This is a genomic window from Marinigracilibium pacificum (genome assembly GCF_012926615.1).
Classification (GTDB): Bacteria; Bacteroidota; Bacteroidia; order Cytophagales; family Cyclobacteriaceae; genus Mangrovivirga; species Mangrovivirga pacifica.
Genome location: NZ_JABBNU010000001.1, coordinates 57672 through 115342, shown reverse-complemented (window position 1 = coordinate 115342; position 57671 = coordinate 57672). Strand labels below are relative to the sequence as shown.

Here is a 57671-nt window from a genome sequence, read left to right as displayed (position 1 = left end):
AAAACACTGGACAGAATAGCCGAAGAGTTTGCCGGGACTGTTCCCATAGTCTGATTTTTATGAAGGAAGATCAATTGCCGTCGGGGCCTATGCCCTGGCTGTTGCTTGTTATACTAACCCTGATTTGGGGAAGTTCATTTATTTTGATTAAAAAGGCGCTTCTGGGTTTTAATGCACCTCAAGTAGGAGCATTAAGGGTCATTTCTGCCGGAATTGTTCTTTTACCCATTGCTTTGATTCATCTCAGGAAAGTAAAACCCAAAGACTATCTTCCATTATTTGTACCTGGGTTTACCGGAACACTTTTACCTGCATTCTTTTTTGCCATTGCTCAAACCAGAATTTCCAGTGGTGTTACAGGAGTCCTTAATGCATTAACACCGATGTTTACTTTAATAATTGGTGTATTAATATGGAAAAAGAAGGCACTAAGAACCCAGTTGCTGGGTCTGTTATTGGGATTTATTGGAAGTGTCTTTTTGATTATTGCCGGGGAATCTGGAGCTGTAACTATTAATAGTTATGCTTTTTTTGTAATGGCAGCTACACTTTGTTATGGAATCAATCTGAATTTCATTAAATCCAGACTTTATCATTTACATCCGGTTACCATAACTTCTGTGTCATTGGCCTTCGTTTTACCGATTGCTGTCATTTATATTTTTACTAATGATGGAATCATTCAGTATATAATGACTAATGAACAAGCTCAATGGTCCTTACTTTCGGTTAGTGTTTTAGGGATCGTAGGTACTGCAATTGCATTGGTGATTTTTAATCACCTGGTTCAGCTTACCTCACCTGTATTCACATCAACTGTTACCTATTTTATTCCAATTGTTGCAATTATCTGGGGGCTTTGGGATGGAGAGAATCTTTATCTTCTCCATTACATTGGAATGGTCGGGATTCTGGGAGGTGTTTACCTGGTGAATAAAAAGCCAAAGTTAAATTAACTTTTTCGTGCTGAAACAATTCTATCTTTCCCGTGAATATCAGGAATAATTTTAGTGAGGTTGTATCCCTTATTGAAAAGCATAGACTCAACCTCAGCACCCAGTGCTTCATTTATTTCAAAATAGATCCAGCCTTCTGGTTTAAGTAGTTTCAAGCCATGATCAGCTATTTTTTCATAGAAAATCAAAGGATCTTCATCCGGGACAAATAATGCCTCTTCAGGTTCATAATCCAGAACATTTTCTTTCATTTCTTTCTTTTCAGACAATCTGATATATGGAGGGTTACTCACAATAATGTCTAATTGAGGAAGGTCAATATCATCAGTAAGGATATCTGCAACCATGAACCCAACATCAGCTTTATTAATCATACCATTCATTAAAGCCAGTTGAATAATATTCTGGTCATAATCGATTCCATATACTTCAGGTTTGTATAGTTCAAGAGCCAATGTAATAGGAATGCATCCTGATCCCGTACCAAAATCAGCTATTTTTAGGTTAGGTGTATTACCATGCTCCTTTATTATTAGATCAACGAGCTCTTCGGTTTCACCTCTGGGTATTAATACTCGTTTATCAACTTTGAACGTTCGTCCATAAAACCATGCTCTTTCAAATATATATTGAATCGGTTCATGAGCCTTTACACGAGTATAAATGGCAGACAATTCAGATTTTTTATGGGTAGAAACTTCTATCTTTTTATCCATCATGATATCAATTCTTTCAAGACCAAAAAGATATTCCAGGATAAAAAATGCATATGAACCAGCCTCTTGAATTTCTATATATTCAATGAGGGTGGAATTTATTTCTTCGTATAATTTCTTTGAACTAGTTTCTGCCATCATTCAAAATTAAGCCAATTAGTTATACTTTTACAGTATGAGTGCATCGCAGGATAAAAAATTTATGCTGAGAGCCATTGAGCTGGCTGAGTTTGGAAGAGGTTATGTAAGTCCTAATCCAGTTGTAGGCTGTGTATTGGTAAAAGATGGGTTGATAATCGGTGAAGGGTGGCACAAGAAGTTTGGTGAAGACCATGCCGAAGTTAATGCATTAAACTCGGTAACTAATAAAGAATTAATCATTGGGAGCACAGCTTATGTTACATTAGAGCCTTGCGCTCATTTTGGCAATACCCCTCCCTGTGCCAACAGACTAGTTGAAGAAAAAGTAGGGAGAGTAGTTATAGGTCATAGTGATCCGAACCCAAAAGTAAATGGAGGAGGTATCAAAATACTGGAAGATGCCGGAATTGAAGTTGAGGTTGGGGTTTGTGAAGAAGAATGTAAATACCAAAACAGGGTTTTTCTTAAAAATATGATTAAGAATAGGCCCTATTTTATTCTGAAATGGGCTCAAACAGCAGATGGATTTGTTGCAAGAGAAAACTTTGATTCAAAATGGATTAGTAATGAGTTATCAAGGCAGCAAGTCCACAAATTGAGGGCCGAGCTTGACGGGATTCTGGTTGGTTACAACACAGTTATTCATGACAATCCTTCATTGACAACTAGATCCTGGCCTGGAAGGAATCCGGTAAGAATTATCCTTGACCCTGAAAATAAACTATATGGTGAGTCTCTTAATATTTTTAATGACGAGGCTCAAACTATTATTTTTAATCTTCATGAAGATAAATTAGACGGTAATATCAGATTTGTCAGGGTTAAATCTTTAGATCCGAATGAGGTTTCACAAAAACTATTTGAATCAGGAGTGAAATCATGTCTTATTGAAGGAGGAAGTAAGACGTTAAAAAATTGGATCAATTCAGGAGAATGGGATGAAGCTATTGTTTTTAATTCGTCAAATAAATTTGGAAGAGGAATAAATGCACCGGTTTTGCCAGAATCAAAAATATTAAAAGAAGAGAAACATATTAGTGGTGATATCGTTCATCATTGGATAAATAATTGAGCTATGGCTGAAACTTTAATAATACCTGAGAAAGCAACTAAAGAAGAGATATATCAAAATATTTTGCCTCAAATTAAAGCTTTGATTAGTGACGAAACTGATCGGGTAGCAAACCAGGCAAATGTAGCTGCTGCACTAAAAGAAGCATTTGATTTTTTCTGGGTTGGTTTTTACATGGTTAAAAATGATGAGTTAGTTCTTGGGCCATTTCAAGGGCCAATTGCTTGTACGCGCATCAGAAAAGGTAAAGGTGTTTGTGGAACGTCGTGGGAAAAAGCTCAGACCTTAGTTGTTCCGGATGTTGATGCTTTTCCTGGACATATTGCCTGCAGTAGCGCCTCAAGATCGGAAATTGTAGTTCCGGTGATGAGTAATGGTGAAGTTATAGGTGTGTTAGATGTAGATAGTAAAGAACTTAACGATTTTGATGAAACCGATAAGGTGTACCTTGAAAAACTCCTGGAATCAATTTCTGAATATCTTTAATTGATAGAGAATGAAGTTTCATCTACACCAGTGTTATTATTTCTAGGGTCGTAGAGTGTATAATAAATAATATAAAGGCCTTTATCTTTGGGCTTCCAGGTTCCGGTAAAGGTGTTTTTTTCTACTCCTGGGCCCATTTTGACTTTTTCAATGATCTCTCCATTTCTGTAGATCATTGCAGTAGCTTCCATTTTATCCGCATTCCAGAATCCCCCAGAGGTTATCGGACATCCACACATCATTACTGTGTTCATTTTTAATGTGTATGAATTATCATCAATTTTTTCAGGGGAATTAGCAGTAACAGCAAAACCGTCTAATTCAAGAGTAAAACCTTCATTTGAAGTGTTAATACCAGGTATAACCCAGAATTCTTCAGAAACGGTTATCTGATTTTTAGCCGCTAATGATAATGGTCCTTTTACCGTGACTGCAATTTTTTGTGGCTTGCTAAGATTTAGTATTGTAGTGAATTTAGCACTTTCGCTATTTGCCTTTTGTTGATACCTGCCAATCGAATCTGCCAGTATCATGCCGGTATTACCGGTAGCTCCTTTAATCATCCCGGTAGAAATAACCTCGTTTGTTTCACTATCTTTTATTTCAACTGAAAGTCCTCCCATGCCTGTCCCGATAAATTTGGCATCCTTTGCTAAAGTCCGAATAGTAACTTCAGTAGGAGTTTGTGAAAAAAGATTAAAGGTTGAAAGAATGATTACAAGTAATAATGCTGGTGTTTTCATGTGGTTAATTCAATTGGCTTGATTTAGGGGTTAAATAGAATGTCATTACTTAAGATAATTATTCTATTTTAAGATAGCTATTTTTCATTTTAAGACCTTGGCTAATAATCAAAGATATTGATATCAGGCTTCCTGAGTTTGTCCTGAATCTTCAGACGTCAGTTGTTTTTCATATAGCTCAAAATATGCTCCACGACTATTCATCAGGTCTTCATGGGTTCCTTTTTCGATAATTTTCCCATCATCAAGAACAATTATATGGTCTGCAAGCTTTGCAGATGACACCCTATGTGAAATAATGACTGAAGTCTTGCCTTTCATTATTTCTTTGAGGCTATTTAAAATGGCATTTTCAGTTTTGGTATCAACTGCAGATAATGAATCGTCAAGTATCAGGATTTTAGGATTTCTCACTATTGCCCGAGCTAATGAAACACGTTGTTTCTGGCCACCACTTAGCGTAATACCCCTTTCTCCCAATACAGTTTCAAATTGTTTTGGGAAATCAATAATGTTATAATATACATCTGCATCTTTTGCAGCCTGATATATTAGCTCATCAGTCAGGCCTTCTGTACCGAATGAGATATTATTTTTTATTGTATCACTAAAAAGAAAGACATCTTGAGGAACATACCCTAAAGACTCTCTAAGTTTTTCAACGTTAAGATCCTTTATCGGAATATCATCAATCCTTACCTCACCGTTTGTAACATCGTACATTCTACTTATCAGGTTGGCTAGTGTTGATTTTCCAGAGCCTGTTGTTCCGATTATAGCAAGAGACTTCCCTTTATCTATTTCGAAATTGATGTTTTTCAATGCCGTTATACCAGAATCGGGATAAGTAAAAGTCACATCTTTAAAAGCAATTTTTCCATCAATTTGCTTTTGGATATTTTTTTCTGAAACGATGTCGTTTTCAGTTTTCAGAAATTCATTAATCCGTCTTTGAGATGCCTCTGCTCGTTGAATTATACTTGTTATCCAGCCCAGAGATGTTACAGGCCAGGTCAGCATGTTTACGTAGATAATGAATTCTGCAATATTACCAACTGTGATATTCCCCAGAATAACCTCGTTACCGCCAATATAAACTGTAAGGATTACACTTAGGCCGATAAGACCCATGATTAGAGGTAGAAAAAGAGCATTAACAAAAACCAGGCGAAGGTTTTTGTGCTTATACTGATCACTTTCTTTAGTGAAGTTTTTAACAGAATCTTCTTCTCTGACAAAAGATTTAATTACTCTTATTCCGGAAAATGCCTCTTGAACAAAAGTGCTGAGCCCGGATAAAGCAACCTGAATTTCTTCAGATCTTTTATTTATAATGTTATTAACGTAATAAATGCTAATAGATAAAATAGGTAGTGGTGAAAGGGCATATAAAGTAAGTTTCGGGTTGATGGAAATCATATATGGAATAACCATCATGAATAATGTAAACATGTTCAGGCCATACATAATTGCTGGCCCCAGATACATTCTTACTCTACTGACATCTTCAGAAATTCTTGACATCAGGTCACCAGTGTTGTTTTTTCTATAAAATGCCAGAGGAAGAATCTGATAATGATTATAAACTTCATTTTTCAGATCAAACTCAATATACCTTGACATTACAATGATGGTTTGTCGTACCAGGAAAAGAAACAGACCTCTACCAATCGCCATTAAAATAATTAACAATACAAACCAACCAATGTGACCGAAAATCTGATCTAATAAGTTTTGCTGCAGATCAGTACCCTCCATCATATTATATGGCTTTAAGGTGCCTGTAACATAATCTATAGCATGCCTTACGATTGGCGCAGGGGCAATTACAAAGATGTTACTTATGATGATAAACAACAGACCCAGTAAGATCAGGTGCTTGTATTTGAAAAGGTATTTATTGAGGTGTCTAAGTTCTTTCACAATAAGTAAAACGCTTGAATTTGTATTAAGTTCCAAAATTCAAAGTTAAGATAAGTGTATTTTGTTAACTATATGTGAGGAAAAAATGTAAAGCATTCTTTTTATAGCAGGTCATTTCACAGAAATCGAGTATTTTTGCAATATTTTTGTAATTAAAATCAGTAAACAGCAATTTATTAAAACCCAAACTAATGCAAGAAGTAAAAGATTTAGATCAGGCTCAGGCTGTTGCAGGCTCAGATGGAGTGGCAATATTCAATCAGATGACTTCAATGGAGCACGAACAAGTTGTCTTTTGTTATGATAAGCCTACTGGCCTTAAGTCAATAATTGGTATTCATAACACGGTTCTTGGCCCTGCTTTAGGTGGTACAAGAATGTGGAATTATGCCAGTGACAGCGAGGCACTAACTGACGTGTTAAGATTATCCAGAGGGATGACTTTCAAAAATGCACTTGCTGGATTGAATATTGGTGGAGGAAAAGCAGTAATTATCGGTGACCCTAGACAACTGAAAAATGAAGCTTTTCTAAGAAGGTTTGGTCGATTTGTGGAAAGCCTAAATGGTAAATATGTGACTGCAGAGGATGTAAGTATGAGCACTGCAGACATGGTATACATTAATATGGAGACAAGCCATGTTACTGGTTTGCCAGAATATATGGGTGGAATGGGCGATCCTTCTCCTGTAACTGCTTATGGTACTTATGTTGGAATGAAAGCTGCTGCCAAAAGAGTTTATGGTGCAGATAGTCTGGAAGGCAAGAAGGTTTTAGTACAAGGAGTAGGAAATGTTGGTCAATATCTTGTTGATCACCTTACAAAGGAAAATGCTAAAGTTTTTGTTTCGGATATAAACGAAGAGAAACTAAATGAAGTAAATAAAAAATATGGTGCAGAAATCATAGCGCCTAAAGATGTTTACTCATTTGATATGGATATATATGCTCCTTGCGCACTTGGGGCGACGCTTAATGATGATACAATTCCACAGCTGAAATGTCAAATAGTTGCCGGAGCAGCTAACAATCAGTTGAAAGATGAAAATGTACATGGAGCGGAACTTATCAAACGAGGAATCGTATATGCTCCTGACTTCCTGATAAATGCAGGTGGAGTGATCAATGTATACATGGAGTATGCTAAGAGTGGTCATTCTAAAATGGCATATGAGCAGTCGGATAAAATTTACGATACGCTCTTAGAAGCTTTAGACAGAGCAGAAAGAGAAAACATAACTCCTCAGGAAGCAGCAATGAAAATGGCTGTTGACAGGATTGAAAAAATAGGGAAGGTAAAACTTTCTTACTGAATTTAATGCCCAAAAATAATTAATACGTTCTTTTAATACTGATATGATCAATAGACGAATTCTTCGAATCAAGGCAATGCAAAGTATTTTTGCATATCTACAAAGCAAAAATGCAAATAGGGAATTGGCCAGAAATCTTGTGCACGATTCATTTTTGCCAGACCTGAATGCAAATGAGGTTCAGGACAAAGATGAACTGAAGAAAAAGAGGGAGATGGCCCTGGCTCAGTTTGATACATTGTTTGCCAAAGATGGAGAGTTCGTCTATGACTCATCTCTTGATGAAGATATCAATAATGCGATTGAAAAATCATTTGGAGAATATGGTCAGCAAAATGATAAAGACCGAAAGCATCTGAAGAGACGCATGGTAATTGAAGCTGAAGAAATTTACAATCATTACCTGATGTCTTTAAAACTGATTGTCGATTTGGCTGATCCAACTTCAAACAGATATCTAAAAGAGGATAGAGATGCAAAGTTTATAAATAATACAATAATTAGTCTTCTTAAAAAGTCAGACGAATTTGAGAATTCAATCTTAAGAAAGAAGATTGATACCAAAGAATTACAGCCAGAAGTTGAAGGTTGGTTTAAGTCTTTGATCAGAGATTCTGAGGAATATAAAGAGTACTTGAAAAAAGATAAGACCTTTGAAGGAGACAAAGCGTTTGTTCAATACCTTGTAAAAAATATTATTTTTAAGAATCAGGTGATAATGGATTTTTTCGAGCAAGAGGATATCCATTGGACTGAAGATAAGAACATTGTAAAGAGTCTGGCCCTGAAAACCATAAAAGAATCTGAAGAAGATTCTGTGGAATTGAGAGAATTATCTTATAATTGGGAAGACGATAAAGTTTTTTTCGAGGATACTTATGATTATTTCCTTGATAATGAAGAGGAGTATGAAGAAGTGATCGCCGAAAAAACTAAGAACTGGGATGTAGAGAGGCTTGCAACTACAGATAGAATTATCCTTATGTTGGCAGTATCGGAGATGATTAATTTTCCAAACATCCCTGTGAAAGTTACAATTAATGAATTCATTGAAATATCAAAGAAATATAGTACCCCTAAAAGCCGACAATTTGTCAATGGTGTGTTAGATGTAATCGCTAATGACTTAAAGTCTGCCGGAAAGATTAAGAAGAGTGGAAGGGGTCTTCTAGACAATAAATAGGATTACCATGAAATCAAACAACCTACTCGCATTTTTAACAGGATTAGCGTCAGGAGCGCTAATTGGAATTTTGTTTGCCCCTGATAAAGGAAGTAATACCAGGGATAAACTAACTTACCAACTTGACAAATATAAAAAACAGCTAGAAGAGCTGATCGACGACCTTATTGAAGGAAAAGTGGAGCATGCTAATCAAGCTAAAAGTGATGGTGAAAAAGTTGTTTCAGAAGCAAAAACAAAAGCTGAACAACTACTTGATGATGTTGATGAATTATTAGGACAATTGAAGAAAAAATAAATTTTGAGATTATGAAAAAGTTAAGTTTACTAGCTTTAGTAGCGTTGGTTTTTGCAAGCTGTACAAATGATAAGCTTGAGAAAAGAGTTGAAGATTTGGAAAACAGAGTAGCTCAACTTGAACAGACTGGTCAGGTTAGCAGTACTACTCCTGTAGCTCAAAGCATACCTACTGCAAATGCAAGTGCTCAGCCTCAGGTTGATCCAAATGCTCCTCTTCCTGCATTTGAATTTGATAACAATACTTATGAATTCGGTGATATTACTGAGGGAGATGTTGTAGAACACGTTTTCAAGTTTAAAAATACAGGCGAATCTGAACTATTAATTAGTAATGTTCAGGCATCATGTGGATGTACTACTCCTGAGTGGACTAAAGAGCCAGTGGCTGTAGGTGAAGAAGGAGAAATCCATGTTAGATTTGATAGTAAGAATAAAGTTGGTCGTCAAAATAAATCTGTTACGATCACTGCAAATACAAACCCTGCAAGAACAGTTCTTTATATTAAAGGAAATGTTGCAAGTGCAGACGGAAAAAGTTCAATTTTAAAATAATTTTTAAAGACTAATTAATGTTTGACTCAATATTACTACAGGCCTCCGGTGGGGGTGTGGAACAAATTATTTTCTTTGTTGCCATAATTGTGATCTTTTACTTTTTTATGATCCGCCCTCAGCAAAAGAAACAAAAAGACACTAAGAAATTTATTAGTGAATTAAAAAAAGGAGATCGTGTAGTAACCATCGGCGGTCTACATGGTAAGATTTTTGACCTTCCAAATGATGACACAGTAGTTGTTGAAGTTGAAAGAGGGTTTAAACTTACTTTTGAACGTTCGGCTATATCACTTGAAAACTCAAAAAGAGTTAATGAAGGTTCAAAAAAAGATAATTAAAATGGATGAGTGACTTCTTAAGAAGTATTAATAACTTTTTAAAATCAGTTTCAAAAAGTAATGCAAAAGTAATGGCGCTCTGTATTTTGGGCGCCACTACTTTTTGGTTTTTTAATGCCCTTAATAAAACTGACTACGAAGCAATAGTTAATTACCCCGTAGAATTCACTTATAATAGTGATAGTACGGTGATTGTAAAAGAACCGACTAATACCATTTCATTACAACTCAATGGTGGAGGCTGGGAGCTTTTACGAACTACCCTTGGAATAAACAAAGACCCGGTTCTAATACCCATCCAGAATCCAACAGAACAAAAATATATTCTTACTAGCTCTGTAGAGGATATTATTTCTGATGAATTTTCTAACCTTACGATACTCAGTATTCTAACAGATACCATTTCTTTTGATATTCAGTATTTCACTGAAAAGAAGGTGTTTTTGGATATTGATTCAACTACGGTACAGTTTAAGCCATTGTTTTATTATAATGATAGTATCATGTTCAGTACCCGATACATAAAATATTCGGGGCCTAAGTCAATGATTGATAGCTTACCTGATACTTTAAACATTGTGCTAAAAAATGAAAGTCCACTAGATGGAGATTATCAGGAAATAATTACTACTCCATTTATTACAGAATATGTTTCAGGCAGCCCTGAAGAAATTAATATTTCAATAGGTGTTAAAAAGGCCAACCAGATTCAGAAGATGGTGCCATTAAAAATGGTTAATTTTCCAGATAATATCAGGCCCGAAAAAGAGAAAATTTCTGTAACCTATTATTTCTTAAAAAACAGAAGTGGACTTGATAGCAGCGATATTGTGGTAGAGCTGAATTATGATAGTATTAAATCAGATTCTACTATAAGGCCGAATGTAATCGATTACCCTGCTATTATGAAAGTGCTGTCATATGATTCAAGTTCTATTCAATTAGTTTATGATGAATAAGCCTAAGCTTATCGGTGTTACCGGAGGAATTGGTGCTGGTAAAAGCACTGTTTGTAAAGTTTTTTCAGCTTTAGGTGTTCCTGTTTATGATGCCGATTCAAGAGCCAAGTTACTATTGGCAAACGATGAGGAACTAAAGGTGAAAATAATTGAAGCTTTTGGTGAAGAGTCGTACCTGCCAAATGGATTACCAAATAGATCTTACCTTGCCGAAAAAGTGTTCTCAGATGAGGGAAACATAAATCTGATAAATTCTTTGGTTCACCCGGCAGTGGGCAAAGATTTTGAAAATTGGGTTAGCCAGAATAATGATCATAAATATTTAATTAAAGAAGCAGCATTGCTTTTTGAAGCAGGTAGTTATAAAGCCCTTGATCAAGTTATTCATGTCAGTGTTCCTAAGGAAATACGACTTAATAGAGTGTTATTAAGAGATTCCCAACGATCTAAAGAGCAGGTATTAGCTATAATGGATAAACAATGGGGTGAGGGTAAAAAGAAAAAGCTTGCTGACCTTGTTGTATATAACGATAATGAGCAAAGTGTTTTAGAGCCTGTAATAAAATTACACAATCAACTTACTGCAGGTAACGAAATTTGATCAGTATAAAATTTCATTCTTTTTTCAGTAAAGTCTAAAGGTGCTATTTTATCAACTTTATCCGTTTTAGGATTATAAAATACCTCTACATAATTGTTTGCCAATAGATATAAGTTCACCTTGTGTTTATAGTACCTGATTGACACAATAAATTCCCCTTGAAGATATAATGTCTTTATCTTTTCGATTTTGGAAAGGGCCATAAAAGTGTTTAGACTAATCATTACAGGCCAGCTATATGCAGAACATTTATATTAAACCATAAGTATAGGAAGATACAATAAATTGCTGATAAACCGATAGTTACAGCCAAGAATATTCCCAGGTATTTGCTTCTGAAAACCTTTTTACTATTACGGATATATGATCTCGAAAACTTCTCTGCAAGGTGCTTAATAAAATGGTATGCCGGGTAGTAAATAAATACCATTGCAAGCATAATTATAAGTGTGGATAAATATGGGTTATTAAAATCTTTGTATCCGTGAATTAGTTTTTTGAGTAATTCTGCGCAGAGTACAGCCAAAAGAATTGTAAAAATGATGGCTGAATATTTTGATATTTTTCTGGTAAGCATCGCCTCTTTAATGTTAAAAAAATTAATGAGGCTGAATATAAATAGTAAAAATCAGAAAACAAAAAAGCCCTCAATTTCTTGAGAGCTTTTTCGGGTGAAAGACCGGATTCGAACCGGCGGCCTCTAGTGCCACAAACTAGCGCTCTAACCAACTGAGCTACAATCACCGTCTAATTGGGCAGCAAATTTAGACAAGGATAGATAAACTGCAAAGATTAATGGTTAATTTTTTTCAATCAATGTTAAATTCCATCCTCATACCTATTTTATCGTCGAAAACAGCCCCGTTTTCATAAACTTTATTTCCTGATACAAATGTATGTGTTACCTGGCTTTTAAATGTATACCCTTCAAAAGGAGACCATTTACATTTATATAAGATGTTTTCTTTATTTACAGGAGTTGTTTCATTAAGATCAACCAGTGCAAGGTCGGCATAGTATCCTTCGCGAATATACCCTCTCTCTTTTATTCTGAATAATCTGGCAGGTGAATGAGCCATTTTTTCGGCGATATGTTCCAATGTGATTTTTCCTTCTTTGTATTTATCAATCATTGCAACAAGGCTATGTTGAATTAACGGGCCCCCACTTGGAGCTTTAGTATATGGATTTTGCTTTTCTTCCATTGTGTGAGGAGCATGGTCTGTAGCTATTACATCAATAGTGTTATTATTAACAGCCTCCCATATAGCTGCTCTATCAGATGCTTTTTTAACTGCAGGATTCCATTTTATCAATGTTCCTTTTTCATCATAATCTTCATCTGAAAACCATAAATGATGTATGCAGGCTTCAGCAGTAATCTTTTTCTCTTCAAGTGGCAATTCATTAGAGAATAATTCTAACTCTTTAGCAGTGCTTATATGTAAAACATGAAGTCTGGCACCGTGTTTCTTAGCTAATGACACTGCAAATGAGGAAGATTTGTAGCAAGCCTCTTCAGATCTGATTATCGGGTGATATTTGATTGGAATATCATCTCCGTATTTTTTTATGTATTCAGCAGTATTTGCTCTGATAGTTTCTTCATCTTCACAATGGGTAGCGATGAGCATAGGTGTAGAAGAAAAAATCGACTCTAAGGTCTGTTGATTGTCAACAAGCATGTTTCCTGTGCTGGAGCCCATAAAAACTTTTACTCCACAGACTTTAGAAGGATCAGTTTTTAAAACTTCATCAAGGTTGTCATTACTGGCACCCATAAAAAATGAATAGTTTGCGGGTGAAGATTTTGCTGCAATAGCATATTTATCAGCAAGAAGCTCCTGAGTGAGTGCTTGTGGAACAGTATTTGGCATTTCCATGAAAGATGTTACACCTCCAGCTACAGCTGCTCTGGATTCTGTTCCTATAGTTGCTTTGTGAGTTAGTCCCGGTTCGCGAAAGTGGACCTGGTCATCAATTACTCCCGGAAAAAGATATTTTCCGTTAGCATCTATTACTTCATCCGCTTTATCTGCTGAGATCGATGAAGAGATCTCTTCAATTCTTCCATCTTTAATCAGGACATCTCCTGTAAATATCCTGCCTTCATTGACTATATTTGCATTGGAAATCAAATAACTGCGCATCTTTCTGATTTTTATTTGTAAAGATAGCGTCTTTTTCTGAGCAAAACCCATCAGTGAACATGTCAAAGGAAATAACATCATTTGAAGATTTTAAACTTAACAAGCAAATCCTTAATGCAGTAGAGGAGGCCGGATACATTACTCCCACTCCTATTCAGCAAAAGGCTATACCTCTTATTTCAGCAGGACATGATGTTTTAGGCATTGCGCAGACTGGTACTGGTAAAACCGCAGCTTATTTGCTTCCTATATTAATGAAACTTAAGTATGCTCAGGGAAAGGACCCAAGGGCTGTAATACTGGCTCCTACACGTGAGCTTGTACTCCAGATAGAGGAGGAGGCCAGGAAATTTAGTGAATATCTGGATATTCGTATTGTCAGTTTTTATGGTGGGCTTGGTCCTAAGACCCAAATTGAGTTGGCAGAACAAGGTGTTGATCTGATTATATCTACCCCTCAGAGATTTATGGATATCTATAGGAAGGAAGCTTTTATTACCAAGCAAATTAAGACAATGGTAATGGATGAAGCTGATAAAATGATGGATATGGGGTTTTTCCATCAGATACTAAGATTGTTAGAGATTCTTCCTCAGAAAAAGCAGAATTTGTTGTTTTCGGCTACCTTCCCTGAAAAAGTAGAAAAATTGTCTGAGGAGTTTTTGGAGTTTCCGGAGCGTGTAGAAATAGACCCACAAGCCACAACTGCCGAAACAATAGAACAAGAATTATATAAGGTTCCAAACTTTAAAACTAAGGTTAACTTATTAACGCTTTTACTTAAAGACGAAAACCTTTCCAGAGTAATAGTATTTGTGAAGACGAAAAGAACGGCCGATAATATTTTTAAATATCTTGAGCGTACTATAGAGGGTGGTGTCCGTGTAATTCATGCAAATAAAGGTCAGAATAGCAGGATTAATGCTATGAATGATTTTAAAGAGGGTGAAATCAGAGTTCTTGTATCAACAGATGTTACTGCCAGAGGAATGGATATTTCTATGGTATCGCATGTTATTAATTTTGATGTTCCAATAATTTATGAAGACTATGTACACCGGATTGGAAGAACGGGACGTGCAATGAAGTCTGGTACTGCTATAACATTTGAAAATCCGGCTGAAAATTATCACATAAAAAAGATAGAAGAGATTATCAGGATGACCATCCCTGTTAAGGATTTACCAGAGGATCTTGAAGTTACTGAAACTCCAAAAGAAGAGAAGCAGAATATCCTAAAAGCAATTGATTTTCAGCGCAAAAAAGAAGATCCCAACTTCAAAGGAGCTTTTCATGATAAAAAGCCAAAATCTGAAAAGAAAAAGTTTAAAGCTAAAAATCAAAATAAAGGCAAATCAAGAAGACGTTAAATTTGTTTTAACGAATAAATGAAGTTATTAATCGAAAGTTACCTTTAGTTTATCTAAACCGCATTCACCTTTTCCATTTTCAAGGAATATACATATGAAGTTAGTCGCTTAAAAGAAGTTGATTATTTCATAGCTGGTTGAATGGGAATCCCGGAGCAAACCTCCGGGATTTTATCGACGAAAAGCGAAGATTCATCGTCAATTATTAGTCATTGGTCTAATTGGTTTATTGAGATGAATAACTTTCATTACTTTAAGAGTTCAAACAAGTATATCTTTCTTTCCATAGCTGGTTAAGAGCCCGATTATTAGTCGGGCTCTTTATTTTTTATAGCAATTCGTTACCTGAAATAAGAGTAGAATTTTAAAATTTGATTTGATATTGCCTCAGCTAGATTTCAGTGGTTTCTTATAATAAAAAGAGCCTGGAGTTCAACCCAAGCTGTTATTATTTATATAGTAATTTTGCTATTGGGCATTTTGATAATCGCTTTGGTCTATAGTATAAATGTATTCGATTAATGTATTCTTTTCCCTTTGTATCTTTTCGTAATTATTTAATTCATAAATATTATTCTCAGTTATTTCACCAACTTTAAAGGATAGTTGTTTTCCATCATCAAAAATTAAAGCGGCAGAATCTCCTTCATAAACATCATCTGGAAAAGTAAATGACCCATCAGGTTCAGAGGCTAAATACTCTTCAGAAACCCACGAATTACTGGTCGAAATACTTTTTGTATCTTCCAATTGACTATTCTTATAAAACTTTATTTCGAAAGCGTTTTCACTTTCATTTTTGATCGATACAAATACATATTCTTTTTTTCCAGCATCGCAATTTATAAGAGTAAAGGATAAAATAACTAATGCTAAGAAGCTAATCACTTTATTCTTAAGACTAGGTGTTAAGGGTAAATTCATGATAGTTGTTTTGGGTGATAACTAGTTGATTTTGATAATATAGTCAGTATATCATAGCTCTCCAATTATAATTTTATTAATATCTGAATATTTAATTTAGGTCATAAAACGTATTAAAATTTGGTATGTATTGAATCATGAAATTATATTTAAAAATCAAAACCAATTATTTTAAAATAATCTTTCAACCATTATCAACTAATAATATGAAGAAAACATTCACATTATTTCTATTTATTTTAGTCTCTAACTCATTGTTTTCCCAAATTATCTGGGAGCGGGATTTTAAAATGGCTCAGGCAAAAGCATTGGAAAAAGATCAAGTTATGCTGGTGGATTTTTGGGCAGTTTGGTGTGGTCCATGCAAAAAGATGGATGCTCAGCTATGGAATACTCCTGAGATCAATCAGTACTCTTCAAAATTCGTTCCTCTTCAAGTCGATATTGACAGATTTAAGGATTTGGCTCGTAAGTATAACATTACATCAATTCCAAGAGTCATGTTAATGACTGCTGATGGAGAGGTTATTTGGGAAAAGAATGGATATGTATTACCAGATACCTATTTGGAAATTTTTGATCAATTGCCGGAATCATTAGGGGGGTTGAATAAAACGCTCTTAGAGGGTGCAGAAAAGCAAAATGACCCGGTGTTTTTGACCGAAGTTGCTTTAATGTTTCAGAATATAGGCGAAAATGAAGCCAAGGGAGAAGTGAAGCGTGAGTTTATTAATAAGAGTAGTTATTACTTTAAGGAGGTACAGAAAAATTCAAGTGATGAAAATGTTTCTATTAAGGCTGAATTAAACCAATATTTTAATGAGGCTATAAAAGGGAATTACAGTAAAGCACTTAAGAAGCTTAATAAGATTGAGTTATCTAATGACCATGTTGAATTGAATCAATTTAAGAGCTTTGCTATTGCTTATTGTTATAAATCCGATGGAGACATTGATAGTTATGCAAAACAAAGGGCACTAATTGAAAATCAGGATTATCTTAAAAGACTGGATCAATTGGTAAAGGAAGAAATTTAATATTAAAAAAGGGTACCTCAACTGAAGTACCCTTTTTAATATTCTTTATGTATTCTAAATGCCTCTGTAATATCCTGACACCATATTTGTAACTTGTGAATAAATAGGTCTGCAAAACTCTATAAACAAATCTTGCGGAGGTGGAGGTGGAACTTCTCTGTTTTTAGTGATTTGGATTTGCTCTTTTGTTAGCGCTCTCTCATCACCATTAAAGTTACCCCATTGTGATACCCATTCGAATTGACCAGGAAGTTTTTCCTGTCTCAAGATTCTGTTTGATCTAGCATCCCAGATTTGAACATCAAGCAATCCTTGTGATAAAACACTTTTAGTTGTCACCATTAGTTTTGCTTTTACCGTTCCATAAACAGGTTTTTTAACACCTTCTACTTCTACCTCACCAATCTTAACACTATCTTTTGTAATAGTCTCTACATTTTCTCGGATTAGGGTGTTTCCTACCTGAAAATCATCAAACTGCATTTTTATATAGTGATCAAATTGCTCAATATTTAGTTTTTTAGCTTCATCAATAGTAAAAAACCTTACAAACTCATTTGTTCTCTGGTGAGCCAGGAAGTCATTGATTTGATTTTGGAAAAACTCATTGCTTAATCCAAAAGCCTGTGAATGAACCGGGATTTGTTCAACAAGTACTTTTAATGTTGCGGCCCAATGAGCTTCTTCCATTTTATCATTAACATCTTTATAATTTGGAACTAACTCATTAGCTCTTCTAAAATGACCCATAGCTTCTTTTGCACTATTACGGTCACCATTGGCTAAAAATTCTACACCAGCCTGATATCTTTCTTCCGCGGCAAGCTTTGAAGCTTCGTTATATTCATTCATAAACCCACGAGAATCTACCAAATTCAGACATGCTGGACATCTTTCAATCTCTCTGTTCATATTGTTAAGAGTCTTGAAAGATTGTGATATTTTATCATACTTAAATCTATCAGTACTTGCTTTGTATTGATTGATTTTTCTCAGGTGAAGATTAACCGCTAGCGGATATGCTTCTTGTAAAGTTGCAGCTGCTTTTTTGTTATCAGGTTTATCACGTAGTCGGTTAACTGCTAAAAATACAGCTTGTTCGTAGTTTCCCTGCTCAAACTGTTTTTTCCCGCTACTGCACGACTGTATTATAGTCATAGCAATTATACCAAAAAATAGAATTCGCTTCATTATTGTCTTTTTTATGTGAACAAGTTCAATGATTATGCCAATTTTACAATATTGCTGCAATATAAACGTTTGACACGTTCATATTTAATCAATTTGTCTTAAAATAGTACTTTGACAAGAAAAACTTCATTTCAAAAAATTACCCATGGCTGATAATAACAAAACATTATTTCTTCTTGACGCATATGCATTGATTTTCAGGGCTCATTTTGCATTTAGCAAGAATCCAAGAATCAACTCAAAGGGCGTAAATACGGGCGTTATGCTTGGTTTTACCAATACTCTTCTAGAAATCATTAAGAAGCAAAAACCTTCGCATATTGGTGTTGCTTTTGACCCTCCAGGGCCGACATTTAGAGTGGATATGTATCAAGAATATAAGGCAAACAGGGAGGAAACTCCGGAGGATATTAAAGCCGGTGTGCCTTGGGTTAAAAAAATAATTGAAGGTTTTGGAATTCCCATCCTTGAAGTTCCACGGATGGAAGCCGATGATGTTATTGGAACTCTGAGTAAAAAGGCAGCCAAAGAAGGTTTTACAGTTTATATGATGACTCCTGATAAGGATTATTCTCAGCTAGTAGAAGAAAATATATTCTTATATAAACCGGCCTTTATGGGTAATGGGGTCGATATTTTGGGAGTTGAAGAGGTAAAACAGAAATGGGATATTGAAGATGTTGACCAGGTACGTGATATGCTTGGGTTGCAAGGAGATAGTGTTGATAATATTCCCGGAATTCCTGGAATTGGACCTAAGACTGCTTCGAAATTATTAAAAGAGTATGGTACGGTAGAAAATCTGGTTGCCCATGCAGATGAATTAAAAGGAAAACAGAAAGAAAGGGTAATTGAGTTTGGTCAGCAGGGAATTCTTTCTAAGGAGCTCGCAACAATTAAGATTGATTGTGAAATTGATTTTGACGCAAAAGCGCTGGAGTATTCAGGTCCGGATGAAAAGCAAATAAAAGAAATTTTCGAAGAGCTTGAATTTCGTACTTTGTTAAAAAGAGTTTTTGGAGAGCAGCCAAAAGAAGCAGACTCCCAAGGTCAGTTACAGATGTTTGCTCAGGTTGCTGAAGAGGAGGTTTCAGAAGCTGCTCCGGAAGCTATGAAAACCATCGAGACTGTAGAGCACGAGTACTATACATTAACTGAAGATAAAGAAATCGACCGGTTAATTAAGTATTTAGAAAAGCAAAAGGAGGTTTGTTACGATACTGAGACAAATTCAGTTAATGCATTTGAAGCCTCATTGGTAGGACTTTCTTTTTCATACAAGGAAGGAGAGGCTTATTATATCCCTGTTCCTGAAGAATTTGAGAAAGCTAAAGAAATCGTTAATCGATTTAAAGGTGTTTTTGAGAATGATAAGATTACCAAAATAGGTCAAAATTTAAAGTTTGATATTCTTGTTCTTAAAAAATATGGAGTCGAGGTTTCAGGGCCGTATTATGATACAATGCTTGCTCACTACCTGATTGAGCCAGAGCAAAGACATAACATGGATGTTCTTGCTGAAAACTATCTGAATTATTCCCCAGTGAGTATTGAAACCTTAATTGGTAAGAAAGGAAAGAATCAAGGGAATATGCGTGATGTAGAAATTGAAAAGGTCGGAGTATATGCTGCGGAAGATGCTGATATTACCTTAAGGCTTAAAGGCAAGCTTGATAAGGAGATTAAAAACCTAAATATGGAAAGTCTTCTTACTGAATTAGAATCTCCTTTGGTTGAAGTCTTGGCCGCTATGGAATTTGAAGGGATAAGGGTTGATAAGGATGAGTTGGCAGTTTCTTCAAAAGAAATGGAAAAAGACCTTGAAGAGATTCAGAAGGAAATATTTGAAATAGCAGGTGAAGAATTTAATATCGCATCGCCTAAACAATTGGGAGAGATACTTTTTGATAAGTTAAAGATTGATAAGAGCCCGAAAAAGACAAAAACCGGTCAATATGCCACAGGTGAAGAAATTCTTTCACGACTAGCTAATGAGCATGAAATTGCACAAAAGATTCTTGATTTCAGGGAAATTCAAAAGCTGAAATCTACATATATTGATGCACTACCTGAACTGATTAGTGAAATTGATGGACGAATTCACACATCATATAATCAGGCAGTGGCTGCAACAGGAAGGTTAAGTAGTACCAATCCAAACCTACAGAATATTCCTATTAGAACAGAAAAGGGTCGAGCGATCAGAAAGGCTTTTGTTCCACGAAATGAAGATTTTACTTTACTTGCAGCAGACTATTCACAGATAGAATTAAGAATTATGGCGTCATTTAGTGGTGACGAACATATGATTGAGGCATTTAAAAATGGGGTTGATATTCACTCGGCTACCGCTGCCAAGATTTTTAAGGTTGATATTGCCGAAGTTGATAGTGATATGCGAAGAAAGGCAAAAACCGCAAACTTTGGAATTATCTATGGTATCTCTGCATTTGGCCTATCACAAAGATTAAATATTCCTCGTAAAGAAGCCGCAGAATTGATTGATACATATTTTGAAGAGTTTCCTTCAGTAAAAAAATATATGGATGATGTAATTCAAAAGGCAAGGGATAATGAATATGTTGAGACTATAAAAGGTCGTCGCAGGTATTTACGTGATATCAATTCAAGAAATGCTACTAACAGGGGCTTTGCAGAGAGAAATGCTATCAATGCGCCAATCCAGGGTAGTGCGGCTGATATTATAAAGGTCGCTATGATTGATATTCATCACTGGATGAAGGAGAATAACCTTAAATCCAGGATGATCCTTCAGGTACATGACGAACTTGTTTTTGATGTTCATAAAGATGAGCTAGATCTCATTAAATCAGAAATACCAAAAAGAATGATGGGCGCTGCTGATCTGGCAGTACCAATGGAAGTTGAAACAGGTACCGGACAAAACTGGCTTGAGGCACACTAATATGAATATAAGATCAACCACCAAAGAAGATATATTATCTGCTGCGGAAGCAATCGGACCCTACATACATAATACCCCTGTGCTAACCAGTAAGTATATTAATGAACTTACAGGGTCTGAATTATATTTCAAATGCGAAAATTTTCAAAAGATTGGTGCATTTAAGGCCAGAGGAGGTATAAATACAGCGCTATCTCTCTCTGAGGAAGAAAGAAGTAAAGGGTTTGCAACACATTCTAGTGGTAATCATGCGCAGGCAGTAGCTTATGCCGCACAAATACTTGGCACGAAAGCTTATGTGGTTATGCCCAAGAATGCTCCCAGTGTTAAAGTTGCTGCGGTTAAGGGTTATGGAGCAGAAGTGATATTATGTGAACCTACTTTGGAGGCTAGAGAAACTAATCTTGCCAGAGTAGTCGATGAAATAGGAGCCTACTTCATACCTCCATTTGATCATGAAAACGTAATTATTGGCCAGGCAACATGCGCTATGGAACTAATTGAAGAAGTACCGGGTCTGGATGCTTTAATTGCGCCTGTTGGTGGTGGAGGACTTTTGGCAGGAACAATTTTATCGGCGCAACTTTTTTCATCAGGGATAAAGGTTTATGCGGGAGAACCTGAAGGTGCAGATGATGCTTATCGATCTTTAAAGACAGGTATAAGAGTCAAAAGTCATGTGCCATCTACAGTTGCTGATGGCTTGATGACTACTGTTGGAAAAATAACCTGGGAAGTTATAAAAGATGGCGTTGAAGATATATTAGTCGTCAAGGATGAAGAAATACTTCGTGCTATGAAATTAGTGTGGGAGCGCATGAAAATTATTATTGAACCATCTTGCGCAGTTCCGCTGGCTGCGATTATTAAAAATCCTGAAGTATTTAAAAATAAGAAGGTAGGTATAATTCTAACAGGTGGGAATGTGGATCTTGAAAGAGATTATTTTTCCGATCTTAAATGAACGAGCCAGAACTAAATAAGGCCTTTTGTATTTTGCCTTGGATCCATTTCCATGTAGGTCTGCATGGAAGAGTTCAACCTTGTTGTATTGCTTCTAAACCACTGGGAAATATTAATAAAAATTCACTTGATGAAATCTGGAATGGAGATAAATTCAAGGAATTGAGATCGAAGATGCTTTCGGGCAAAAAAGTCAAAGCCTGTAGTGGTTGTTATAAACTAGAAGAAGGTGGAGCAGAGAGTCTCAGAATAGAAAACAACCGAAAGTTTAATAGGTATCTGGACCGTACTTTGGATACATCTGAAGGCTTTTTGAAACAAAAGCCTGTTTACTGGGACCTTAGGTTTTCGAATGTATGTAATTTTAAGTGCCGGACCTGCTGGCATGGGGCAAGCTCAAAGTGGTTTGAGGAGGCAAAAGAAAGGGGAAATACTGCTGCCGACCAGGCAATAATTAAAAACATTGAAAATGTAGATAAATTCTTTGAGCAGAATAAGACAATTCTAGCACAGGCCGATGAGTTTTATTTTGCCGGAGGAGAGCCTTTACTAATGGAAGAGCACTATCAATTACTTGATATGCTAATTGAAGGGGGTGCCCAACCTAAACTTCGATACAACACAAATTTGTCAACGCTTAAATTTAAGCAAAGAGACATTCTTGAAATCTGGAAGAACTTTAAAGATGTTGAAGTGATGGTCAGTGTTGACGGCATCGGAAAACATGGAGAAGAAATCAGAACAGGACAGGTATTTAGAGTGTTGGAAAGAAACATCAAAAGGTTGATTGATGAGCCTAATATAGAGGTTAAGCTCACACCTACAATTTCAACATTAAATGTTGATCATATTCCCGAAATATATAATTGGTGGATTGATATAGGAGGTAAAGATGTAGGCTGGTATATCAATATTTTACAGCGGCCTTTTGAGTATAATATTCAAAACATGAAGCAAGCAGAAAAGCAAACCTGTAAAGAATTATTAATTAGATATGCCGATATAAAAAGTAATCTAATTTTTTCCGAATCAGTGTTAAGTGTTATTAGCTATATGAATAAATAAAACGTATTGTTGAGGTTGATCAGCATTTATTTATAAATGATATATTAAATATTATATCTGAAGCTTTTTAATCGAATCAATCTTTTCTAATATTGCATATCTTTCAATAATTAGGATTAAAAATTTATCAACCAATTACAATTAACACAATGAAAAGAGTATTTTTTTTTTCATTTTGTCTACTATTGCTTGCATGTAGTCAGAATGAAACAATTATTACAAAACCAGATTTTGGCAGATCACAAGTTAGTTATCAAACGGATGCAAATTTAGATAGGATTAAATCTTCAATTGAGAATAAATATGAACTACAGCGAAATCAATCAGGATACTGGTGGTTAAGCTATTTAGATTGGAGTGATGTTCATTTAGTTGCAAATTCTGATAATAGCCTATTAACGTATACAATTCCGATTAGAAAATTTGATGATCAAAAATTAGATTATTTAATAATTAAAAGCAGGGAAACTGGAGAAAGAGCATATCTTTTTAGTTTAAAGCCGGATGTTGAATGGGCGACAAAAAATTATAGTGGTGATTTAAGTGATTTCACAGGATCTGTGGAAGTGAATTCACTAGATGGCGAGCTTCTTATAAGTTCAACATATACTAAAGGAGAATTAATTTCAAATCAAAATAATTCTGTAAGTAGATTAGTATGCGAACCATGGATACTAATTGAATGGACAGAAGCCTGTGTTGGAGACAACTGTTCTGTTACTGAGATTACTGTTCAGGAATTTGATATATGTCCTCCAGATAATAGCCCTGGTGGTGGAGGTGATGAAGTTGAAGAGTTAGGTGATCCTCTAGGAGGTGGTGTTCCAAAAACTAGTAGTGATCCTTTAGACAAAGACAGAATTCCTATCGATGGATCTCTTGATTTATGTCTCGAAGGGTTTAGTGAGAGTTACTGTGCTGATATGGAAAAGCAAAGAAGGTTAGATGCATTAAAAGATGCTTTAGCTGAGGATCCATATTTGTTGTTAGATATTGATTGTGATGAATTAAAAGTAAAGTGGCTTGGATTAGCTGATCATAAACCCAATTCAAAAGTACTTGAAAGAGTTGAAAAACTAAATAAAGAAGGTTATGATATTGAAATGCAATATCTTGAAGATGCAGATGGTGCAGTGGTAAATATGGATTATTTTCCAGTACATATTGATAAGCTTCCTAATAACCCAGCAACAGGAGATAGCTTTACTGGTAAGGAGTTTTTTGAGTATATCCGAACGAATTTTGCAGATATTTGTTTTAGTAATAACTCGAATTTTGGAGCATATAATGATGTGGAAATGACGAAGTGGGAAGGCTCAGATTATTTGGGTACTGTGATGAGATTTGATATTAAGTTACGAGAACCTTATTTCGGTATTCAAATTGGACAACAAGACGGTTCAGTTCTTTGTACAGATCAACAAAATCAAACTTGGGTTTTCTCAACAATATATACAAAGCAAGATTATAGTCATCCAGTTAGTGGGAATAGAGAATTTGGTTTGATAACTAATCCGGATGGTACATATACATTTTATACTAGTGGAGTAGATAGGATAGCAGAATGGACAGACGATATGATTGGAGATATTATGGAGTATTCTGCTTTTGATGGAGGCGAAGAATTATGGAGTTCCCTGCAGGAGAACCTTGTAAGTTGGATTAATGATCCAGAAAATGAAGGAAAATCTGAGATAATTGATTCCATCATTAAAAGAATTGACAGTACCGATTTAGAATCTTTTTTAAATGGTGAGAAATCGATTTCAGAATTAAAGTGTAAAAATTAAATAATTATAAAAATGTTGAAGCGTGCGGTATATACCAGTTTATTGTGGTCTCTAGCTATCATTACTATAGGGACGACTCTTATTGTATTTGATATAATTCAGCCACAGGGATATATTCCATTACTTAACCCTCTTGCTTTATTTGTACTCACTTATTTGTTTTATTTTGCTGCAGTTTATATTCATTTGATTTTGATGAAGAAATTTAATTGGAATAAATGGATTACAGCATCTATTGGGGTATTTGTCATATATTTAATAATAATAACCCCTCTGATTTTAGATGATGATTATTTTAAAGATTTAGATTGGAGGGTACCATTCTTTCTTATAACTCAAATTGTATTATTAGTCTTTTTCGATTTCCTGGTAGCGAAAATATTTATTAAAAAAACCTGAATAATTATTAATATTTGATAAACCTGGATTAAGAAAACACATATTTAATCCAGGTATATTTTTTTAATATAGACAGCTTACTTGATTTTTATTTTATCCTCTGTTATTAGGAGTTTAGCGACAGCTTAACTTTAGGCTTTAAAAAAGAAAATCAGGGATTGTATCCCGGTCAATTAAAAAAGTTTGTTTCTCTATAATAGTGAGCCAGAGTTAAATGATGTTTGTTAGTCTAAGCATGTCCGAGTCACAGACTCTGCATTTCATACAAAAGTTTGAAGTTGTCCTGCGGAACACTCCAAACAGCGGAGGGATATTTCTATTTCAGAATTAGGATGTGATTAACTTGACAACAGATGAAAAATTTAAAAATAGCCTTTTTTACTAGTCTAATTGTATTTGTGTTTCATTACTTAGCAGGTATTGTTTTTGTTCATATAATGAATCCTGATGGAGTTGTATGGATGAATCCGTTTTTAATGTTTTTATTTTTATTTTGGGTTTATTTTTTAATAGCCTTTATATATGTCATTATTATAAATATTACCAAAATTGATAAATGGCTAATTGCCTCAATTTTGATGTTAATAGCACTTTTTGGGATGTACTTTCCTTTTATTATTGAAGGTACATTTATAAGAAATTTTATGTGGAGAAGTGTTGTATTAATAATAATAACCATCCCGATATTGGTTTTTTCATCAAAATTTATTCAGAAAAAATTAGATAGTTGAATAAATATAAATCTATTGTATTTCTTTAAATTCTTAACAAAAGGACTTTTAAGCCCTATGTTAACTTGATAAACTATTTATGCTTTTTGTCAAAACCATTTATAATCAATGAATTTGCAAGAACAGGAGATGAAAATTAGAAGATAGTAATAAATCCTGATAGATCAGAAATAGGATGCAAATGAGTTTAGAAGTATTAATATTTTGGGCCTATTTATTGGGAGTTTTAGTTTTCATGTTCTCTTTTATAGCTGGAAGATATTATGGGTATTTTTTGTCTTATCCTTTTTTTATATCAGGATTAGTTTCAATATTTTCTGTTTTAACTCTTACAGTGATGTTTTATAAAAAGGATATATCTAAGAGGAATTTAGTAACTGTTTGGTTAAGTTTTTCTGCTATTATTGCGACAATGTCAATTCTTTTAAAGTTCTTTTGATATTAAATTCTCCATGAGATTACATTAGGAACATTTATAAAATTTAACTTTTATAAAGACATAGGTAGAACTATTATTGTTGAATGTTGATATAATTTCATTATAATAGAGAATGACCTGTAAATATACCTTCCTAGTGTTTTTTTGCTTTCTGATTTGTTGTAATCCGACAGAAAAAACGGGGAAAACAATTGAGGTAAAATCTGCAAAAGTTAAATTTCAGATTCCTGAATATTATGCAGCATATAAATCTGGCTTGAACGAAGAGCTTGACTTTAGAATGCAGGCATTTTTAAAACAATTTAAGGGTACTGAAAATTCTCCGGTAGTATTTGTTGACTCTAATGACCATAGAAACACAATTGTCTTTTTTCCATGGAATGAATACATAGATCTTAATAGCCGGGTAGCGGGAATCTATCTGGGCTTGTTAAATCAACAATTCAGAGAAAATGTAAATAGCATGGCAACAAGCTATAATCTGCTTGAAAGAAAGCATTATGAAGGTAATTCTCAACTTGTGAAAATTAAATATGAGGTAGATTATGATAATCAGGTGCAATACTCAACAAACTACCTTGTTTCAGTTGGCAACCGAACTTTTGCAATTTATCATAACACATACAATTTAGGAGAGGATTTGGAAGTGAGTATTTTGGCACTTAAAGCGCATTAAAAAAGCCATGACAACTTGCCATGGCTTTCTATTTTTTTAAACTAATCTTAATTAGTTCTCATTCTCTTTTTTAAACTTATCAAATGCTGATTCAAGATCTGCACTTGGGAATGTATTGTTAGTAGGCTCAACATCAGCAAGCTCTCCTTCCGGATCAAATACTAGTTTTGCTACTTCTTTTTCTTTTACAAATACCTTAGACACTTCGTTTTCATTACGTCTCCAGATCTCTGCAGGAATAACTTCTTTCTCAGTTGTGCCATCAGTATAATGCCACTCAAGAATTAAAGGCATTACCAGACCACCTTTGTTTGAGAAAGTCACCTCATAGAAATTTTTGTCTTTAGCCTTCGCTACTACTTCACTGTCATCAACACGGTTTTTGAATTCTCCATAATACTGGTCAGGAGTTTCAGTAATAGTAAAGAAAGACGGACCATTTTCAAATGAGTTATTTTTATTCTCCCCTCCTGGTTCAGCAGAAGCCTGCACGTCTACCTGGTTTTCAAGAACTTTTTTGTCCTCAGTATACTTATACCACTTTACATTATCAATTGAAATATCTACGTGATCGATTGAGTAGAACCAGCCTTTCCAGAACCAGTCAAGGTCAACAGCAGATGCATCTTCCATCGTTCTGAAGAAATCTGCAGGAGTTGGGTGTTTGAAAGCCCATCTTTTTGCATATTCTTTGAACGCATAGTCAAATAACTCTTCTCCCATGATTGTTTCACGAAGCATTACAAGTCCTGCAGATGGTTTGCCATAAGCGTTATAACCAAATTGAAGGATATTATCAGATTGAGTCATGATAGGTCTGATAAATTCTTTGCTACCTTTCATGTAGTTAATCACGCCTTCAGGAGTACCCCATGTTAAGTCAAAATCTGAATAATGTTCTTTAAGAGTAACATGTTCCATAAAAGAGTTAAGACCTTCGTCCATCCATGTCCACTGACGCTCATCAGAGTTAATGATCATTGGGAAGAAGTTGTGTCCAACCTCGTGAACAATCACACCAACCATTCCTTCTTTAGTTCTTTGTGAATAAGTACCGTCTTCAGAAGGACGACCATAGTTGAAACAGATCATCGGATATTCCATACCTTGATTTGCAGCATGAACAGAGATAGCTACCGGATAAGGATAGTCTATTGTGTGCTTGGAATATGTGATCAATGTATTTTTTACCGCTTTAGTAGATTCTTCTTCCCAAAGTGGATTACCTTCTTTAGGGTAGAAAGACATTGCTAGAGGAGTTTTATCTCCTACTTGTACCGCTTGCGCGTCCCAGATGTATTTTCTTGAAGAAGCAAAGGCAAAGTCTCTTACATTATCAGCCTTGAAAACCCAGGTCTTACTCTTTGTTGCTTTTTCCTTTTCGTTTTCTATAGCTTCTTCTTGAGTTACAATAATAACTGGCTTGTCAAATGACTTTTTAGCCTTTTCAAATCTTTTTAAATGTGTTTTAGATAAAACATCTTTAGCATTTTGTAACTCACCGGTTGCAGCTACGATATGGTCTTCAGGAACAGTAATTTCTACATTGAAGTCACCAAATGTTAGGGCAAACTCACCTCTTCCAAGGAATTGTTTGTTTTGCCATCCTTCGAAATCACTATATACAGCTACACGAGGATACCACTGAGCAATAGTATAAGCATAGTTTCCATCTTCAGGGAAAAACTCATAACCACCACGGCCATCAACATACATTCTGTCATAGATGTTATAAGACCAGTCAATGTTGAAAGTAAATGTATCTCCTGTAGATAATACTGTAGGAAGATCAATTCTCATCATTGTACCATTGATTGTATGATTAAGGCCATTACCATTTTGATCGGTAACTTTTGTAATCTTATAACCTCCTTCATATCCACTAAACTCTGTTGAAGCCTTTAGCATTTTAGAAGGAATTTGTGACCCCATTCTTTGTTTTTCAGTTTTAGAAGCTACACTTTCAGGAGTTCTGATGTTTTGGTCTAATTGTACCCATAGGTAGATCAATGGGTTTGGAGAATTATTATAATAAGTAATAGTTTCCTCACCAGTCAATACCTGTGTCTGGTCGTTAATGGAAACTTTAATGTTATAATCAGCTTTTTGCTGCCAGTAATCCGGTCCTGGTGCTCCCGAAGCAGTTCGGTATACATTAGGAGAAGGCAGCATAGTTCCAAGTTGTTCAAACTTCCCTTCGTACTTTCCTTGTGCAGATGCTATAAATATCGAAAGAAAAGTAAGCGCTAGTATGTGCAGTCTTTTCATATTATAAGTTTCAGTTTACACAAATGTAAAAAAAAGGCCGGAATTTCCGGCCTCTTTTATATAAACGTTAATATCATTATTTAATTGGTTCCTTCTTTAAATTTATCGAAGGCAGACTTAACATCTTTTCTTGGGTAAACGTTGTTTTCAAGCTCTGTATCTGCTGTCTCAAGATTCGGGTCAACCGTGATTCTTGTTACTTCTTTTTCTTTTACAAAAGTTTTAACAGCTACATTCTCATTTCTTCTCCAGATCTCAGCTGGGATCTTCTCGATTTCTGTTGTGCCATCAGCGTAAGTAAACTCAACGATAATAGGCATAACAAGTCCACCTACATTTGAGAAAGTTACTTCGTAGAAGTTTTTATCTTTCGCTTTAGAAACGATTTCGCTGTCATCAACTCTATTCATGAATTCTCCATAATATCTGTCTGGAGTTTCTGTAACAGTGAAGTACAGAGGATCACTTTCAAATGCATTAGCTCCATCTGTTGCGGTTCCTGCTTCCTCGCTTGAATTAGCACTTACTTGATTTTCAAGAACTGCTTTATCTTCAGTGTACTTGTACCATTTTACATTGTCTACTGAAATGTCAGTATGGTCAGTTGAGAAGAACCATCCTTTCCAGAACCAGTCAAGGTCAACTGCAGAAGCGTCTTCCATTGTTCTGAATAAGTCTGCTGGAGTTGGGTGTTTGAATGCCCATCTTCTAGCATATTCTTTAAATGCATAATCAAAAAGCTCTGGCCCCATTACTGTTTCACGAAGCACATTTAAAGCAGTCGCTGGTTTAGCATAAGCATTGTTTCCAAACTGAAGAATTTGCTCAGAGTTTGTCATGATAGGTCTGATAAATTGCTTATCACCTTTCATATATCTTACAATGTTAGCTGCCGGACCTCTTCTTGAAGGGAAGTTGTCATACTGTTCAACTTCAGTTCTGTATTGTACGAAAGTGTTTAATCCTTCGTCCATCCAAGTCCACTGACGCTCGTCAGAGTTAATGATCATTGGGAAGAAGTTGTGACCAACCTCATGAATGATTACACCGATCATTCTGTATTTTGTTGATTCAGAATAGTTACCCTCTTCATCCGGACGACCGAAGTTGAAACAGATCATAGGATATTCCATACCTATTGAAGCAGCATGAACTGAAATTGCAACCGGATATGGGTAGTCAATAGTGTATTTAGAGTAAGTTTCTAAAGTTGCTTTTACAGCTTTAGTAGACTCTTGCTCCCAAAGAGGATTACCTTCTTTAGGGTAGAAAGACATTGCTAAAGGAGTCGTTCCGTTTGGTAATTTAACTGCTTGCGCATCCCACATGAATTTTCTTGATGAAGCAAATGCAAAGTCACGAACGTTTTCAGCTTTGAATGTCCATGTTTTTGTGTCATTAGCTTTTTCTTTTTCATTTGCGATAGCTTCTTCTTCAGTTACGATGAAAACAGGCTCATCAAATGATTTTTTAGCTTTCTCGAATCTTTTAGCTTGCTCTTTAGTTAGAGCGTCTTCAGGATTTTGAAGAGTACCAGTTGAAGCTACAATGTGATCTGAAGGAACTGTGATTGATACTTCATAGTTACCAAATGGAAGAGCAAACTCACCACTTCCTAGAAATTGTTTGTTTTGCCATCCCTGGAAGTCACTATAAACAGCCATTCTAGGGTAGAACTGTGCAATAGTATAAAGGTAGTTATCATCTTTAGGGAAGTACTCAAGGCCTGAACGACCACCACCAGTCATACGGTCATTAATGTTATACGACCACTCAATGTCAAAGATGAATGTATCGCCATTATTCATTACTGCAGGTAACTCAACTCTCATCATTGTTTTATTGATGAAGTAGCTAAGAGCTTTACCTTTTGAATCGGTTACAGATTTAATTTTGAAGCCACCTTCAAATTCATCTGCTGCAATTCCAGGAACCCATTTAGAAAATAATGAGTCTCTCATCCCTCCTGTAGATACTTTCGGAGTATTTGATTCCGGAGATCTTACATTTTGGTCAAGCTGAACCCATAGATAGCTTAATGGGTTTGGTGAATTGTTGTAATAGGTAATTGTTTCTTTTCCAGTAATGGTCTGCTTATTGTCATCTAATGTAACATCGATGTCATAATCAGCGCGCTGCTGCCAATACTCAGGTCCGGGAGCACCCGAAGCCGTTCTGTATACATTTGGCGAAGGCAGCATTGTTCCCATTTGCTCAAATTTTCCTTCGTATTTCCCCTGGCCAAATGAGATGCCATAAAGAAAAACCAAAGAAAATAATAGAAATACTTTCTTCATAATGTATTGTTTATAGTTTATTTACTTGTATATATTAATTACTACGGTAATAAAAATGTTACGGCTATTCCTGCAATGGCTGAAGAGATTATTAAAACCCAATCTCTTCTTTTTACACCGGCAAGATCTACAAATAAAGATGTAGCCAGTAACACAACAAAAACAACTATTATTTGACCCACTTCCAAGCCAATATTAAATGCAAATAATGGTCCAATAATAGACTTTTCTCTTCCTAATATTGTTTTAAAATAGGTGCTAAAACCTAATCCATGAATTAATCCAAAAAACAAAGCAAGAACAGAATTCATGCTTATAAGCTTCTTGCTATCAGAATATTTTTTTCTGAATAAGTTAGCTACTGCGGTGATGAGAATAGTCAATACAATAAGCTTTTCAATTTTTTGGTGATCATAGTCAACTACATTAAATGCTGATAAGGCCAATGTAATGCTATGCCCTATTGTAAAAGCTGTAATCAACACTAAAACCCTTCTCCAATCTCTAAACACAAATATTATTCCGAGAGCGATCACAAACAAAATATGATCATATCCGTGAATGTCTAATATATGCCTGAGGCCCAGCTCAAAATAGAGCAAAAAGTTATCCATAAATAAAACAGGTATATTTTTTGTGACTCCTTAAAAGTTCAATATTAATAAACTATAGTAACTTTACATATATAAACGATCTAATATGACGTCAAAAATATTATTAACGGTAATTATTTCAATTTTTTCAAGCCTACATCCATTTCACGTAAGTGTGACTGATATTGTTCACAATAAGGATGAAAAATCTTTACAAATTACTTCAAGGGTATTTTTGGATGACCTTGAGTTAGCTTTAAATGATCTTACAGGACAAACTTTAGATGTTATTGTTTTGTCAAAGAATGGTGAGCTTGATAAGATACTTAAACCTTATTTTTTGAAAAATTTCAAGCTTAAAGTTGATGATGAGAATACTTCATTAAGTTATCTTGGGTCTCAAATAGATCAGGATGCGTTGATGGTTTTTATTGAAGTAAATAATGTTGAACTTGTTTCAAAGCTCTATGTTAGCAACACATTGATTTTTGAAAAGTATGATGACCAGTCAAACATTGTTCATTTCAACTATAATGGTAAGGTAACAAGTGAACGACTTCATGCCGACAAGCCATTTGTAGTCTTTGAAAGATAAAATGTCTGTTTAGGATTATATTAATAATGTGTGTTTTTGTATTTTGATGGTTCAAATCGAAATCAAAAGCACATGGTAAAACAATTCCGACTAGTTCTACTTTTAATTCCGGTTATTTTTGCCGGTTGCTCAACTACTCATACCAATTCTTCAACTTCACAAAGTGATTTCAGCGACAGTCTGGTAATAGTTGATGGTTTTTTAAATTATCATATAGATTCTGAGAATCAAAAAGTCTATCTGAAGATTGATCATTATGATAGTCTTTTCTTATATATAAATTCTCTCGCAGCGGGTGTTGGATCAAATGATATTGGTCTCGATCGTGGTCAGCTGGGAAACTCACGAATGGTAAAGTTTAGTAAATATGGCAATAAGGTTTTATTAATTGAACCTAATTCAAGTTATATAGCTGATACTGATAATATCCTGGAAGAAAAAGCTGTTGAGGAGGCATTTGCAAAGTCTGTTTTGGCATCTTTTACATTAGAAAAAAAGAAATTTAGCAGTATCGGTGGTGATTGGATTGATATAACAGATTTTCTTACCCGCGATTCACATGGTATCTCAAAAACGCTCAAAAATCAGGGGCAGGGAGTTTATGCCCTGGATAAACAATCTTCTGTCATCATCTCTGAAAACTGTTTTAATTTCCCTCAAAACACAGAATTTGAAACCATGCTTACCTTTAGAGGGGAGCCGAAGAAATATGAGATAAGAAGTGTAACACCCTCACCTGATGCTGTTACAGTACAGGTAAGAAATAGTTTTGTAGCATTGCCGGATGGCAATTACAAACCTGTGAAGTTTCATCCGGGAAGTGGGTATTTTGATTTGACCCGGTATAATTACGCCACTCCTATCGATCAGCCGGTGAAAGAAAGGTTTATCACTCGTCATCGTCTTGAAAAGAAAAACCCGGAAAAGGAAAAGTCTGAAGCTGTAGAACCTATAGTTTATTATCTTGATGCGGGTACTCCCGAGCCGGTACGCTCAGCATTGCTTGATGGTGCCAGGTGGTGGAATCAGGCATTTGAGAGTGCTGGATATATTGATGCTTTTCAAGTAGAAATACTTCCTGATTCAATCCATCCTTTAGATTGCCGCTATAATGTAATCCAGTGGGTACACAGGTCAACAAGAGGTTGGTCTTACGGCATGACTATTCCTGACCCGAGGACAGGTGAGATAATTAAAGGAATGGTTACATTGGGGTCGTTACGAGTAAGACAGGATTTTTTGATTGCCCAGGCATTAGTTCCGGCATATGGACTAAATCCAAATACAGCACCACACATGGCCCTTGCATTGGCAAGAATAAGGCAATTATCAGCACATGAAGTTGGTCATACTCTGGGGTTAGCACATAATTATGCCTCCAGCGCCTATGGGCGTGAATCAGTTATGGATTACCCACATCCGTATATTTATCAAGATAGTAAAGGAAACTTAAAGTTTGACTCCGCCTATGATGTTGGAGTTGGAGAATGGGATAAGGTAGCAATTAATTTTGGATATGGAGATCATTCAGAAAGTGAAAGAACATCTATAATCACTTCTGCTGCTTCAAAAGGAATATACTTTCTTTCAGATCAGGATGCCAGACCGATGTATGGAGCACATCCAAGTACCCATTTGTGGGATAATGGAACCAGGGCTGATAAAGAGTTAATCAGAGTGCTCAACATAAGGAAAAAGGCATTATCCGATTTTGGAGTAAATAATCTGGCAGATGGCCGACCATATTCAGATCTGGAAGAAATTTTAGCACCATTATACTTTTTTCATAGGTATCAACTTGAAGCTGCTGTAAAAATAATTGGAGGTGTAGACTATAGGTATAGTATTAAAGGAGAAGGAAACGTAGTTAATTCTCTTGTTGCACCTGAATTACAAAGGGAAGCATTAGGCGCAATTTTACAAACCGTGACCTTGGAAAACCTGCAGCTTAATGAGGAGATATTAAAAGTAATTCCTCCAAAATCATATGGAGATTATAAAGGTAGAGAATCATTAATAGGAAAGACCGATCCGGTACTTGATCCGGTAAGCATAGCAGAGTCTGCATCGTCATATACCTACGGGGCATTATTAAATGCTCAAAGAATGAACAGGCTCGCAATCCAAAGTAGTATGAATGATGAGCTGTTTTCTGCAGTTGAGTTAATGAATATAGCTTATGATAATTTGATTAAAGAGTTAAATGAAAATTCTCTGGGTGATCAGATAATTTATTCAGTTAGACATCAGTTAATTAGAAATGTGATAATGCTGGCAGAAAATTCAAGTAGCTCAGTAACAGTTAAATCAGATTGTATTTCATTTTTAAGTGCTATATCTAACAGATTAGGGAAATCTAAAGTGTCTGAGGATAAATTTCTCAAATTGACAATAGACAGGTATCTGAATGGAGAAAAACCAGAAATAGAGATTAGTCCTACGAAGATGCCAGATGGGAGTCCAATTGGTTCAGGATTAATGTGTTATTAATTGTTTAAAAGACTCTTTTCAAGAGTCTTTTTTTATTGTATTTTAAATTCTGCAGGTTTAGTTAACAAAGCATGTTTATCCTTAAAGCAATTTTAAACAGCTATTAACATTAAGATAATATTCAAATAGGAAATTAGCAGTAAATTTTTAAACCAGAACACATGCCTGCTATTTCAGATAAAAAAATCTTGATTGTTGATGACGAACCGGATGTGGTTGAATTGTTAGCTTATAATTTTAATAGTGCCGGATACCAGGTAGAGGAAGCTTATAATGGAAAAGATGCTTTGAGTAAGGCCAAAGTTTTTGGTCCCGACCTTATAATTCTTGATATTATGATGCCAGAGATTGATGGGGTTGAAACTTGTAGGCAGTTAAGAAACATGCCTAAGTTTAAGGATACATTCGTGTTTTTTTTAACAGCCAGAAGTGAGGAATATTCAGAAATAGCAGCCTTTGATGTGGGAGGTGATGATTATATCATAAAGCCAATCAAGCCAAGAGCATTGTTAAAAAAAGTCGAAAATTTATTTCGCAGAGATAACAAGGAATCTGATGATAGAACCAAAATAGAAAACAAGGATTTCACAATAGATAAAGCAAGCTACACAGTAAAGTTAGGCGAAGAGTTTATACAGCTAGCTAAAAAGGAATTTGATTTATTATATTTTCTTGCTAGTAACAGTCAGAATATTTTTAGTCGGGAAATATTACTGCATCATGTATGGGGTGCAGATGTTTTTGTCGCTGAAAGAACAGTTGATGTTCACATCAGGAAAATAAGAGAGAAGCTGGGTGACGAAATTATCAAAACTGTAAAAGGTGTTGGTTATAAGTTTAATTATTAACCAGCATTGATAACTGGTTGTTCGAAAGAGTACCTCCCGCTAAGAACAGCCTCATTTTTGTCAATAATATTATTTTGTGCATACCAAATCACCTGATTAACTACTTTATATGAGTTATCCGGGTAATTAATTGCTGCAGGTGTTTTAGAAATAACCCACTTATTTATTTCTGAAATATATTTTCTTCTAAAGGATTTTAGTGTTTTGTGACCAATATCCTTGATTGCTGCAGCATTAAGAGCTTGTTCGTATTGGCCTTTCATTGGAATAGCCAGAATTTTTTTGCCCAGAAAACAAGCTTCAGCAACAGACTCAAACCCAGCACCACATATTATACCTCTACAACTAGCGAGAGACTCGATGAACTTTTCATTATTTATAGGGAAGATTCTTATTGAATTTACTTCATAGGCTTCAGTGGTATGTTTTGAAAACACTTCCCAACTTGCTTTTGTATTTACCCTGTTTAATATTTTGATAATTTTTCTATCCCCGATGGCGGGTAGGTAAACGGTAAAATGATTCTTGCTTGATGGTTTTATTTTCCTGATTTCTTCCCTGATAATTGGAGTTTGAATTGTTTCATTATATTCCTTAAAATGAAATCCGAAAGAAACCTGAGATGGTGCATAGTATTTTAAGATTGCAAGTCCGGTATAGTCTTTATATTTTGGTTTAGGCGATTCGTTAGCAATAACTGCAGCCTGGTGTGACAAGTTGATTACCGGCACACCGCTTAGTTTGCCAGCCCATGCCGAGACAGGCTCAAAGTCATTTATAATATAATCATATTGATTTATGTCAAACTTAAGGATTTCGGAAATAAACTTTCTAATGTTGTTTTTCCTGATCGTTTTTCGCCAGTCGATACCTCCGTTTTTTCCAAAGTAAAATCCGAAACCCTGCATTTGGTATTTTACGGGGTGATTTAATTTTACCTCGCAGTGATTGCCACTAATTAAAACATCGAGATCCAGAAACTGTGCAAATTTGGGAACAAGGTCTCTTGCTCTGGCAATATGTCCGTTGCCAGTTCCTTGAATCGCATATAATACTTTAGGCTTTTTCATGAGGCATGATTATAAAACTGTTGCTGTAGAATGGAAAAGAGCTCTTTGTTGTTCAAGGCAGAGTTAATATCAGCATCGATAGGGATTGCCGGAGCTATTGTATCATCATTATAATGATATAGGGTCCATTCACCTTTTGAATATTCAAGTGCAGAAAGATTTTCTATCCAATCTCCGGAATTGAGATAGTTAATGGTTCCTTTATCTGTTTTGACCTTCTTAATTGCTGGTTGATGTATATGGCCGCATACCACAGTATCATAGCCGTTTTGAGAAGCAAGGTCGCCACAAACCTTTTCAAAATCATTGATAAATTTAACAGCACTTTTAACTGAATTTTTGATTTTTTTACTCATTGAAATTGGCTGCTTACCTAAAAATCTTAGCCAGTTGTTTACTATGTGATTAAGCCAGATTATCAGGTCGTAGCCAACAGCTCCTAGTTTTGCAAGCCATTTTGCCTGCTCCATTACAACATCAAAAATGTCACCATGGAAAAAAAGTGTTTCTGAGCCATTTAGTCTTAGGGAGTATTTATTTACTACCTTAAATCCCGGTACTTCAAAGCCTGCAAATTTTCTAATTGTTTCATCATGGTTGCCGGTTATATAGATCACCTGCTTTCCTTTGGCAACCATTGAAAGGAATTTTTTTAAAACCAGCATGTGGCTTTTAGGCCAGTATTTTTTCTTGAAGTTCCAGATGTCAATAATATCTCCATTGAGAATAATTGTTTCTGGGTCAATACTCTTAAGGTATTTTAGTAATTCATCAGCATGGCAACCAAATGTTCCTAAATGAATGTCGGAAAGGACTAATACCTCTATTTTTCTTTTAAATTCCATAACAATGTGGTTTTAACAAAAGTAATAGCGAGGTATTAGGACATTATTATGCAACTATAATCAGTTTGTTTCTTTTTGGGCTTAAATTGTTTACTTCATGTTAAATCGCATATAAAAAAAGAGGGCCGAAAAATCGGCCCTCCTCGAATTGGTATATTATGAATTGTTATATATACAAGAATAATGTAAAAACGCAGATAAGAAAATAACCGGTTAAAGTTGAGGCCCCTTCATAATCTTTTGCCATTCGTTGTCCAAAGAACAAACTAATAATACTTAAGGTGCTTAATAATGCTCCAATAAAAGCGAAAGTTTCTGACTGTGAGATTATTAACATTATCACACCTACTGCAGAAATTAACCCAGCAACTGTCTCTAAAAGAGTTATTAAAGGAATCATTAAGCCTGTAAGACCTGATATCGGGCTATTTGCAAAATGACTTTTTAACCAGTCTGCGTTGTCTTTATAATTAAAAACTTTGTCAAGGCCTGACTGAAGAAATAATATTGCCAAAAAAATGGATAAGCATATTTTAATTATCAATTCAACTGTCCAGGGTTCTTGTAAAAATGAAATTTGGGTTATCATGGTTGTTTATAGGTTTAAAAAATTGAGTGTTTATTGTCCTCTAAGTTTATCCAGAAGGGTACTCAGTTGATCAGCCTCTTCTGTAGTTAAAACTTTTAAATCCATACGAGACGATTCAACTATTGGCTCAAGTTTTTCAAGTAACTCAAGTCCTTCCTGAGTTATAAAAACTTCAACCATTCTTCTGTTTGATTCACAAACCTTGCGTTCAACAAGCTTTTTATCAATTAGTCTATCTATTAATCGTGTTACGTCTGACATTTTTTCGATCATAACACTGGTAATATATCCGGGATTACAAGGCTCTGGATACTTACCTCTTAAAATTCTTAACACATTATATTGTGTTTGGGTAATGTCATAAGGTTTAAAAAGATCTTTGAGCTTTGATTTAAACCAATTACTTGTGTAGATGATATTAACAAATACTTTTTCGTAATTGTCTTTTAACCCTTTTGTTTTAATAGCCTCCTCTATCTTCATATTACAAATTTTGTCTAAACAAATATAGTCATTGTTAATGATATTCTCAATGCTTGCTTAACAGTAATCAATAAAAATTGTTTAAACAACTCTTTGATACTGAGCAAAAACCAAATGTAAAGTTACTTTTGCCTAATATAAGAATTGTATAAATAGATCATTTGAAACTCATCGTTCTGTAATGCCTGAAGGAACAATTTTCCATTGGGATAATTAGCCTGATCTTTAAATAGTTTGTTTATATCTTTCCATGAAAAAAAGGCAAGTGGTTGGTCAAAACCACCAGGGTTAGACCAATAAGGAATTACCAGGGCCAGTCCTTTTGATTTATATTTCTTATTTTGTCCGAATTTGTCGAACTGTACAGATTGATAATAATCAAATAATACTTCAATTGGCTTTTCTTGATTAATATGGTTTTTATTGGCGTCAGACCAAGTTTGCTTTAATGAATTTAAATCTAGTTCATTATTAAAATCAAAAGAGTCATAAGCTTTTATTTGGCCATTTATTATTGCCTGAACAAGTTCATTAATAAAACCATATTTAACAGTTTCTGCACCTGGTATTCCAGGAATAAGTCTTGATACCTTTTCGTTTTCGAACGGCCCTTTTATTTCAACAGGAGTGAAATCGACTTCCGTTCCGAAAGTAAAGCTTTCAGATAAAGGGTCTGCAGTTGCTTCATCAAACAGGAAAACACCATTTTTTCCTATTTGCATAGGATTCAATAAATCACTGGTTTTAAAATATCGCATAATAAGTGCGATATCGAATGTGCAAATTATTGGAGTAAATTGAATTTGGTATACTTTTGAAACTGAAGCTTTGTAATCTGAAAAATCAAAAAGTGCAATAAGCTGTCCTTCATTATTTAGTAATTCAATGTAATTGATGTTTTCTCCAGCAATAATTCCATCTTCAACAAACGAAAAGTAATACTCATTCTCTTTTAAACCATTAATAGTTGATAATGGTATATCTTCTCTATATCCCTCGCTATTTAGTAAAAATGGTTTTAATGAAGAATTCTCACTGATATAGATTAAATCTTTTAAGAAGTTTGTGTGATGAAGATAGTTTAGTCCAGGATCACTAAAAACCGAACCAGACCACCATGGGCCATGATTATTTTTATACCATAGATAATGATTTCTCTTACTCAAGTACTTTCTGACATCATCAAATTCAAACGATACTAAGTATTGAATGTCATCTCCCGTTTGTAAAGGGTGTAAATAAAAACTTATGTAGTTTAAGATTCTTTTTACGTTTCCGGAGTGAGTAAGAACAGTTTCATCAATACCCATAAGGTATAGGGAATTGTACGGGATTTGGCCTTTACCAGAATCTACTAATTTCCACTTACTATTTTTCTTTGGGTTCTTACCTCTTATGTCTCGGGTAGCCTCGTAAAGCATTTCCTCAAATAGAACAACATCTCCTTTTGAATATCTTTTATTATCAGACCAGGCATCAAATAAATTAGTGTTTATCTCACCATCTTTTTGTGCAGATAGCTCTTTGGCAACTTCTTCCGGAGAAATTTCTGTGATTTTGCTATTGTCTTTATAGTCAATGTAATACGCGTCCAATTCGCCTTTATAACAAGCCTCAATAAGAATTTTTGATAGCTCCATGCCACTCTTGAAAAATGGCTGGTTTGCTGAATCCTTTAGGTTAATATAGGTGATTTGTCTAACGACATCCGGCTCTTCCTGAGCATTACAGAAAATAGAACCAACTATAAAAAAGGATATTACTGATAATAGTCTCATCACACTTATTAAAAATTCACCTCAAAATAACAAAATAATATAATTTTTAGACGGTTGATGTATTATTTAAGCTAAAAAATAATAATTAAATTGCTATTTTCTTTATTCGGGGTAGCTTCATTAATATTTACCTTTATCTTTGCTTCAATAATTTAACCATAAACTTGATTATGCTTTTAAATTTTATTGAGTGGAATCCTAATCCAATATTGATTGATCTTGGAAGTCTGGCTATTCACTATTACTCTTTACTTTTTGCGAGTGGCTTTATTTTAAGCTACATCATTCTAAATAAATATTTTAAGAAGCAAGGTCTTGAGCAGGATTATCTTGACTCTTTAGTTACCTATGTTGTTTTGGGAACCATCATTGGTGCTCGTTTAGGGCATTGTTTGTTTTATGACTGGGAGTATTTTTCTCAGCATCCGATGGAAATTTTTCTACCTTTTAAGTTTGAACCTGAGTTTGAAATTACAGGATTTCGGGGCTTAGCCAGTCATGGAGGTATTTTAGGAGTTTTATTAGCCCTATTATTGTTCTCCAAAAATAAGAAAATAGAAAAATGGTGGTTGTTGGATATGCTTGCGTTAGTTGGTCCGTTGGCTGGGATGTGTATCAGGTTAGGAAACTTGATGAATAGCGAAATAGTTGGAGCACCATCAGATGTGCCATGGGCTTTTATATTCGTACAAGTAGATAATGTACCTCGTCACCCGGGGCAATTATATGAGGCTTTAGCATATCTAGGGATTTTTATAGTATTAAATATTCTTTATCATAAGAAATATAAGGAATTAGGCAGAGGGGTCATTTTTGGTCTTTTCTTTGTATTGTTATTTAGTGCCAGGTTTTTATTAGAATTTACCAAGGCTAATCAGAAATCTTTTGAAGATGATATGCTAATTAACATGGGGCAGCTGCTAAGTATACCTTTCCTAATAGGGGGGCTATATGTTATGTGGAAGCAATGGAATGAGCCTTATGGAATTCCAAAGCTTAGCATGAAGAGAGAAAAGGAAAATAAGAAATAATAAGAAAAGGCCCTGATATCAATCAGGGCCTTTTCTTATTTAAAATAAAATACTGCTGCGACCAGAGCCAGGTAAAGAAATGCGAAGAGCAAATAAACTTTTTGACCTGATCTTTTAAATAGAAAGAATTTCGTTACAATTGATGTTACCAATAACACATATGTTGCTATTAGTAAAGCTGTCAATGATTTATAGTTCATATAAATTATCAATGTGATAAAGAACCCCATTGATGCTACCCGATCTATTACAAATAATTGTTTGTTATCCATTTTATACCTTCTGAGTTTTCCAGTTTCCCTGCCTGAATCTAATAAAAAATAATGTTGCCATCACAACTGAAGTTAATGCAACAGTCAAAAATACACCATATGGGCCAAGTCCGAAAGTTTTGGCCATAAGATATGCAACAGGAATTTGAAAGACCCACTCGCAAATAAAGTTTATTAAGGTCGGAGTCCGTGTATCGCCGGCACCATTAAATGACTGGCTAAGAACCATAGCCAACCCAAATGGAACATATCCCAAACAAATAATTTGTAAACATGGAATTGCTACAGCAAGAACATCAGGTGTGTCATCAAATATACTGATTACCTCTTCAGCAAATATTCCAAAGCTCAATGCCAGAATGCCTAGAAATACCAGGTTTGCTTTTGTAGCCATCCATACTGATTTTTCAGCTCTTTCTGGTTCACCTGCACCTAAATTTTGTCCTACTAAAGTAGCAGCAGCGTTTGAAAGCCCCCATGCTGGTAATATTGCAAATATGATAACACGGATACTTATTGTATAACCTGCAAATGCAGCTTCGCCATACTCCGCTACAATTCTGGCAAGGAATATCCATGCAGCTGAACTAATGAGCATTTGCCCAACTCCACCTGCTGCAATTTTCAACAGCCTTCTTAGAATTGTCAGATCCGGAATGAACATATCACTAGAAAATTTCAAACTATGATGACCTTTGAATAAATGGAACAGCTGAAAGGCTACTCCTAATCCCCTGCCAATTGTAGTAGCGATAGCAGCACCTTTTAGTCCAAGTTCAGGAAAGAATCCCAATCCAAGAATAAGGCACGGGTCAAGAATTATATTTAGCCCGTTTGAAACAAACAGGGAAAACATGGCAATCCTGGGTTTTCCGACTCCTCTGAAAATTCCGTTGATAACAAAAAGGAATACAATGGTGATATTACCCCCGAACATCCAGCTTAAATAAATGCTGCCATATTCAGCCAATGCAGGTTCCGCACCCATTAATGTTAATATTTCGTTGCTGTATGACAAGCCAACGATAGCCAGAGTAACTGAAAGGAGTAAAGCGATTATCAGACTTTGGGCCGCTCCTTTAGCTGCTCCTGTATGATCTCCTTCTCCTGTTCTTCTTGACACCATCGCAGTAGCAGCCATACTTACGCCAAATGCAAGTGAATATACCAGGGTCATTACAGACTCTGTAAGTCCAACTGAAGCAACAGCAGCGGTGCCAACTTTACTTACAAAGTATATGTCAACTACAGCGAAGAGCGATTCGAAGACCATTTCTATGATCATAGGAACCGACAAGATTATTAGCGCAGTTTTAATGCTACCCTTTGTAAAAGAATGATCTTCACCACCAAGTGACTGACCAATTAAATAAAATATATGTTTAGATCGTTTGATTAACCGACTCATGCCATTTAATAATTAAAAGTGAAAGAATGTGAAATAGACTTTCTTCAGAGAATAATTGTGATTTGCTTCTCTGATTATTTCACCGATCCGGCGACTGGGATATATGGCATGAATAGAATCATGATTGAAATGGAAATTTCTTAAAATTAATCAATTTGACTGAAGGGTTACTTATTTGTCATGATTTATTTTATAGGATAAATGATCTTTTTAAGCGAGGTATAAATAAACAAAAGCTTTCTGAATTCCAGAAAGCTTTTGTCTCATCAATTTGAAATAAATTATTCAAATTTTAAATACATACCATATGATCTTGGGCCGTTTGCTAATACTTCTTTTTCTCCAGAGCCATCTAAATTTCCTCTGCAAATTTGTTGATTATTTGTTTCTGACCAATAGATTTTACCCATTGCATAATCAACATAAACGCCATCAGTTCTATTTAATCCATCACTAGTGTTAAATAGTTCCTTTATATCTCCTGAACCATCTATATTTGCTTCCATTATAACGCTAAGAGACTCATCAGTCCAATAGATTTTACCTCTTAGGAAATCTGTATAAATATCTGAAGGCCAGTAAATTTTGTCAGTATTATTTGTGTCGTATATAACTGTTGGTGTTCCTGTTCCATCTAACTCTCCAACCTTAATAGAGCCTATAAAATCACTGAAATAGATTTTTGAGTTTATTGAATCAACCTGAATACCATATGAATACCACAAAACTTCTTGTTCACCAAATAGTGGGTAAGGTACTTCTGTTCCCATAGTATTCCCAACCATAATTGCACCATTGCCTTTATTTGTCCAATATAATTTATTAGTTGAATAGTCTATAGTAATTGAACTTGGAGTAGATACTCCGTCTTCAGAATCATAAAGTACTTCAAAAGAAGATCCATCTTCTTTTGCTTTTATAATTCTATTAGAGACTTCTTCAGCAAAATATAAATATCCATTTTTGTCATGTGTAAGCCCATTAGGATAGTCATTTATGTTTTGGTTATCGTACAAAACGGATATTGAATTATTTGCTAAAAGATTAATAAAGCTGACCTCATTGTCATTCCAAAATGTATAATAAAGTGCAGTAGCGGGAGTATAAATATGAAAATACCCGGTATTAATTTCTGTGTTACCTTGTTTTACAATAAGGTCTCCCGCAGTTGCGTTTTCTGGAACTTTAATTTGGATTCCTTCACTAGTTACTCCTACAATTTCAACTGGAATCCCATTGATTTCAATTTCAGTTTCATTTGTAAAATTTGAACCTGTAATAGTTATCATCTCTCCCCTATTCGCATAGTCTGACTCAATATCAGTAATAATTGGATTTGGAGTTTCTTGATCCTTACATGCCATGAAGCCAAGTACTATGGCTAATAAAAAAATATACTTTTGCATTGCTCTATTTGTTTAAAAAAATAAAGCCAAAAGTATTATAATTATTGAGTGATGATTTTTCTTTTAGATAAATATATTAATCCAATCGATAAATCGGATACTCCATAAATGCTTCTTCTGAATAGTCTGAATTTTCATAGATAAACATCAATTGCCCATAGGCATTTCCCTCCAGTTCCGAATTTTCTTTTATTGCATGATCAAGTTTATTTTTTAATGCTGAATCTTTTTTAATCAGATCTGCAGCCACATCCTCAAATACATAGGGCGAGAAATGCTCCTTTCTCTGTAGCCTGGTATCGAAAAAGTTCCAGGCAAAAAATGAATCCGGTCCTTCTGGTTCAAGTGTTTCAATGATATATCTCTTTGAAGGTTGGTTTACATCAATAAGGTAATCTCCTTTTCTCAAGTTAACTTCCTTGGTCAGTTTACTGGTTTTAATGTTGTAATGTAAATAATGACCTTCGTATGGTCTGTTTACCGTTTCAAAAGAATTGATAACATAGTACGAAACTAGTAAGGTGGTGTCGCTTTTAACTTTTTGCAATTTAACATGGTTGTTTTTTAAACGTGATGTTACCTCATGCCATTGTTGCTGTACAATGTAATACCTTGGAGCATTGATTACATTGACTGGCTTATAAGAATCATAAAATTTAACGTCTTTAACGAATGGTTTATTATGATTATAATAAAGCCTGTCACCTCCTGAAACTTTACTTTCTATTGTTTCCCCTTCATAACCTTTAAATTTTAAAGTCTGAAATCTGGATGTATCAACTTCCCAGCTTAACGAAAATCGGGTTTGATCCATTAAGTTTTTCCTGTCTTCTGCCTGAGCTTTGGCAATTGCATCACCATGTGTTTCCAGGGCTTTAATACATTTATTTAGCCACAGATAGGTTGCATTTACCCTGTCAGAAAAAGGCTTCAACATATGGGTTTCACTTTGGAAGGCAATAGTTTGAAATAAAGCAGCATATCCGGAAGAATATCTTGGTCCTTCTAAAAACTGTTGCCAGCCGGAGTCAGGAGTTCTTCCAAACACATTAACATATGGAACTGCCGGATATTTTGATTTTTCCATTTCACCAAACAAGAACGGCATAAGGATTTCTTCCTGAACCTTAGCTGTTGCTCCCCCAAGCTTATCTTTTTGAGGGTAAACCATAGTTATTACATATTGGTAATCTGCTCCATTCGAAACATGGGTATCTACAAAAAGATGTGGTTTAACTTTCAGGAATGCATTGTGAAAAGCAAATGCATTACGGGTATCTGATTTTATAAAATCTCTGTTAAGATCGAAGTTCCTAGCATTACCTCTAAAGCCATATTCTTCAGGCCCATTTTGATTTGCCCTGGTAAAACTATTTCTATTTAGAACTCCAGCTATATTGTAAAAAGGTATGATTGCAAGTACCATGTTTTTGTCAACTTTAACCTTTCCTGTGGCTATATCACGTAAGAGCATCATTGAAGCTTCCACACCATCAGGCTCTCCGGGATGAATAGCATTGTTGATCATCAATATCTTTTTTCCACTTTGATGTAACTTCTCATAATCAAATACTTCGTTTGATGAGAAGGTTACCAAATGTAGAGGTTTGCCTGAGTCTGTAAGCCCCACACTATCAATATTGATAGTGTTGTATTTTGCTGCCAGACTTCTATAAAAGGCTATTCCTTCTTCGTAAGTGGCAGTATTTTTCCCCTTTGATTGCTCAAAAATTGTAGAAAATTGTGCGTTTGAAACAAAAGGTATATTCAATAAAAAAATGATCAAAACTGACAATAAGTCATTTGATTTTCTTAAAAACGACATTTTGGCTTGATTATTTGTCATAACAAATGAAAAAATATATTGGAATAAACTTTGCTTTAAATATCTCGAATTATTTGAAGAAAGTTGAGAATGATATGAAGATTTATAAAAAAATACCTAATGATTTATTATTGACGACAGACTTCATGAATACAATTAATGGAGGAAGTGTAAAACCTAATGTTATTTTTAAACGAATCGAGGGGATGTATGAATTGAAAGTAGATGTTCCGGGTATTGCTCCTGAAGATCTGCAAGTTGATGTGATTAACGATAAACTGACTGTTAGCTCATTAACTAAAACATTTAATATGGATGTGATGATTCCAAAGGTACAAGCCATGATAAATATTCCAAGAGATGTTGATTTTCAAAAGATTGAAGCATTTTCTGGAGGCGATCAATTGATTGTGTATTTTCCATTTAATCATGATGGTCCCGGATTTCATAAAAGAATTGATGTTAAGCAATATCCTGGTAATCAGTGGTTATTCTAGAAATTCACCAATGTAGAATGGTGAGTTAGATGATATTTTGGCCAGTCCTTCAGCGATAACATTGAATGTCTGGCCATCTATTTGGATATTTTCGAAGTTAAAGTCTTGATTTTTTGTTGTACTCCTGATTTTCAATTTTTGGAACTTTGGAAACCACTTTTCAAATGAGTTCCTCACATAGCTATATTTAATCTTGCTATCAATAATTCCAATAGAGTGATCTAAGCTAATATCAAGGGTTATGTTTTCTATTGTATCAAAAATTTCAACCAGATCACAATTCTTCTTTTTTATCCATTTTTCTAAAAGTTGAATATCATTAGAATCTTCTGATGAATCAATTATATGAACATTAGGCTCTTGATACACTAATTTTTGACTAATTATAGCATCGACTTTTAATTGATGGATTTTTGTAAACTCATAGGTTTCGTCATTGACTATCAGATATGGGCTCCATTCTAACAAGTTAAATAGTGCTTCTAAATATATAGAATTAGTATTTCTGAGATATACTGCCGGTTCCTGACCTTCCCTGATTACATGATGAGATGACATGGTGTAAAACTAAAGATTTAATCCTGAATTTTGTCTTTGTTAATATTCCATTCTTTAATTTCCTTCCAGGTATATCTTATTTTCGGAGTTATATGTTTATAGGCATCCTCATAAAAAGAAATCACTGTATTAATGAAAGTGTCATTATCGATACTACTTTTATGAATCGGTCTGTTAAACGGATGGTCAAAGCACTCTGCTTTTGATAAGCTTTCATTACTTAGTCTTAATATTGGTCCTGTATCTGTAATTTTATCACCTGTCCAGCATCCTTTGTTTTTTTCAAGACTATTTAAAGTATCAATCAATGAAGTCATGTCAACTCTAGGAAAGGAAATTCTATTAGTGTCTACCCAGGTGGTATATTTATATTCAAGTTCATACCTGTTCTCTGGATAAATAGTAAGAACCATGTCAGAATTCTCAGAACCTTTAAAAAGTGAGTAATAATGTGACGGTTTTGCAGCGGTTACAATTTTAAGTCTGATATGGTCAACATCGATTATAGAAGTTATATTTTTATTTCCTTCGATTACCTTTTGGAATTCGTCAATCCACAAATGCTCGAAATTATCATGGTTGAACAAGTAGTCATTAAACTTTGAGTTAAAGAATTGATATTTTTCAACGCATGCTTTGCTTTCCTTTTCGATTTGATCTTGGGCTTCAAAGGGAGCATAAAATAATTTTTTTTCAAGAGTATTTATTAGACATACAAGTTTTAAGGCTGTTAAATTGTCAGAATTTGATAAATCAGGTAACTCTCGAAAATCACCAATTAATGCTGCTTGTCTGAATATTTCCTCATGCTGAAGTCCTAATTCCGGATTTAATAGAGACCACACTCCAAGAAATCCATCAATATCAAAATGATTATTTGTAACATAATCAAACTCTAAATGGAGACCTGATTTTATTGCATTCAGTGTAATTGCAGTTGAGGTATCATCATGAAGTTTTGGTGGTGAGCCTGCCTCTTTCCAATGACTTAATGGTAATGCCTTGCGGTGAGTACAATCGACCGCAAGGCATTTTTCAGGTTTTGGTATATCGTGAAAAGGAACAAATTTCATTTTAAAATCTTGCTGTCATTCCAGCCAGGAAATTTCTTCCTGCCTGAGGATAATAATATGGAATATCACCCCACATATATCCATTATTGATGTATTCCTGATCAAATATATTGTTGACCAATAAGTCAAAGGAAATCGACTTAATTCCTTTTTTCACATCTAGATTATAACCAACTTTTAAATCGTTGACTAAATAGTCATCTAATTTGCTTGCATCTCTTTGAGTATTATCCAGGTATTGAGAACCCACATATTTATTCATAAGATTAAAAGACAAGTTCTTTGCAGGGGAATAATTAAATGTTAAAGCAGCAATAGTATTTGGAGAAAATGCAATCTGAGTATCTTCATAAGTCTCTAGTCCATTAGTTCCGACTGTATTAAATTCTTCAATTCGATTTCTACTGAGGCTAAGATTTCCTTCAAGATTAAATTTGGGACTAAATTTATAAATTCCACTTATTTCTATTCCTGTTCTATAGCTTTCTCCGGCATTTTGACGAATATATCCTCCAACATCGTTAACTGCCCCGGTTAAAACTAACTGGTTAACATAATACATGAAGTAACCATTAATTTCAGCTGCAAACTTGTATCCTTGAGTTTTTAACCCGAGTTCAAAATCATTTAATTTTTCGGGTTGTGGTTCTTCTTCTGCTGGTGCATCTACAAAATCACTTCTTACAGGCTCTCTTCGACCCATAGCATAGCTTGCGTATAGACTTAGTTCAGAAGATACTGCATAGTTAAATCCAAGCTTAGGATTTAAAAAGTTGAAGTTATAAGCTAACGATCTATTTTCTTGTGACCCATCAAATATTCCTTCCAACTTGTAGTCGATCATTCTTAATTGCAAATCTCCAAACACAGAAAACCGATCTCCAAAGTCATAGAGACCTTTTATATAGAAATTGTAGTCATCTTTTACAGAGGTATTTCTATACCATTCATAATCTTGTTCTGTTTGAGAAGTAAATCTAGCCCAGACTATTTCTCCAAAATGATCTCCATCATACCTGTTTATGGCACCGCCAAAAGTTAATTGGAAAGGAGCGTTCGGGTTAAATTCAGCTGAAAAGGTCGCTCCGTAAAAATCATTATCAAGCCATTTTCTTCTTATTAGATCAGTTTCGGTAATTATAGTATCCTGAAACACAATCGGATCAAGATAATAGTCGCTAAAAGGTTGAGATCCGTGATATTCTTCATAATACCCTTCTCCTTTTGTATAATGCAGTGCAGTATTTATTTTCCAGTTCGGGTGACCACTGAAAGTATATAATAACTGATAATGATCCTGTCCGTAATTGTCAACCTGATTGTCATAATATCCTTCTTCGCCTAGCTGATTATAGTAGTAACCCGCCCAGTTGTGAGTTCTTCCAAATGTATTGATATCTTCGGCACTGACTCCATACCATGCCTGGTAAGTTCTTTCCCTTCCAGATAGTAGGATAAATTTTAACAGATGATCTTTTGAGGTGTAAGCTGCAGCAATATTTAAAGATTTCAGGTCGCTTCTTGCTCTATCAACATATCCATCACTTGTAATTTTAGATAATCTACCTTCAACTATAAAATGGTCATTTAATAAACCTGACCCAAACATTAAAGTTGTTTTATAAGTGTTGAAAGATCCTCCGGAAAAGGATGCTTCAGCATAAGCAGATTCTTTAAGATTATTGGTTTCGATATTAACCGACGCACCAAAAGCACCGGATCCATTTGTAGATGTTCCCACTCCCCTCTGTATTTGAATACTTTCAACAGAAGAGGCCAGATCTGGCATATTTACCCAAAAAGTTCCATGACTTTCAGAATCATTAATAGGAATTCCATTGATAGTAACATTAATCCTGGTTGCGTCACTTCCCCTTATTCTGATTCCGGTATATCCTACACCGGCACCGGCGTCCGAAGTTGATACTGAAGATGGAGTTAGGTTAAGCAAGAAAGGCAAGTCTTGTCCAAGGTTAAGCTCATTAAGTTCCTTTTTACTAATATTTTGAAAGGTTGTTGGTGTTTTTGCACCAGCCCTCAAAGCAGAAACAGTTACCTCCTGGTTTTGTATAATTTGTTCTGTCAGAATCGCATTAATTGAAGACTCTTCAGGAATAGATATTTCTTTGTTGAATCTTTCAAAACTAATGTGACTAATTCTTAAAGTAAATGTTCCTTTCGGAATATTATTGAACTCAAAATATCCTTTTTCATCAGTAACAGTTTGTGCTTTTTCTCCTAGCAAAACATAAGCACCAATGACAGCCTGGCCATTTGTGTCAGTAATATTTCCTGAAAAGGAATGCTGAGCGAATAGCAGATTTGATAGAAATAAAAGTAAGCTTAATAAAGTTAAGCGTAACATAATTTAAGGTTTTTAAGGTATAACATCAGCAAGACAGGGGTAGCTGAACCTTAACCTTTAGGTGTTTTTAAAATCTTACTCCCTTCGTCCGCACTACCGGAATCAGGTGATAAGGGTATGATCTCAGCCCGGAATTTTAGGGCACCCCTGAATTTGCATTGCAATTCTAATAATAAGGACGGAGATTATTCAATAATGTTTTAGAAAATATTATTTTGCTGCAAAATATCTGTTATGACAAAAATCAGTAATTCAATTGCCTGGATCACAGGAGCATCCTCTGGAATTGGAGAGGCTTTAGCTATTGAGCTAAGTAATCAGGGAGCGTCAGTAGTCTTATCCGCAAGAAGAGAAGATGAGTTAACAAAGGTTCTGTCAAAATGTGCAGAAGGAAATCACATGATTCTTCCATTAGATGTTACCGATGAGTCATTATTACGACCTGCATTCCAAAAGGTACTTGATAAATATGGGAAATTAGATATTCTGGTTAACAATGCAGGTGTAACCCAGCGGTCAATTGCCAGTGAAACAGATATTAGTGCAACCAGAAAAATCATGGAAGTAAATTTCTTTAGTGCAGTAGCACTTACCAGAATTGTACTTCCTTATATGATTGAAAGGCGTAAAGGACACATCCTTGCCACAAGCAGTGTTACAGGTAAATATGGTACTCCTTTCAGGTCTACATACGCGGCAAGCAAGCATGCACTCCATGGGTATTTTGATTCTGTTAGAGCTGAAAACTCAAAATATGATATCAAAGTAACATTGGTGTGTCCGGGATTTATTAAAACGCCAATTACTTTACAGGCGGTTACAGCCGATGGAAGTCCATTGGGTACTTTTGAGCCAGGAAACAAGCACGGAATACCAGCTGACAGGTGTGCCAGAAAGATAGCAAAAGCCATAAAGAAAAATAAAAGAGAGGTATATATCGCAGGATTGAAAGAGTCATCAGGAATTGTCTTGAAAAGATTATGGCCAGGATTATTAGCCAAAATGCTTGAGAAAATAAGTGTTACTTGAGGCTATTAATAAAATCTATTGCTATTTGAGATCTTTCAGGTTCCTGACCTTCTACAACAATATATGGAGTAGCCTGATTTTTCAATTCATTCAAATACATATTAAAAAGTTTGTCACGATCTAAAGGGTTTTCCCTGAGTTCATCTTCTTCCCAGGGAATATCAGCTTTTGTGAGGATGTAACCATCAAAATTTTGTTTTTTGAGTAAATATTTAATGAATGGATGGGTATATCCATATTTATATTCACTCCAGATTTTTATTACAAGGAGGTCTGTATCAGCGATAAATAAATCAGTTTTATTGTTTTTGATGTTTTCCCACAACCACCATTGACCTTTGGCAATTTCAGGGAGGTCATGTTCAGTATACTGGCGATCAATATTTGTAAGGTATTCGCGGGCATATTCCGGAATCCAGATACCCTTGAAGTGGTCTGCAAGCTTTTTTGAAAGAGTAGTTTTGCCTGAACTTTCAGGGCCGGTTACTGCAATTCGTAACTGTGTTCTCTTTTGTATGTTTTTATCCATGCAATCAGACCAATTATCGCCAATATTAAAAATACAAAAAACTGAACAGCGGTAAATATCAACCCTTTATGAATGTACAAAGGTATAGAAGCCAAGTCTGTAATTATCCATGCTATCCAGTTTTCAACCTTCTTTTTAGCCATTAGATACATTCCGGTCATTGCAAATGATGTTGTAAATGCATCAAAATAAACTACATCACTATCAGTATTACTCAAAAGCAAAGTGATTAAGACCCAGAATAGAATGGTTATAACTATTGAAATAATATTTTGTTGTCTCGAATTAATTGTCACCGGAGTATGATGAGATGGGTCGTTGGGGTCTCGTTGAGACCAAATATACCAACCATACACACTCATTATAAAGTAATAGACATTAATCCCAGTGTCTGCATAAAGTTTGTTTGTAAAGCAGATATAAACATAGATACAAACAGAAATAATACCAGTGGGATATACCCAAATACTTTTTAAAATGGAGAAAATAACGCTAATAATGCCAAAAGAAGCGGCAATTGCTTCCAGCCAGGTCATATTATTTAATCCTTTATTTATTCCTTCGGTAATAAACTCGATCATGTGGTTGACGGTGTCAGATTGGTGACAAAACTAACCAATTAAAAAATAATTTATACAAACTTGTTTTAAATGTGGTGTCGCAAGGCTAATTTTGCACGGCAAATAATAGTTCCTATAAAGTTATTTGCTATGTCGTTAGACTCATCAAAATTTCTCTACGAAGCGCTCACATATGATGATGTGCTTTTGGTACCAGCTTATTCAGATGTATTACCTCGAGACACTGATACAAGTACCTACTTAACTCCCAACATTAAGCTTAACACTCCTCTTGTTTCAGCAGCAATGGATACTGTTACTGAATCAGAACTTGCTATTGCCATGGCTTTAGAAGGTGGTCTTGGGTTTATTCACAAGAACATGACTAAAGAGCAGCAGGCAGAGCAGGTTAGAAAAGTTAAGCGTTCACAAAGTGGTATGATTATCGATCCGATTACTCTGGCTATTGATGCTAAAGTAAGGGATGCTGCTAAAATTATGAAGGAGCACAAGATCGGAGGTATACCAGTTGTTGATTCAGACAACAAGCTTGTTGGTATCATTACTAACCGTGATTTGAGGTTTGAAAAGAACCTAAGTCTACCGGTTGTTGATATAATGACTAAAGATCATGTTATTACTGCTAAAGAAGGTATCAGTCTTGAAGAAGCAGAAACAATCCTTCAGGAACATAAAATCGAAAAACTGCCAATCGTTGATGAGAAAAACAATCTTATCGGATTGATTACATATAAAGATATTTTAAAGAACAAGGATAGGCCTAATGCATGTAAAGACTCTTTTGGAAGATTGAGAGTTGGTGCTGCTGTCGGTGTTACTGCAGATATTCAAGAAAGAGTAGAATTGTTAGTTAAAGCAGGTGTTGATGTCGTAAGTATTGATACTGCACACGGGCATTCGAAGGGAGTAATTGAAACTGCTAAAACTATTAAATCTAAATTTCCTGATCTTGATTTGATCGTTGGAAATATTGCAACTGCAGAAGCAGCAGTGGCATTGGCAGATGCTGGTGCTGATTGTGTTAAGGTAGGTGTAGGACCAGGAAGTATCTGTACTACTCGAATCATCGCAGGTGTTGGTGCTCCTCAGTTATCAGCTGTTTATGAAGCGGCTAAAGCTTTAAAAGGTCGACCAACTAAAGTAATTGCTGATGGTGGTATCAGATTTTCAGGAGACATTGCCAAAGCTATTGCAGCCGGTGCTGACAGTATAATGATCGGTTCGTTACTTGCCGGAACTGAAGAAGCTCCAGGAGAAGTAATTATTTACGAAGGAAGAAAATACAAAACCTACAGAGGTATGGGGTCTGTCGAGGCAATGGAGTCTGGATCTAAAGATCGTTACTTCCAGGATGCTGAAGATGATATTAAAAAGCTCGTACCGGAAGGAATTGTTGGAAGAGTACCATTTAAAGGCCTAGTGTCTGAGGTGATTTACCAACTTGTTGGAGGTTTAAAAGCTTCTATGGGTTACTGTGGAGCTCAGAATATTGAAATCATGAAAGAAGCTAAATTTGTAAAAATTACGGCTGCAGGGGTTAAAGAGAGTCACCCTCATGATATTCAAATCACAAGAGAGGCGCCAAATTATAGTGCACGTTATTAATAGGAACTTAACAAAAAATAACGATAAAAAGAGCTGCTCATCAAGCAGCTCTTTTATTTTTGTTTTCGGTTAAAAAACTTAAATATTATATTGACGCCATGTTATCGTCAAAGATCATAAGAAGGCTTGTATTTTTTGGTGCGCTCTTTAGCTGGATCGGCCTTTCTGTTGTGGATGTTATAATACTATTCACCACGAAGAACTCTTTGGCAATCAATGTAGAAAACTTCTTTTCAAGGGCTTTTCTTGATTCATTTCTGATATTCCTGTTTATATATTATCATTTTCAGGTTCAACGTTATGCGAGCAGTAATTTTATTGATCTGTTATGGCGTGTATTTATCACTGGCCTCCTTGCTATCTTCGTTTCAATCGGGCTTTCTTATTTTCTTACTTTATTCGAAGGGCATAGCATATCAGTAAACCCTTTTGTACTAAATATTCAATATCATATAAATATTGGTGTAATCAGTGCTCTGTTGATTTCATCTTATCACGTTTTCAAAAGGCTAATACTTTATCAGAAAACAATTTCGCTACTGCGGCTATGGAACATCTTTGAATACACATTATTAGTATCAATTTTACTGAACTTTTGGGACTTAGAATTTACTGACCCATTCCCTCTTTCAGTTTACTTTTTCTTGGTTGTAATGAGTATTGTCCTTTCAGTTAACATGAAGTGGGTAGCCTATCTCAATTTTAACCAAAAGTTGAAGAGTATTTTACTCCTTTCCTTAACAGGGGTATATCTTTATTATTTCATTAACCTGGTAATAGTTAGAGTAAATTCCGAAGCTAGTATTACGCTGTTGCAATCAAATGTTACGATTGCGGCATTGTTTACTTTTATGTCAATTTATGTTGTCTTTTCGGTATTAGTACTTCTTTTTAATTTACCTACCAGTTCGGTTTTTGAACAAAAGCTCGGCGATGTACTCAGGTTTAAAGACCTTTCTCAAACCTTTCATTCAGAGCAAAAAGACGAGTTTGTATTTGATGTACTACTTAATAGTTCGATGAGTGCCGTTCTTGCAGATGCAGGTTGGGTAGAAATTACTGAAAAGGGTAAAGAGCTCTTACTTCACTATGAAATATCAGAATCTGATATTGCAGCAATTAAAACAGGTATTGAAACCTCAAAGGATAAAAAGTCATCAATATTTCGACGACGTAAAATCTATTCAATGAATAAGGGGGTATATAAATCTGTCTTAGTATGCCCAATTAATATTCAAGGTGTCTCTGCGGGTGATTTAGTGCTCCTGAAGGAAGTGAAAGACGGGTTTAATAAGGACATGCTCGAAATTATTGAAACTTTTACGGCACAGGCAGTGATATCTATTGAAAATGCCCGATTGATGGATGAAGCGATAGTAAATGAAAGATATAAGGAGGAGTTAAAGATTGCTCAAAAGGTGTCTGAAAGTTTACTTCCTGACAGGCTAATAGAGCATGAAAGTTATGATATCACCAGTTTTTCACAGGCAGCAGATGAGGTTGGTGGCGATTATTATGACACTTTTAAAATTGACGAGGAAAATATCGCACTTGTAATTGCTGATGTTTCCGGTAAAGGAACTTCAGCAGCATTTAATATGTCCCAGGTTAAAGGGGTTTTTCATAGTTTAGTAACTTTTGGGCTTGATCCCATTGATTTTATTGTCAGGGCAAATGAAACTTTGGGAAGAATACTGGAGAAGAATAATTTCGTTACACTTTCTTATTTCGTAATTAATGTAAAAGAGAAGGTAATTAGGTTTGTTAGAGCAGGCCATTGTCCAACATTGTATTACAATAAAAAAGAAGATCGAACATTCTATTTTAAGAATAAAGGTCTCGGTCTTGGAATTGTTAGAAGAGGAGAATATTTACCTTATGTACAAGAAAATGAATATTCTTACAGTGTAGGAGACGTTTTAATCGTATATACAGATGGGATAACTGAAGCGACAAACCCGGATGGTGAAGAATTTGGTTATGAAAGGTTACAATCTTGTTTGTCCAGGTTTAAAGATTTGAATGCATTGGACATCCAGGATGCAATTATTAGAGAGGTTTATCACTTTTGTGATACAAATCCGTTAAAGGATGATTATACGATGATGGTAATAAAATTTAAATAGAATATAACTAACTATAAATATTTTCGTACAAGATGCTAGAAATCAGCACTAAAAAGAATGATGGTATTTACCATGTAATTATTACCGGAGAGGTTGATGCGAGTTCATCAATAGAGCTTGATAAGCAGATTTCTATGGCTCTGGATAAAGGCGAGGGGAAATTACTGATTGATTGTAGTGGGCTTTCGTATATATCTTCAGCAGGATTAGGGGTGTTTATGTCGTATGTTGAACCAATGGAATCAGATGGGAGGAAAATGGTGATTTGTGGATTAAATAATAAAGTTTTTAATACTTTCGAGATTTTAGGCCTTCATCAGGTGCTGACGATTAAAAGTAATGAACAAGATGCTAAATCATATTTAAATGAAGTTTAGATATAAAGCTAGTTGCAGGAAAGGCAATTTGAGGCATATAAGAGATTTTGTGTCAACTTCATTATCTAATTGGCGGATGTCAGAAGATGATGTTTATATGCTTGTAACGGCTATTGATGAAGTATGTGCCAATCTAATCATTCATGGTCATGAATGTAATAACAATCAAATTTTTGAAGTTAAAAT

The 57671-nt window shown here is 35.0% G+C and carries 55 protein-coding genes, 1 tRNA gene and 1 riboswitch (2 of these 57 cut by a window edge); of the genes, 30 read left to right on the top strand and 26 right to left on the bottom strand.

The window, feature by feature from the left end:
• Together dusB and HH304_RS00560 are read left to right on the top strand one after the other, a co-directional pair.
• Positions 1-54: the final stretch of a tRNA dihydrouridine synthase DusB gene (gene dusB, locus HH304_RS00565; protein ID WP_169677497.1), read on the top strand. 942 nt of this gene lie to the left of the window's left edge; only the last 54 of its 996 coding nucleotides appear in the window; its start codon lies beyond the left edge, outside the window; the stop codon is at positions 52-54.
• 5 nt (positions 55-59) lie between these two features.
• Entirely contained in the window at positions 60-956 is an 897-nt protein-coding gene (locus tag HH304_RS00560; protein ID WP_169677496.1) for a DMT family transporter, read from the top strand.
• Here the strand turns inward: HH304_RS00560 and prmC are convergent.
• Positions 953-1810 (bottom strand): peptide chain release factor N(5)-glutamine methyltransferase, encoded by an 858-nt coding sequence (prmC, locus tag HH304_RS00555; RefSeq protein ID WP_169677495.1) that lies wholly within the window; start codon positions 1808-1810, stop codon positions 953-955. The two genes, HH304_RS00560 and prmC, sit on opposite strands and share 4 nt — an antisense overlap.
• Before the next feature lie 37 nt (positions 1811-1847).
• On the opposite strand from prmC, the gene ribD reads away from it, so the two are divergent.
• A complete protein-coding gene (ribD, locus tag HH304_RS00550; protein ID WP_169677494.1) occupies positions 1848-2885 on the top strand; it encodes a bifunctional diaminohydroxyphosphoribosylaminopyrimidine deaminase/5-amino-6-(5-phosphoribosylamino)uracil reductase RibD in 1038 nt (345 codons plus the stop codon).
• 3 nt (positions 2886-2888) lie between these two features.
• The gene (locus HH304_RS00545) at positions 2889-3371 is read left to right on the top strand and encodes a GAF domain-containing protein (protein WP_169677493.1); all 483 of its coding nucleotides are present in this window, start codon (positions 2889-2891) and stop codon (positions 3369-3371) included.
• Here HH304_RS00545 and HH304_RS00540 read toward each other — a convergent pair.
• Both HH304_RS00540 and HH304_RS00535 read right to left on the bottom strand, forming a co-directional pair.
• Positions 3368-4114 (bottom strand): hypothetical protein, encoded by a 747-nt coding sequence (locus HH304_RS00540; protein ID WP_169677492.1) that lies wholly within the window; start codon positions 4112-4114, stop codon positions 3368-3370. The genes HH304_RS00545 and HH304_RS00540 overlap by 4 nt on opposite strands.
• A gap of 123 nt (positions 4115-4237) precedes the next feature.
• Positions 4238-6037, bottom strand: a complete 1800-nt coding sequence (locus HH304_RS00535; protein WP_169677491.1) for an ABC transporter ATP-binding protein — start codon at positions 6035-6037, stop codon at positions 4238-4240.
• A gap of 191 nt (positions 6038-6228) precedes the next feature.
• Between HH304_RS00535 and HH304_RS00530 the strand changes: the two genes are divergently transcribed.
• Genes HH304_RS00530 through coaE form a run of 7 tightly spaced genes read left to right on the top strand, consistent with a single transcriptional unit; the run spans position 6229 to position 11286 of the window.
• A complete protein-coding gene (locus HH304_RS00530; RefSeq protein ID WP_271711451.1) occupies positions 6229-7350 on the top strand; it encodes a Glu/Leu/Phe/Val family dehydrogenase in 1122 nt (373 codons plus the stop codon).
• A 43-nt stretch (positions 7351-7393) separates the two neighbouring features.
• Positions 7394-8533, top strand: a complete 1140-nt coding sequence (nusB, locus tag HH304_RS00525; RefSeq protein ID WP_169677490.1) for a transcription antitermination factor NusB — start codon at positions 7394-7396, stop codon at positions 8531-8533.
• Between the two features lie 7 nt (positions 8534-8540).
• Complete coding sequence (locus HH304_RS00520; protein ID WP_271711450.1) at positions 8541-8831, top strand: YtxH domain-containing protein; 291 nt, start codon at positions 8541-8543, stop codon at positions 8829-8831.
• An 11-nt stretch (positions 8832-8842) separates the two neighbouring features.
• On the top strand, positions 8843-9385 hold the full coding sequence (locus tag HH304_RS00515; protein ID WP_169677489.1) for a DUF1573 domain-containing protein: 543 nt from the start codon (positions 8843-8845) through the stop codon (positions 9383-9385).
• 17 nt (positions 9386-9402) lie between these two features.
• Positions 9403-9726: a preprotein translocase subunit YajC gene (gene yajC / locus HH304_RS00510; protein ID WP_169677488.1), complete on the top strand. Its 324-nt coding sequence runs from the start codon at positions 9403-9405 to the stop codon at positions 9724-9726.
• A 5-nt stretch (positions 9727-9731) separates the two neighbouring features.
• Positions 9732-10685 (top strand): YbbR-like domain-containing protein, encoded by a 954-nt coding sequence (locus HH304_RS00505; RefSeq protein WP_169677487.1) that lies wholly within the window; start codon positions 9732-9734, stop codon positions 10683-10685.
• Positions 10678-11286 (top strand): dephospho-CoA kinase, encoded by a 609-nt coding sequence (gene coaE / locus HH304_RS00500; protein WP_333908723.1) that lies wholly within the window; start codon positions 10678-10680, stop codon positions 11284-11286. Before HH304_RS00505 ends, coaE begins: the two co-directional genes overlap by 8 nt.
• Here coaE and HH304_RS00495 read toward each other — a convergent pair.
• From HH304_RS00495 to HH304_RS00480, 4 genes are all read right to left on the bottom strand, one after another.
• The gene (locus HH304_RS00495; protein ID WP_169677485.1) at positions 11259-11510 is read right to left on the bottom strand and encodes a hypothetical protein; all 252 of its coding nucleotides are present in this window, start codon (positions 11508-11510) and stop codon (positions 11259-11261) included. The two genes, coaE and HH304_RS00495, sit on opposite strands and share 28 nt — an antisense overlap.
• Positions 11510-11863, bottom strand: a complete 354-nt coding sequence (locus HH304_RS00490) for a hypothetical protein (RefSeq protein WP_169677484.1) — start codon at positions 11861-11863, stop codon at positions 11510-11512. Before HH304_RS00490 ends, HH304_RS00495 begins: the two co-directional genes overlap by 1 nt.
• Before the next feature lie 92 nt (positions 11864-11955).
• A tRNA-His gene (locus tag HH304_RS00485) sits at positions 11956-12031 on the bottom strand.
• A 64-nt stretch (positions 12032-12095) separates the two neighbouring features.
• Positions 12096-13436, bottom strand: coding sequence for a dihydroorotase (locus HH304_RS00480; protein ID WP_169677483.1), 1341 nt, complete (start codon positions 13434-13436; stop codon positions 12096-12098).
• A gap of 59 nt (positions 13437-13495) precedes the next feature.
• On the opposite strand from HH304_RS00480, the gene HH304_RS00475 reads away from it, so the two are divergent.
• Positions 13496-14806, top strand: a complete 1311-nt coding sequence (locus tag HH304_RS00475; RefSeq protein ID WP_169677482.1) for a DEAD/DEAH box helicase — start codon at positions 13496-13498, stop codon at positions 14804-14806.
• Between the two features lie 468 nt (positions 14807-15274).
• Here the strand turns inward: HH304_RS00475 and HH304_RS00470 are convergent, their stop codons facing one another.
• The gene (locus tag HH304_RS00470; RefSeq protein WP_169677481.1) at positions 15275-15730 is read right to left on the bottom strand and encodes a hypothetical protein; all 456 of its coding nucleotides are present in this window, start codon (positions 15728-15730) and stop codon (positions 15275-15277) included.
• 206 nt (positions 15731-15936) lie between these two features.
• Here HH304_RS00470 and HH304_RS00465 point away from each other — a divergent pair, with 206 nt between their 5' ends.
• Positions 15937-16767: a thioredoxin family protein gene (locus tag HH304_RS00465; protein ID WP_169677480.1), complete on the top strand. Its 831-nt coding sequence runs from the start codon at positions 15937-15939 to the stop codon at positions 16765-16767.
• 54 nt (positions 16768-16821) lie between these two features.
• On the opposite strand, the gene HH304_RS00460 is transcribed toward HH304_RS00465, so the two are convergent.
• Positions 16822-17958 (bottom strand): hypothetical protein, encoded by a 1137-nt coding sequence (locus tag HH304_RS00460; RefSeq protein WP_169677479.1) that lies wholly within the window; start codon positions 17956-17958, stop codon positions 16822-16824.
• Between the two features lie 145 nt (positions 17959-18103).
• On the opposite strand from HH304_RS00460, the gene polA reads away from it, so the two are divergent.
• From polA to HH304_RS00425, 7 genes are all read left to right on the top strand, one after another.
• Positions 18104-20884: a DNA polymerase I gene (gene polA / locus HH304_RS00455; protein WP_169677478.1), complete on the top strand. Its 2781-nt coding sequence runs from the start codon at positions 18104-18106 to the stop codon at positions 20882-20884.
• 1 nt (position 20885) lies between these two features.
• Positions 20886-21848: a threonine ammonia-lyase gene (locus HH304_RS00450; RefSeq protein ID WP_169677477.1), complete on the top strand. Its 963-nt coding sequence runs from the start codon at positions 20886-20888 to the stop codon at positions 21846-21848.
• Entirely contained in the window at positions 21845-22912 is a 1068-nt protein-coding gene (locus tag HH304_RS00445) for a twitch domain-containing radical SAM protein (RefSeq protein WP_169677476.1), read from the top strand. Before HH304_RS00450 ends, HH304_RS00445 begins: the two co-directional genes overlap by 4 nt.
• A 149-nt stretch (positions 22913-23061) precedes the next feature.
• The gene (locus HH304_RS00440) at positions 23062-24702 is read left to right on the top strand and encodes a hypothetical protein (protein ID WP_169677475.1); all 1641 of its coding nucleotides are present in this window, start codon (positions 23062-23064) and stop codon (positions 24700-24702) included.
• Between the two features lie 12 nt (positions 24703-24714).
• Entirely contained in the window at positions 24715-25101 is a 387-nt protein-coding gene (locus tag HH304_RS00435; RefSeq protein ID WP_169677474.1) for a hypothetical protein, read from the top strand.
• Positions 25102-25454: 353 nt separating this feature from the next.
• The gene (locus tag HH304_RS00430) at positions 25455-25832 is read left to right on the top strand and encodes a hypothetical protein (RefSeq protein WP_169677473.1); all 378 of its coding nucleotides are present in this window, start codon (positions 25455-25457) and stop codon (positions 25830-25832) included.
• Positions 25833-26383: 551 nt separating this feature from the next.
• Entirely contained in the window at positions 26384-26947 is a 564-nt protein-coding gene (locus HH304_RS00425; protein WP_169677472.1) for a hypothetical protein, read from the top strand.
• 51 nt (positions 26948-26998) lie between these two features.
• Here HH304_RS00425 and HH304_RS00420 read toward each other — a convergent pair whose 3' ends face one another.
• The 3 genes from HH304_RS00420 to HH304_RS00410 form a co-directional block, all read right to left on the bottom strand.
• Complete coding sequence (locus HH304_RS00420; protein WP_169677471.1) at positions 26999-29215, bottom strand: M1 family metallopeptidase; 2217 nt, start codon at positions 29213-29215, stop codon at positions 26999-27001.
• Between the two features lie 80 nt (positions 29216-29295).
• Positions 29296-31512, bottom strand: coding sequence for a M1 family metallopeptidase (locus tag HH304_RS00415; RefSeq protein ID WP_169677470.1), 2217 nt, complete (start codon positions 31510-31512; stop codon positions 29296-29298).
• 41 nt (positions 31513-31553) lie between these two features.
• A complete protein-coding gene (locus tag HH304_RS00410; RefSeq protein ID WP_169677469.1) occupies positions 31554-32126 on the bottom strand; it encodes a HupE/UreJ family protein in 573 nt (190 codons plus the stop codon).
• An 85-nt stretch (positions 32127-32211) separates the two neighbouring features.
• Here HH304_RS00410 and HH304_RS00405 point away from each other — a divergent pair, with 85 nt between their 5' ends.
• The 3 genes from HH304_RS00405 (at position 32212) to HH304_RS00395 (ending at position 36038) form a co-directional block, all read left to right on the top strand.
• Positions 32212-32700 (top strand): DUF6702 family protein, encoded by a 489-nt coding sequence (locus HH304_RS00405; RefSeq protein WP_169677468.1) that lies wholly within the window; start codon positions 32212-32214, stop codon positions 32698-32700.
• A gap of 72 nt (positions 32701-32772) precedes the next feature.
• On the top strand, positions 32773-35190 hold the full coding sequence (locus tag HH304_RS00400; RefSeq protein WP_169677467.1) for a zinc-dependent metalloprotease: 2418 nt from the start codon (positions 32773-32775) through the stop codon (positions 35188-35190).
• Between the two features lie 161 nt (positions 35191-35351).
• Positions 35352-36038 carry a response regulator transcription factor gene (locus tag HH304_RS00395; protein ID WP_271711449.1) on the top strand — a complete coding sequence of 229 codons (687 nt, stop codon included), beginning with the start codon at positions 35352-35354 and terminating at the stop codon, positions 36036-36038.
• Here the strand turns inward: HH304_RS00395 and HH304_RS00390 are convergent.
• From HH304_RS00390 to HH304_RS00370, 5 genes are all read right to left on the bottom strand, one after another.
• Positions 36035-37108 (bottom strand): glycosyltransferase family protein, encoded by a 1074-nt coding sequence (locus HH304_RS00390; RefSeq protein ID WP_169677466.1) that lies wholly within the window; start codon positions 37106-37108, stop codon positions 36035-36037. The genes HH304_RS00395 and HH304_RS00390 overlap by 4 nt on opposite strands.
• Complete coding sequence (locus HH304_RS00385; RefSeq protein WP_169677465.1) at positions 37105-37953, bottom strand: UDP-2,3-diacylglucosamine diphosphatase; 849 nt, start codon at positions 37951-37953, stop codon at positions 37105-37107. The genes HH304_RS00390 and HH304_RS00385 overlap by 4 nt, the downstream gene beginning before the upstream one ends.
• Before the next feature lie 166 nt (positions 37954-38119).
• On the bottom strand, positions 38120-38542 hold the full coding sequence (locus HH304_RS00380; protein WP_169677464.1) for a DoxX family membrane protein: 423 nt from the start codon (positions 38540-38542) through the stop codon (positions 38120-38122).
• A 30-nt stretch (positions 38543-38572) separates the two neighbouring features.
• Complete coding sequence (locus HH304_RS00375; protein WP_169677463.1) at positions 38573-39025, bottom strand: MarR family winged helix-turn-helix transcriptional regulator; 453 nt, start codon at positions 39023-39025, stop codon at positions 38573-38575.
• Between the two features lie 122 nt (positions 39026-39147).
• Positions 39148-40803: a hypothetical protein gene (locus HH304_RS00370; protein ID WP_169677462.1), complete on the bottom strand. Its 1656-nt coding sequence runs from the start codon at positions 40801-40803 to the stop codon at positions 39148-39150.
• A 170-nt stretch (positions 40804-40973) separates the two neighbouring features.
• Here HH304_RS00370 and lgt point away from each other — a divergent pair, with 170 nt between their 5' ends.
• Positions 40974-41834: a prolipoprotein diacylglyceryl transferase gene (gene lgt, locus HH304_RS00365; RefSeq protein WP_271711448.1), complete on the top strand. Its 861-nt coding sequence runs from the start codon at positions 40974-40976 to the stop codon at positions 41832-41834.
• A 35-nt stretch (positions 41835-41869) separates the two neighbouring features.
• On the opposite strand, the gene HH304_RS00360 is transcribed toward lgt, so the two are convergent.
• The 4 genes from HH304_RS00360 to HH304_RS00345 all read right to left on the bottom strand — a co-directional run bounded on the left by HH304_RS00360 (position 41870) and on the right by HH304_RS00345 (position 46745).
• Entirely contained in the window at positions 41870-42106 is a 237-nt protein-coding gene (locus tag HH304_RS00360) for a hypothetical protein (protein ID WP_169677460.1), read from the bottom strand.
• 1 nt (position 42107) lies between these two features.
• A complete protein-coding gene (locus HH304_RS00355) occupies positions 42108-43514 on the bottom strand; it encodes an MATE family efflux transporter (RefSeq protein ID WP_169677459.1) in 1407 nt (468 codons plus the stop codon).
• A 281-nt stretch (positions 43515-43795) separates the two neighbouring features.
• Entirely contained in the window at positions 43796-44920 is a 1125-nt protein-coding gene (locus HH304_RS00350; RefSeq protein ID WP_169677458.1) for an IPT/TIG domain-containing protein, read from the bottom strand.
• A 76-nt stretch (positions 44921-44996) separates the two neighbouring features.
• The gene (locus tag HH304_RS00345; protein WP_169677457.1) at positions 44997-46745 is read right to left on the bottom strand and encodes a M14 family zinc carboxypeptidase; all 1749 of its coding nucleotides are present in this window, start codon (positions 46743-46745) and stop codon (positions 44997-44999) included.
• Positions 46746-46771: 26 nt separating this feature from the next.
• On the opposite strand from HH304_RS00345, the gene HH304_RS00340 reads away from it, so the two are divergent.
• Positions 46772-47242: an Hsp20/alpha crystallin family protein gene (locus HH304_RS00340; protein ID WP_169677456.1), complete on the top strand. Its 471-nt coding sequence runs from the start codon at positions 46772-46774 to the stop codon at positions 47240-47242.
• Here the strand turns inward: HH304_RS00340 and HH304_RS00335 are convergent.
• Genes HH304_RS00335 through HH304_RS00325 form a run of 3 tightly spaced genes read right to left on the bottom strand, consistent with a single transcriptional unit; the run spans position 47234 to position 51238 of the window.
• Positions 47234-47800 (bottom strand): hypothetical protein, encoded by a 567-nt coding sequence (locus HH304_RS00335; RefSeq protein WP_169677455.1) that lies wholly within the window; start codon positions 47798-47800, stop codon positions 47234-47236. The genes HH304_RS00340 and HH304_RS00335 overlap by 9 nt on opposite strands.
• A gap of 17 nt (positions 47801-47817) precedes the next feature.
• On the bottom strand, positions 47818-48873 hold the full coding sequence (locus HH304_RS00330) for a DUF6687 family protein (protein WP_169677454.1): 1056 nt from the start codon (positions 48871-48873) through the stop codon (positions 47818-47820).
• Between the two features lies 1 nt (position 48874).
• Positions 48875-51238: a TonB-dependent receptor gene (locus HH304_RS00325; protein WP_169677453.1), complete on the bottom strand. Its 2364-nt coding sequence runs from the start codon at positions 51236-51238 to the stop codon at positions 48875-48877.
• A gap of 62 nt (positions 51239-51300) precedes the next feature.
• Positions 51301-51397: riboswitch (TPP riboswitch) on the bottom strand.
• Positions 51398-51472: 75 nt separating this feature from the next.
• Between HH304_RS00325 and HH304_RS00320 the strand changes: the two genes are divergently transcribed.
• Positions 51473-52267 carry an SDR family oxidoreductase gene (locus HH304_RS00320; protein WP_169677452.1) on the top strand — a complete coding sequence of 265 codons (795 nt, stop codon included), beginning with the start codon at positions 51473-51475 and terminating at the stop codon, positions 52265-52267.
• On the opposite strand, the gene HH304_RS00315 is transcribed toward HH304_RS00320, so the two are convergent.
• A complete protein-coding gene (locus HH304_RS00315; protein WP_169677451.1) occupies positions 52260-52796 on the bottom strand; it encodes an AAA family ATPase in 537 nt (178 codons plus the stop codon). The two genes, HH304_RS00320 and HH304_RS00315, sit on opposite strands and share 8 nt — an antisense overlap.
• Positions 52751-53377 carry a nicotinamide riboside transporter PnuC gene (gene pnuC, locus HH304_RS00310; RefSeq protein ID WP_169677450.1) on the bottom strand — a complete coding sequence of 209 codons (627 nt, stop codon included), beginning with the start codon at positions 53375-53377 and terminating at the stop codon, positions 52751-52753. The genes HH304_RS00315 and pnuC overlap by 46 nt, the downstream gene beginning before the upstream one ends.
• Before the next feature lie 129 nt (positions 53378-53506).
• Here pnuC and guaB point away from each other — a divergent pair, with 129 nt between their 5' ends.
• The 4 genes from guaB to HH304_RS00290 all read left to right on the top strand — a co-directional run.
• Positions 53507-54982: an IMP dehydrogenase gene (gene guaB / locus HH304_RS00305; RefSeq protein ID WP_169677875.1), complete on the top strand. Its 1476-nt coding sequence runs from the start codon at positions 53507-53509 to the stop codon at positions 54980-54982.
• A 98-nt stretch (positions 54983-55080) separates the two neighbouring features.
• Complete coding sequence (locus tag HH304_RS00300; RefSeq protein WP_169677449.1) at positions 55081-57108, top strand: PP2C family protein-serine/threonine phosphatase; 2028 nt, start codon at positions 55081-55083, stop codon at positions 57106-57108.
• A 32-nt stretch (positions 57109-57140) separates the two neighbouring features.
• Positions 57141-57485, top strand: coding sequence for an STAS domain-containing protein (locus HH304_RS00295; RefSeq protein ID WP_169677448.1), 345 nt, complete (start codon positions 57141-57143; stop codon positions 57483-57485).
• Positions 57475-57671 carry the start of an ATP-binding protein gene (locus HH304_RS00290; protein ID WP_169677447.1) on the top strand. Its footprint extends 223 nt past the window's final position, so only the first 197 of its 420 coding nucleotides appear in the window; it begins with the start codon at positions 57475-57477; its stop codon lies beyond the right edge, outside the window. Before HH304_RS00295 ends, HH304_RS00290 begins: the two co-directional genes overlap by 11 nt.

Excerpts from the sequence above, each read along its gene's own strand:
- HH304_RS00300 (WP_169677449.1), top strand. The coding sequence starts at position 55,081 with ATGTTATCGTCAAAGATCATAAGAAGGCTTGTATTTTTTGGTGCGCTC.
- HH304_RS00460 (WP_169677479.1), bottom strand. The coding sequence starts at position 17,958 with ATGAAGCGAATTCTATTTTTTGGTATAATTGCTATGACTATAATACAG.
- HH304_RS00480 (WP_169677483.1), bottom strand. The coding sequence starts at position 13,436 with ATGCGCAGTTATTTGATTTCCAATGCAAATATAGTCAATGAAGGCAGG.
- HH304_RS00470 (WP_169677481.1), bottom strand. The coding sequence starts at position 15,730 with ATGAATTTACCCTTAACACCTAGTCTTAAGAATAAAGTGATTAGCTTC.
- HH304_RS00545 (WP_169677493.1), top strand. The coding sequence starts at position 2,889 with ATGGCTGAAACTTTAATAATACCTGAGAAAGCAACTAAAGAAGAGATA.
- polA (WP_169677478.1), top strand. The coding sequence starts at position 18,104 with ATGGCTGATAATAACAAAACATTATTTCTTCTTGACGCATATGCATTG.
- HH304_RS00410 (WP_169677469.1), bottom strand. The coding sequence starts at position 32,126 with ATGGATAACTTTTTGCTCTATTTTGAGCTGGGCCTCAGGCATATATTA.
- HH304_RS00325 (WP_169677453.1), bottom strand. The coding sequence starts at position 51,238 with ATGTTACGCTTAACTTTATTAAGCTTACTTTTATTTCTATCAAATCTG.
- HH304_RS00520 (WP_271711450.1), top strand. The coding sequence starts at position 8,541 with ATGAAATCAAACAACCTACTCGCATTTTTAACAGGATTAGCGTCAGGA.
- HH304_RS00420 (WP_169677471.1), bottom strand. The coding sequence starts at position 29,215 with ATGAAAAGACTGCACATACTAGCGCTTACTTTTCTTTCGATATTTATA.
- ribD (WP_169677494.1), top strand. The coding sequence starts at position 1,848 with ATGAGTGCATCGCAGGATAAAAAATTTATGCTGAGAGCCATTGAGCTG.
- HH304_RS00315 (WP_169677451.1), bottom strand. The coding sequence starts at position 52,796 with ATGGATAAAAACATACAAAAGAGAACACAGTTACGAATTGCAGTAACC.
- nusB (WP_169677490.1), top strand. The coding sequence starts at position 7,394 with ATGATCAATAGACGAATTCTTCGAATCAAGGCAATGCAAAGTATTTTT.
- HH304_RS00430 (WP_169677473.1), top strand. The coding sequence starts at position 25,455 with ATGAAAAATTTAAAAATAGCCTTTTTTACTAGTCTAATTGTATTTGTG.
- HH304_RS00490 (WP_169677484.1), bottom strand. The coding sequence starts at position 11,863 with ATGCTTACCAGAAAAATATCAAAATATTCAGCCATCATTTTTACAATT.
- HH304_RS00450 (WP_169677477.1), top strand. The coding sequence starts at position 20,886 with ATGAATATAAGATCAACCACCAAAGAAGATATATTATCTGCTGCGGAA.
- HH304_RS00530 (WP_271711451.1), top strand. The coding sequence starts at position 6,229 with ATGCAAGAAGTAAAAGATTTAGATCAGGCTCAGGCTGTTGCAGGCTCA.
- HH304_RS00465 (WP_169677480.1), top strand. The coding sequence starts at position 15,937 with ATGAAGAAAACATTCACATTATTTCTATTTATTTTAGTCTCTAACTCA.
- HH304_RS00395 (WP_271711449.1), top strand. The coding sequence starts at position 35,352 with ATGCCTGCTATTTCAGATAAAAAAATCTTGATTGTTGATGACGAACCG.
- HH304_RS00560 (WP_169677496.1), top strand. The coding sequence starts at position 60 with ATGAAGGAAGATCAATTGCCGTCGGGGCCTATGCCCTGGCTGTTGCTT.
- HH304_RS00405 (WP_169677468.1), top strand. The coding sequence starts at position 32,212 with ATGACGTCAAAAATATTATTAACGGTAATTATTTCAATTTTTTCAAGC.
- HH304_RS00295 (WP_169677448.1), top strand. The coding sequence starts at position 57,141 with ATGCTAGAAATCAGCACTAAAAAGAATGATGGTATTTACCATGTAATT.
- HH304_RS00340 (WP_169677456.1), top strand. The coding sequence starts at position 46,772 with ATGAAAAAATATATTGGAATAAACTTTGCTTTAAATATCTCGAATTAT.
- HH304_RS00495 (WP_169677485.1), bottom strand. The coding sequence starts at position 11,510 with ATGATTAGTCTAAACACTTTTATGGCCCTTTCCAAAATCGAAAAGATA.
- HH304_RS00385 (WP_169677465.1), bottom strand. The coding sequence starts at position 37,953 with ATGGAATTTAAAAGAAAAATAGAGGTATTAGTCCTTTCCGACATTCAT.
- HH304_RS00335 (WP_169677455.1), bottom strand. The coding sequence starts at position 47,800 with ATGTCATCTCATCATGTAATCAGGGAAGGTCAGGAACCGGCAGTATAT.
- HH304_RS00345 (WP_169677457.1), bottom strand. The coding sequence starts at position 46,745 with ATGTCGTTTTTAAGAAAATCAAATGACTTATTGTCAGTTTTGATCATT.
- HH304_RS00435 (WP_169677474.1), top strand. The coding sequence starts at position 24,715 with ATGTTGAAGCGTGCGGTATATACCAGTTTATTGTGGTCTCTAGCTATC.
- coaE (WP_333908723.1), top strand. The coding sequence starts at position 10,678 with ATGAATAAGCCTAAGCTTATCGGTGTTACCGGAGGAATTGGTGCTGGT.
- HH304_RS00400 (WP_169677467.1), top strand. The coding sequence starts at position 32,773 with ATGGTAAAACAATTCCGACTAGTTCTACTTTTAATTCCGGTTATTTTT.
- HH304_RS00390 (WP_169677466.1), bottom strand. The coding sequence starts at position 37,108 with ATGAAAAAGCCTAAAGTATTATATGCGATTCAAGGAACTGGCAACGGA.
- prmC (WP_169677495.1), bottom strand. The coding sequence starts at position 1,810 with ATGGCAGAAACTAGTTCAAAGAAATTATACGAAGAAATAAATTCCACC.
- yajC (WP_169677488.1), top strand. The coding sequence starts at position 9,403 with ATGTTTGACTCAATATTACTACAGGCCTCCGGTGGGGGTGTGGAACAA.
- guaB (WP_169677875.1), top strand. The coding sequence starts at position 53,507 with ATGTCGTTAGACTCATCAAAATTTCTCTACGAAGCGCTCACATATGAT.
- HH304_RS00355 (WP_169677459.1), bottom strand. The coding sequence starts at position 43,514 with ATGAGTCGGTTAATCAAACGATCTAAACATATATTTTATTTAATTGGT.
- HH304_RS00475 (WP_169677482.1), top strand. The coding sequence starts at position 13,496 with ATGTCAAAGGAAATAACATCATTTGAAGATTTTAAACTTAACAAGCAA.
- HH304_RS00380 (WP_169677464.1), bottom strand. The coding sequence starts at position 38,542 with ATGATAACCCAAATTTCATTTTTACAAGAACCCTGGACAGTTGAATTG.
- HH304_RS00540 (WP_169677492.1), bottom strand. The coding sequence starts at position 4,114 with ATGAAAACACCAGCATTATTACTTGTAATCATTCTTTCAACCTTTAAT.
- HH304_RS00425 (WP_169677472.1), top strand. The coding sequence starts at position 26,384 with ATGACCTGTAAATATACCTTCCTAGTGTTTTTTTGCTTTCTGATTTGT.
- lgt (WP_271711448.1), top strand. The coding sequence starts at position 40,974 with ATGCTTTTAAATTTTATTGAGTGGAATCCTAATCCAATATTGATTGAT.
- HH304_RS00515 (WP_169677489.1), top strand. The coding sequence starts at position 8,843 with ATGAAAAAGTTAAGTTTACTAGCTTTAGTAGCGTTGGTTTTTGCAAGC.
- HH304_RS00375 (WP_169677463.1), bottom strand. The coding sequence starts at position 39,025 with ATGAAGATAGAGGAGGCTATTAAAACAAAAGGGTTAAAAGACAATTAC.
- HH304_RS00445 (WP_169677476.1), top strand. The coding sequence starts at position 21,845 with ATGAACGAGCCAGAACTAAATAAGGCCTTTTGTATTTTGCCTTGGATC.
- HH304_RS00440 (WP_169677475.1), top strand. The coding sequence starts at position 23,062 with ATGAAAAGAGTATTTTTTTTTTCATTTTGTCTACTATTGCTTGCATGT.
- HH304_RS00370 (WP_169677462.1), bottom strand. The coding sequence starts at position 40,803 with ATGAGACTATTATCAGTAATATCCTTTTTTATAGTTGGTTCTATTTTC.
- HH304_RS00360 (WP_169677460.1), bottom strand. The coding sequence starts at position 42,106 with ATGGATAACAAACAATTATTTGTAATAGATCGGGTAGCATCAATGGGG.
- HH304_RS00330 (WP_169677454.1), bottom strand. The coding sequence starts at position 48,873 with ATGAAATTTGTTCCTTTTCACGATATACCAAAACCTGAAAAATGCCTT.
- HH304_RS00415 (WP_169677470.1), bottom strand. The coding sequence starts at position 31,512 with ATGAAGAAAGTATTTCTATTATTTTCTTTGGTTTTTCTTTATGGCATC.
- pnuC (WP_169677450.1), bottom strand. The coding sequence starts at position 53,377 with ATGATCGAGTTTATTACCGAAGGAATAAATAAAGGATTAAATAATATG.
- HH304_RS00320 (WP_169677452.1), top strand. The coding sequence starts at position 51,473 with ATGACAAAAATCAGTAATTCAATTGCCTGGATCACAGGAGCATCCTCT.
- HH304_RS00350 (WP_169677458.1), bottom strand. The coding sequence starts at position 44,920 with ATGCAAAAGTATATTTTTTTATTAGCCATAGTACTTGGCTTCATGGCA.
- HH304_RS00505 (WP_169677487.1), top strand. The coding sequence starts at position 9,732 with ATGAGTGACTTCTTAAGAAGTATTAATAACTTTTTAAAATCAGTTTCA.